This is a genomic window from Devosia sp., assembly GCF_036406155.1.
Taxonomy (GTDB): Bacteria; Pseudomonadota; Alphaproteobacteria; order Rhizobiales; family Devosiaceae; genus Devosia_A.
In genome coordinates, this window is sequence record NZ_DASWVV010000248.1 from 1 (window position 1) to 55,352 (window position 55,352).

The 55,352-nt window shown below is 68.8% G+C and carries 53 protein-coding genes (1 of these 53 running past the window's edge); 13 read left to right on the forward strand and 40 right to left on the reverse strand.

From position 1 onward, the window contains the following. Positions 1-163 precede the first annotated feature (163 nt). From yihA to VGD93_RS17135, 3 genes are all read left to right on the forward strand, one after another. Entirely contained in the window at positions 164-811 is a 648-nt protein-coding gene (yihA, locus tag VGD93_RS17125; protein ID WP_395013379.1) for a ribosome biogenesis GTP-binding protein YihA/YsxC, read from the forward strand. A 705-nt stretch (positions 812-1,516) separates the two neighbouring features. After that, entirely contained in the window at positions 1,517-3,364 is a 1,848-nt protein-coding gene (gene ftsH, locus VGD93_RS17130) for an ATP-dependent zinc metalloprotease FtsH (protein ID WP_395013380.1), read from the forward strand. A 2-nt stretch (positions 3,365-3,366) separates the two neighbouring features. Then, a complete protein-coding gene (locus VGD93_RS17135; RefSeq protein ID WP_395013381.1) occupies positions 3,367-3,810 on the forward strand; it encodes a DUF2267 domain-containing protein in 444 nt (147 codons plus the stop codon). Here the strand turns inward: VGD93_RS17135 and VGD93_RS17140 are convergent. From VGD93_RS17140 to VGD93_RS17220, 17 genes are all read right to left on the reverse strand, one after another. Further along, a complete protein-coding gene (locus tag VGD93_RS17140; protein WP_395013382.1) occupies positions 3,807-5,060 on the reverse strand; it encodes an MgtC/SapB family protein in 1,254 nt (417 codons plus the stop codon). The genes VGD93_RS17135 and VGD93_RS17140 overlap by 4 nt on opposite strands. 51 nt (positions 5,061-5,111) lie before the next feature. Continuing rightward, complete coding sequence (locus tag VGD93_RS17145; protein WP_395013383.1) at positions 5,112-6,410, reverse strand: NAD(P)/FAD-dependent oxidoreductase; 1,299 nt, start codon at positions 6,408-6,410, stop codon at positions 5,112-5,114. Positions 6,411-6,552: 142 nt separating this feature from the next. Beyond that, entirely contained in the window at positions 6,553-7,260 is a 708-nt protein-coding gene (locus VGD93_RS17150; RefSeq protein ID WP_395013384.1) for a Crp/Fnr family transcriptional regulator, read from the reverse strand. 99 nt (positions 7,261-7,359) lie between these two features. Then, on the reverse strand, positions 7,360-8,721 hold the full coding sequence (gene hemN / locus VGD93_RS17155) for an oxygen-independent coproporphyrinogen III oxidase (protein ID WP_395013385.1): 1,362 nt from the start codon (positions 8,719-8,721) through the stop codon (positions 7,360-7,362). A gap of 38 nt (positions 8,722-8,759) precedes the next feature. Beyond that, positions 8,760-8,918, reverse strand: a complete 159-nt coding sequence (gene ccoS, locus VGD93_RS17160; RefSeq protein WP_395013386.1) for a cbb3-type cytochrome oxidase assembly protein CcoS — start codon at positions 8,916-8,918, stop codon at positions 8,760-8,762. Beyond that, the gene (locus tag VGD93_RS17165) at positions 8,915-11,170 is read right to left on the reverse strand and encodes a heavy metal translocating P-type ATPase (RefSeq protein ID WP_395013387.1); all 2,256 of its coding nucleotides are present in this window, start codon (positions 11,168-11,170) and stop codon (positions 8,915-8,917) included. The genes ccoS and VGD93_RS17165 overlap by 4 nt, the downstream gene beginning before the upstream one ends. Further along, positions 11,167-11,670: a FixH family protein gene (locus VGD93_RS17170; RefSeq protein ID WP_395013388.1), complete on the reverse strand. Its 504-nt coding sequence runs from the start codon at positions 11,668-11,670 to the stop codon at positions 11,167-11,169. The genes VGD93_RS17165 and VGD93_RS17170 overlap by 4 nt, the downstream gene beginning before the upstream one ends. Continuing rightward, positions 11,667-13,253 (reverse strand): cytochrome c oxidase accessory protein CcoG, encoded by a 1,587-nt coding sequence (gene ccoG / locus VGD93_RS17175; protein WP_395013389.1) that lies wholly within the window; start codon positions 13,251-13,253, stop codon positions 11,667-11,669. Before ccoG ends, VGD93_RS17170 begins: the two co-directional genes overlap by 4 nt. Before the next feature lie 61 nt (positions 13,254-13,314). After that, complete coding sequence (ccoP, locus tag VGD93_RS17180; RefSeq protein ID WP_395013390.1) at positions 13,315-14,178, reverse strand: cytochrome-c oxidase, cbb3-type subunit III; 864 nt, start codon at positions 14,176-14,178, stop codon at positions 13,315-13,317. Then, the gene (locus tag VGD93_RS17185) at positions 14,175-14,360 is read right to left on the reverse strand and encodes a cbb3-type cytochrome oxidase subunit 3 (RefSeq protein ID WP_395013391.1); all 186 of its coding nucleotides are present in this window, start codon (positions 14,358-14,360) and stop codon (positions 14,175-14,177) included. The genes ccoP and VGD93_RS17185 overlap by 4 nt, the downstream gene beginning before the upstream one ends. Before the next feature lie 13 nt (positions 14,361-14,373). Next, positions 14,374-15,105, reverse strand: coding sequence for a cytochrome-c oxidase, cbb3-type subunit II (ccoO, locus tag VGD93_RS17190; protein WP_395013392.1), 732 nt, complete (start codon positions 15,103-15,105; stop codon positions 14,374-14,376). Positions 15,106-15,117: 12 nt separating this feature from the next. Further along, positions 15,118-16,722 carry a cytochrome-c oxidase, cbb3-type subunit I gene (gene ccoN, locus VGD93_RS17195; protein ID WP_395013393.1) on the reverse strand — a complete coding sequence of 535 codons (1,605 nt, stop codon included), beginning with the start codon at positions 16,720-16,722 and terminating at the stop codon, positions 15,118-15,120. A gap of 230 nt (positions 16,723-16,952) precedes the next feature. Continuing rightward, positions 16,953-17,603 (reverse strand): helix-turn-helix domain-containing protein, encoded by a 651-nt coding sequence (locus VGD93_RS17200; RefSeq protein WP_395013394.1) that lies wholly within the window; start codon positions 17,601-17,603, stop codon positions 16,953-16,955. Between the two features lie 77 nt (positions 17,604-17,680). Beyond that, on the reverse strand, positions 17,681-17,953 hold the full coding sequence (locus VGD93_RS17205; RefSeq protein ID WP_395013395.1) for a hypothetical protein: 273 nt from the start codon (positions 17,951-17,953) through the stop codon (positions 17,681-17,683). 189 nt (positions 17,954-18,142) lie between these two features. Further along, a complete protein-coding gene (gene fixJ, locus VGD93_RS17210) occupies positions 18,143-18,763 on the reverse strand; it encodes a response regulator FixJ (RefSeq protein WP_395013396.1) in 621 nt (206 codons plus the stop codon). Beyond that, entirely contained in the window at positions 18,750-20,210 is a 1,461-nt protein-coding gene (locus VGD93_RS17215; protein WP_395013397.1) for a PAS domain S-box protein, read from the reverse strand. Before VGD93_RS17215 ends, fixJ begins: the two co-directional genes overlap by 14 nt. Before the next feature lie 306 nt (positions 20,211-20,516). Continuing rightward, positions 20,517-21,344 (reverse strand): universal stress protein, encoded by an 828-nt coding sequence (locus tag VGD93_RS17220; protein ID WP_395013398.1) that lies wholly within the window; start codon positions 21,342-21,344, stop codon positions 20,517-20,519. 298 nt (positions 21,345-21,642) lie between these two features. On the opposite strand from VGD93_RS17220, the gene nirK reads away from it, so the two are divergent. Next, entirely contained in the window at positions 21,643-22,788 is a 1,146-nt protein-coding gene (nirK, locus tag VGD93_RS17225) for a copper-containing nitrite reductase (RefSeq protein WP_395013399.1), read from the forward strand. Between the two features lie 65 nt (positions 22,789-22,853). Next, complete coding sequence (locus VGD93_RS17230; protein ID WP_395013400.1) at positions 22,854-23,744, forward strand: SUMF1/EgtB/PvdO family nonheme iron enzyme; 891 nt, start codon at positions 22,854-22,856, stop codon at positions 23,742-23,744. Here the strand turns inward: VGD93_RS17230 and VGD93_RS17235 are convergent. Further along, positions 23,741-24,019, reverse strand: a complete 279-nt coding sequence (locus VGD93_RS17235) for a DUF2277 domain-containing protein (protein WP_395013401.1) — start codon at positions 24,017-24,019, stop codon at positions 23,741-23,743. The genes VGD93_RS17230 and VGD93_RS17235 overlap by 4 nt on opposite strands. A gap of 227 nt (positions 24,020-24,246) precedes the next feature. On the opposite strand from VGD93_RS17235, the gene VGD93_RS17240 reads away from it, so the two are divergent. After that, positions 24,247-24,471: a hypothetical protein gene (locus tag VGD93_RS17240; protein WP_395013402.1), complete on the forward strand. Its 225-nt coding sequence runs from the start codon at positions 24,247-24,249 to the stop codon at positions 24,469-24,471. A gap of 903 nt (positions 24,472-25,374) precedes the next feature. After that, positions 25,375-26,490 carry a tetratricopeptide repeat-containing glycosyltransferase gene (locus VGD93_RS17245; RefSeq protein WP_395013403.1) on the forward strand — a complete coding sequence of 372 codons (1,116 nt, stop codon included), beginning with the start codon at positions 25,375-25,377 and terminating at the stop codon, positions 26,488-26,490. Between the two features lie 3 nt (positions 26,491-26,493). Here VGD93_RS17245 and VGD93_RS17250 read toward each other — a convergent pair whose 3' ends face one another. The 6 genes from VGD93_RS17250 to VGD93_RS17275 all read right to left on the reverse strand — a co-directional run bounded on the left by VGD93_RS17250 (position 26,494) and on the right by VGD93_RS17275 (position 33,282). After that, positions 26,494-27,495, reverse strand: coding sequence for a sugar-binding transcriptional regulator (locus tag VGD93_RS17250; RefSeq protein WP_395013404.1), 1,002 nt, complete (start codon positions 27,493-27,495; stop codon positions 26,494-26,496). A gap of 98 nt (positions 27,496-27,593) precedes the next feature. Further along, positions 27,594-28,355 carry a 5'/3'-nucleotidase SurE gene (surE, locus tag VGD93_RS17255; protein ID WP_395013405.1) on the reverse strand — a complete coding sequence of 254 codons (762 nt, stop codon included), beginning with the start codon at positions 28,353-28,355 and terminating at the stop codon, positions 27,594-27,596. Further along, positions 28,343-29,512: an MBL fold metallo-hydrolase gene (locus VGD93_RS17260; protein WP_395013406.1), complete on the reverse strand. Its 1,170-nt coding sequence runs from the start codon at positions 29,510-29,512 to the stop codon at positions 28,343-28,345. Before VGD93_RS17260 ends, surE begins: the two co-directional genes overlap by 13 nt. Continuing rightward, entirely contained in the window at positions 29,509-30,594 is a 1,086-nt protein-coding gene (locus VGD93_RS17265; RefSeq protein WP_395013407.1) for an ABC transporter ATP-binding protein, read from the reverse strand. Before VGD93_RS17265 ends, VGD93_RS17260 begins: the two co-directional genes overlap by 4 nt. Beyond that, on the reverse strand, positions 30,582-32,285 hold the full coding sequence (locus VGD93_RS17270; protein ID WP_395013408.1) for an ABC transporter permease: 1,704 nt from the start codon (positions 32,283-32,285) through the stop codon (positions 30,582-30,584). The genes VGD93_RS17265 and VGD93_RS17270 overlap by 13 nt, the downstream gene beginning before the upstream one ends. 10 nt (positions 32,286-32,295) lie before the next feature. Continuing rightward, positions 32,296-33,282, reverse strand: coding sequence for an ABC transporter substrate-binding protein (locus VGD93_RS17275; protein ID WP_395013409.1), 987 nt, complete (start codon positions 33,280-33,282; stop codon positions 32,296-32,298). 176 nt (positions 33,283-33,458) lie between these two features. Here VGD93_RS17275 and VGD93_RS17280 point away from each other — a divergent pair, with 176 nt between their 5' ends. Further along, the gene (locus VGD93_RS17280) at positions 33,459-34,421 is read left to right on the forward strand and encodes a sugar-binding transcriptional regulator (RefSeq protein WP_395013410.1); all 963 of its coding nucleotides are present in this window, start codon (positions 33,459-33,461) and stop codon (positions 34,419-34,421) included. On the opposite strand, the gene edd is transcribed toward VGD93_RS17280, so the two are convergent. Genes edd through VGD93_RS17300 form a run of 4 tightly spaced genes read right to left on the reverse strand, consistent with a single transcriptional unit; the run spans position 34,418 to position 39,406 of the window. Further along, positions 34,418-36,232 (reverse strand): phosphogluconate dehydratase, encoded by a 1,815-nt coding sequence (gene edd / locus VGD93_RS17285; protein WP_395013411.1) that lies wholly within the window; start codon positions 36,230-36,232, stop codon positions 34,418-34,420. The two genes, VGD93_RS17280 and edd, sit on opposite strands and share 4 nt — an antisense overlap. 32 nt (positions 36,233-36,264) lie before the next feature. Continuing rightward, entirely contained in the window at positions 36,265-36,963 is a 699-nt protein-coding gene (pgl, locus tag VGD93_RS17290) for a 6-phosphogluconolactonase (protein WP_395013412.1), read from the reverse strand. Beyond that, positions 36,960-38,441 carry a glucose-6-phosphate dehydrogenase gene (gene zwf / locus VGD93_RS17295; RefSeq protein WP_395013413.1) on the reverse strand — a complete coding sequence of 494 codons (1,482 nt, stop codon included), beginning with the start codon at positions 38,439-38,441 and terminating at the stop codon, positions 36,960-36,962. The genes pgl and zwf overlap by 4 nt, the downstream gene beginning before the upstream one ends. A gap of 26 nt (positions 38,442-38,467) precedes the next feature. Continuing rightward, complete coding sequence (locus VGD93_RS17300) at positions 38,468-39,406, reverse strand: BadF/BadG/BcrA/BcrD ATPase family protein (RefSeq protein ID WP_395013414.1); 939 nt, start codon at positions 39,404-39,406, stop codon at positions 38,468-38,470. Positions 39,407-39,611: 205 nt separating this feature from the next. Between VGD93_RS17300 and cobU the strand changes: the two genes are divergently transcribed. Beyond that, entirely contained in the window at positions 39,612-40,175 is a 564-nt protein-coding gene (gene cobU, locus VGD93_RS17305) for a bifunctional adenosylcobinamide kinase/adenosylcobinamide-phosphate guanylyltransferase (RefSeq protein ID WP_395013415.1), read from the forward strand. A 53-nt stretch (positions 40,176-40,228) separates the two neighbouring features. Here the strand turns inward: cobU and cbiB are convergent, their stop codons facing one another. The 4 genes from cbiB to cobA are packed head-to-tail and all read right to left on the reverse strand — an operon-like array spanning position 40,229 to position 44,744. Beyond that, positions 40,229-41,176: an adenosylcobinamide-phosphate synthase CbiB gene (gene cbiB, locus VGD93_RS17310; protein ID WP_395013416.1), complete on the reverse strand. Its 948-nt coding sequence runs from the start codon at positions 41,174-41,176 to the stop codon at positions 40,229-40,231. Beyond that, the gene (locus VGD93_RS17315) at positions 41,176-42,633 is read right to left on the reverse strand and encodes a cobyric acid synthase (RefSeq protein WP_395013417.1); all 1,458 of its coding nucleotides are present in this window, start codon (positions 42,631-42,633) and stop codon (positions 41,176-41,178) included. The genes cbiB and VGD93_RS17315 overlap by 1 nt, the downstream gene beginning before the upstream one ends. 7 nt (positions 42,634-42,640) lie before the next feature. Beyond that, positions 42,641-43,939 carry a cobyrinate a,c-diamide synthase gene (locus VGD93_RS17320; protein ID WP_395013418.1) on the reverse strand — a complete coding sequence of 433 codons (1,299 nt, stop codon included), beginning with the start codon at positions 43,937-43,939 and terminating at the stop codon, positions 42,641-42,643. Beyond that, positions 43,932-44,744: a uroporphyrinogen-III C-methyltransferase gene (cobA, locus tag VGD93_RS17325; RefSeq protein ID WP_395013419.1), complete on the reverse strand. Its 813-nt coding sequence runs from the start codon at positions 44,742-44,744 to the stop codon at positions 43,932-43,934. Before cobA ends, VGD93_RS17320 begins: the two co-directional genes overlap by 8 nt. Positions 44,745-44,785: 41 nt before the next feature. Here cobA and VGD93_RS17330 point away from each other — a divergent pair, with 41 nt between their 5' ends. Then, entirely contained in the window at positions 44,786-45,898 is a 1,113-nt protein-coding gene (locus VGD93_RS17330) for a cobalt-precorrin-5B (C(1))-methyltransferase (RefSeq protein WP_395013420.1), read from the forward strand. Positions 45,899-45,901: 3 nt separating this feature from the next. Then, positions 45,902-46,633 carry a cobalt-precorrin-6A reductase gene (locus VGD93_RS17335; RefSeq protein WP_395013421.1) on the forward strand — a complete coding sequence of 244 codons (732 nt, stop codon included), beginning with the start codon at positions 45,902-45,904 and terminating at the stop codon, positions 46,631-46,633. Positions 46,634-46,638: 5 nt separating this feature from the next. Here VGD93_RS17335 and cobM read toward each other — a convergent pair whose 3' ends face one another. From cobM to VGD93_RS17365, 6 genes are all read right to left on the reverse strand, one after another. Continuing rightward, the gene (gene cobM, locus VGD93_RS17340; RefSeq protein WP_395013422.1) at positions 46,639-47,421 is read right to left on the reverse strand and encodes a precorrin-4 C(11)-methyltransferase; all 783 of its coding nucleotides are present in this window, start codon (positions 47,419-47,421) and stop codon (positions 46,639-46,641) included. A 141-nt stretch (positions 47,422-47,562) separates the two neighbouring features. Continuing rightward, entirely contained in the window at positions 47,563-49,338 is a 1,776-nt protein-coding gene (locus VGD93_RS17345) for a cobalamin biosynthesis protein (protein WP_395013423.1), read from the reverse strand. After that, on the reverse strand, positions 49,335-50,057 hold the full coding sequence (gene cobI / locus VGD93_RS17350) for a precorrin-2 C(20)-methyltransferase (protein WP_395013424.1): 723 nt from the start codon (positions 50,055-50,057) through the stop codon (positions 49,335-49,337). The genes VGD93_RS17345 and cobI overlap by 4 nt, the downstream gene beginning before the upstream one ends. Then, positions 50,054-51,415 carry a precorrin-6y C5,15-methyltransferase (decarboxylating) subunit CbiE gene (gene cbiE / locus VGD93_RS17355; protein WP_395013425.1) on the reverse strand — a complete coding sequence of 454 codons (1,362 nt, stop codon included), beginning with the start codon at positions 51,413-51,415 and terminating at the stop codon, positions 50,054-50,056. Before cbiE ends, cobI begins: the two co-directional genes overlap by 4 nt. Beyond that, a complete protein-coding gene (locus VGD93_RS17360) occupies positions 51,412-52,041 on the reverse strand; it encodes a precorrin-8X methylmutase (RefSeq protein ID WP_395013426.1) in 630 nt (209 codons plus the stop codon). The genes cbiE and VGD93_RS17360 overlap by 4 nt, the downstream gene beginning before the upstream one ends. 4 nt (positions 52,042-52,045) lie before the next feature. Beyond that, a complete protein-coding gene (locus VGD93_RS17365) occupies positions 52,046-53,281 on the reverse strand; it encodes a sirohydrochlorin chelatase (protein WP_395013427.1) in 1,236 nt (411 codons plus the stop codon). A 314-nt stretch (positions 53,282-53,595) separates the two neighbouring features. On the opposite strand from VGD93_RS17365, the gene VGD93_RS17370 reads away from it, so the two are divergent. Next, positions 53,596-54,498 carry a cation diffusion facilitator family transporter gene (locus VGD93_RS17370; protein ID WP_395013428.1) on the forward strand — a complete coding sequence of 301 codons (903 nt, stop codon included), beginning with the start codon at positions 53,596-53,598 and terminating at the stop codon, positions 54,496-54,498. Between the two features lie 13 nt (positions 54,499-54,511). Here the strand turns inward: VGD93_RS17370 and VGD93_RS17375 are convergent, their stop codons facing one another. Next, a complete protein-coding gene (locus tag VGD93_RS17375) occupies positions 54,512-54,775 on the reverse strand; it encodes a MerR family DNA-binding protein (RefSeq protein ID WP_395013438.1) in 264 nt (87 codons plus the stop codon). Beyond that, a complete protein-coding gene (locus VGD93_RS17380; RefSeq protein WP_395013429.1) occupies positions 54,715-54,930 on the reverse strand; it encodes a MerR family transcriptional regulator in 216 nt (71 codons plus the stop codon). The genes VGD93_RS17375 and VGD93_RS17380 overlap by 61 nt, the downstream gene beginning before the upstream one ends. A 71-nt stretch (positions 54,931-55,001) precedes the next feature. Between VGD93_RS17380 and VGD93_RS17385 the strand changes: the two genes are divergently transcribed. Then, positions 55,002-55,352 carry the 5' portion of a cation transporter gene (locus VGD93_RS17385; RefSeq protein ID WP_395013430.1) on the forward strand. 285 nt of this gene lie beyond the right edge of the window, so 351 of the gene's 636 nt are visible here — the first part of the coding sequence; the start codon lies at positions 55,002-55,004; its stop codon lies beyond the right edge, outside the window.

Below are 55,352 nucleotides of genomic sequence, written 5' to 3' on the forward strand. Positions count from 1 at the left end.
GTGCGCGTCGGCGCCCTGGCCGGGGACGTGCGCAACTGGACCGCATTTTCTGCCGAGATCTTCCGTCGGGGCCTGGAAAAGCGCGCCTTCGGCTATCCGCTGTGACGCCGGCAGCGGTGCGGCCGGGCTTTTCTTCGGCCACCGGGGCCTCTAAGGAGAGGCCATGACCGACACCGCTCCTGCCCCCGAACGCGACACCGAAGCCGGCCGGCTGCTGTTCGCGCGCCCCTTCATCTTCGTCAAGGGCTGCGTGACGATCGCCGACTTGCCGCCGGCCGACCGCACCGAGGTCGCCTTCGCCGGCCGCTCAAATGTCGGCAAGTCGTCGCTGATCAACGCGCTCGTCGGCATGACGGGGCTGGCCCGCACCTCCAACACGCCGGGGCGCACGCAGGAGCTCAACATCTTCGAGGCGGCCGATGCGCCGCTCAGGATCGTCGACATGCCCGGCTACGGCTTCGCCCAGGCGCCCAAGGACAAGGTGGCGCAGTGGACGAAGCTTATCCACGCCTACCTTACCGGGCGGCCGAACCTGAGGCGCGTCTATGTCCTCGTCGACGGGCGGCACGGGCCCAGGGCCAACGACCTCACGGTGATGAACGAGCTCGACGCGGCCGCGGTCAGCTACCAGGTGGTGCTGACCAAGGCCGACAAGCCGTCGAAGGCCGAGCTCGACAAGGTGATCGGCGCGACGCAGGCGGCCATCGCCAAACGGCCGGCCGCGCATCCCGAGCTGATCGTCACCTCGAGCCAGACCCGCGCCGGCATGGAACAGCTCCGGGCCGAGATCGCAGCGCTGCTGGCCAGCTGACCAACACCGCGGCCGCCGCCCCGGCCCACAGGATATCGGTCTGCGATGGATGCCCCTCCCCCAAGCTCCCGCACGGAGCGGGTAGCGCGGCGCGCACGTTGCCGCAGTCGGGACCATCCCTCCCCCTTGTGGGGAGGGTGGCCCGGCGCAGCCGGGACGGGTGGGGGTCCTTCCGTGGTCAACTGCGCGGCCCACCGTCGTCCCTGACGGGCCGGCACCCTCCCCGCAAAGGGGAGGGAGAGGTCCGGTGGATGAGGAACGATCCCGACACGTCCCAGCCCCTCCCCGCTATTTGCCGCGTTATCCCCGGTCTCTCCAGCCGCCTTATGCTCCCCCCATTCCGCATACACGGACGGGACCGCGCGACGAACGGAGGCATGCGGGACAGCCGGGGCGGGGGCGTCGTCTCCCGTAGGCCCGCGGGCGCGGGGCAGGACAAGGGCGGACCCCATGAACTCGGGGATGGCCGGAGCCAAGCCCCAGAACCTGCCCGCCATTAAATCTCGGCGTCCCGGGGCGCCTCATACTAAAACTCCAGAGACGCCAGGCGCCGCGGGACCCCGTCCACCTTGCGAAAGGTGGGAAGATTTGGAGGAGTAACCGATGGGCTCAGGCCGAGGCGGGGCCTCGGGCTGCGCTTGACCGGGATCAAGCCGCCTCCGGGGCGCCGGCCTAGGATCGATCGAGCATCCCGGGCGAGGCGCAATGGACAAGAAGCAGCAATACAACCTGTGGTACGTCGTCGGTGCGCTCGTCCTGTTCGGGGCCTTCCAGCTGTGGGTCGGCTACCGCTCGGTGGCCGCGATCAGCTACACCGAGCTGCTCGGTTACCTCGAGGCCGGCAAGATCGCCGAGGTGTCGATCACGGAAACGATGATCGAGGGCCGCTTCAAGGCGACCGAGAACGGCTACGACTATTTCGCCACGCACAAGGTGGACCCGGCCCTGGTGGAAACCTTCCGCAGCGCCGGCGTCGACATCAAGGGCGGCAGCGATGCCAACTGGCTGACCACGCTGCTGTCGTGGATCCTGCCGATGCTGATCCTCGTTGGCTTCTGGTTCTTCGTCTTCCGCGGCATCGCCGAACGCGGCGGCGGCATCGGCGGCCTCACCGCGATCGGCAAGTCCAAGGCGAGGATCTATGTCGAGGCGCAGACCGGCGTGAGCTTTGCCGATGTCGCCGGCATCGACGAGGCCAAGGCCGAGCTCATGGAGATCGTTTCCTTCCTCAAGGACAAGGACAAATACGGCCGGCTGGGCGCGCGCATCCCCAAGGGCGTGCTGCTGGTCGGCCCGCCGGGCACCGGCAAGACGCTGCTGGCGCGCGCCGTCGCCGGCGAGGCCGGCGTGCCGTTCTTCTCCATTTCCGGTTCCGAATTCGTCGAGATGTTCGTCGGCGTCGGCGCGGCCCGCGTGCGCGACCTGTTCGAGCAGGCACGCAAATCGGCCCCCTGCATCATCTTCATCGACGAACTCGACGCCCTCGGCCGCGCCCGCTCGGCCTTCGGCAATTTCGGCGGCAACGACGAGAAGGAGCAGACGCTGAACCAGCTGCTCGCCGAACTCGACGGCTTCGACCCGCGCGTCGGCATCGTGCTGCTCGGGGCCACCAACCGGCCCGAAGTGCTCGATCCGGCGCTGCTGCGCTCGGGCCGCTTCGACCGCCAGATCGCGCTCGACCGCCCCGACCGCAAGGGGCGGGCCGCGATCCTTGCCGTGCACATGCGCCGGATCCGGCCGGCCGCGGGGGTCGACATCGACCACATCGCCGCCATCACCCCCGGCTTCACCGGCGCCGACCTCGCCAATCTGGTCAACGAGGCGGCGATCTTCGCCACGCGGCGCAACGCCGACTCGGTGTCGATGGACGATTTCACCGCCGCGGTCGAGCGCATCGTCGCCGGCGCCGAGCGGCGCAGCCGCCTGCTCACCCCCAGGGAGCGCCGGCGTGTCGCCTATCACGAACTCGGCCACGCGCTGGTCGCCGCCTCGATCCCGGGGAGCGACCCGATCCACAAGGTGTCCATCATCCCGCGCTCGATCGGCGCGCTCGGCTACACCATGCAGCGGCCCACCGAGGACCGCTACGTCATCACCGCCGGCGAGCTCACCGACCGCATGACCGTGCTGATGGGCGGGCGCGCCGCCGAGTTCGTGGTGTTCGGCGATTTCTCGACCGGCGCCGCCGACGACCTCGCCAAGGCCACCGACATCGCCCGCCAGTACGTCACCCGCTTCGGCATGGGCGACAGCACCGGCCAGGCCGTGCTGGAGCAGGTGCTGCAGCCCTATCTCGATACCGCCATCACCCCGACGCGGCGCGACTACGCCGAGGACACCGCGCGCGAGGTCGACCTCGCCGTGCGCGACCTGATCGCGCAGACATTCGAGCGGGCCAAGGCAATCCTGGGCGAGCGGCGCCCCGATCTCGAGGCGGGCGCGCAGCTGCTGCTCGACAAGGAGACGATCACGCCCGCCGACTTCCCGGCGATCGGCGGCCATCCGCCGGCCGGCGAAACCGCCGGGGGCGGCTCGCAACCATTGGAGGTGTAAGCATGTCGGATACCGGTATCGCCACCCTCGACGGGGCCACCAGCCAGGTGAATGTCTGGCTCAACGAGCTCGCCCAGGCGGCCCATCTCGACGGCAGGAACGATTCCTACCGCCTGCTGCGGGCGACGCTGCACGCGCTGCGCGACTGGCTCGGCGTCGACGAGGCCGCCGACCTGGGGGCACAACTGCCGACGCTGCTGCGCGGCATCTACTACGAGGGCTGGAACCCGTCGGCGACGCCGGCGCATCCGCGCTCCAAGGAGGATTTCGTCGCCCGGGTGCAACGCGCCTTTCCCGCCGATCCGCTGAAGAACCCGGACCTCGCCATCCGTGCCGTCTTCACCGTGCTCGACCGGCACGTCACCGCGGGGCAGATCGCCCAGGTGCGGCACGCGCTGCAGAAGCCGCTGCGCGAGTTGTGGCCCGGGGCGGGCGGCGCGCTTTAGCTCAGCCAGGCGCCGAGCCATGCCGCGGCGATGACGAAGACCAGGCCGGGCACCACCCTGAGGGCGAAGGCGGCCCCGCCGCTGACGGCGGCGAGCACGATCTTGCTCAGCGTGTTGGTGGACAGGGCGATGAGGATGGGCAGCACGGTTTCGGCCGGGGCCAGCTTACCGGTGGCGGCCAGGGTAGCGACGGCGATGGCGGAGGAATGGGTGTCCACGAGGCCGCCCAGCGCCGCCGCCGCGACCACGCCCGCCGCCCCGAAGCCGTTGCGCAGCACCGCCGCGCCGACGAGGATCACCGCCAGGCTGGCGGCAAAGAACAGCGCCGTGCGCAGGCTGAAAGCGCGGCCGGGCTGCGCTTCTGCGTCGGCGTCGTGGCGCAGCCGGACCGAGAAGATGGCGGCATACAGCGCCGCGGCGACGCCCGAGGCGGCAAGGGCGGGCGCCATCTGCTGCAACACGGCGAGGCTGGTGGCGGCCAGCACTAGCGCCATCTGGACGACCGTGGCAACGGTCGACAGGATGGCGCCGGCGACGGCCGGGCCCATCCCGGAGGCGGCCTTGCGGGCGCGGCTGCCCATGGCGCCGATGGTCGCGGTCGAGGAGATGAAGCCTGAAGCGAAGCCGGCGATGGGCAGGCCGAAACGCGCGCCGAAGACGCGCACGGCGACGTACCCGACGGCGCTGATGCCCATTACCAGCACGAGCACGGTCCAGATGCGGCGCGGATTGAGGGCGTCCAACGGATCGATGGCGCGATCGGGCAGGAAGGGCAGGACGATGAAGGTGGCGGCGGCGAAGATCAGCCCGTCGCGCAGTTCGGACTCCGTGAGCACCGTGCTGACGAAGCGGTGCAGCCAGGAGCGCGCCGCCAGCAGCACCGTCACGGCGACGCCGCCGGCGATCGCCAGCGTCGGCTGGCTGCTCGCCAGGCCGCCCAGCAGCACCGCGCTCACCAGGGCGATCTCGGTCGTCAGGCCAGGGTCGGCTTCGTGCTCGCTCCAGTAGGAAACCGCCACCAGTGCGGTGATCGCGAGCGTCGCCGCGATGAGCAGGGCGACGCCGCCCGCGGCCATGGCGACAGCCCCGGTCAGGCTGGCGATGGCGAACGTCCTCAGCCCGGCGACGGAGGCGCGCTGCTGCTCGGCCTTGCGCCGCTCGCGCTCGGTGCCGATGAGCAGCCCGATGCCGAGGGCGACGACGAAACTGAGGAACAGCGGATCGAGCGTAACCGGCAGCGTTGCCTCCATCGGACAGCCGCGGACAGGGCCAGGCGCGGCCGTCGCGAGATTCGGGTCAGCTTACTCCAGCTCGGCGTCGGTGGTGACCACCGCCTTGAGCTTGCCGATGCCCAGGGCCTGCAGCGCGAGCTTTTCGTAATAGGGCTCCGAGGTCCCCGACTTCATCTTGTGCAGGAAATATTTCTCGAACGCCACCTTGGCGGTATGCACCCACTTGCCCGAGCTCGACCAGTTGACGTTGCGCGGCGGAATCTGCGGCTGGGCCACGAAGGCGACGCCGGAATCGCCGAAATCGGCGAGGCAGACGGCGTTCCAGGTGGGGATGGCGTTGGGCGCCTTGCCCTCGAGCAGGCGAGCGATGTTCTGCGCCGTGGCGGTGACCATGGATTCGATCATGAAGCCGGTCTTGGGCACGCCGACGGGCACCGGCGTCTTGCCGACCGGCGGGATGGCGACGCAGACGCCGACCGAGAAGATCTCGGGAAAGGCGGGGTTGCGCTGGTACTTGTCAGCGAGGATGAAGCCCCGCGGATTGGTCAGCCCCTCGATGCCGCGCACCGCCTCGACGCCGCGGAAGGCGGGGATCATCATGGTGTAGACGGAGGCGATCTCGTGCACCTGCCTGACCGCGCCGTCCTCGGCGATCTCGGAGACCACGACCTTGTCGGCCTCGACCTTGTCGACCCGGGCATTGCAGATCCACTTGATGTGGTGCTCGCGCATCTCGCTTTCGAGCAGGCCCTTGGTGTCGCCGACGCCGTCGAGGCCGAGATGGCCGATATACGGCTCCGAGGTGACGAAGGTCATCGGCACCCGGTCGCGGACCCTGGCATCGCGCAGCGCCTTTTCGAGGATGAAGGCGAATTCGTAGGCCGGGCCGAAGCAGGACGCGCCCTGCACGGCCCCGACCACGACCGGGCCGGGGTTGCGCACGAGCGCGTCGAAGGCCGGCTTGGCCGCCAGTGCATGGTCGATGAAGCACACCGACTGCGAGTTGCGTGCGGGCCCGAAGCCCTCGATCTCATCGAAGGCGAGTTCGGGGCCGGTAGCGATGACGAGATAGTCGTACGCCACCGACTGGCCGTCATTGAGCTCGATGCGACGTTCGGCCGGATGCACCCGCCTGGCGCCCTCGGGATGCAGCGTGATGTTGCGCTTGCGGAACACCGGCTCGAGGTCGACGGTCACCTCGCCGCGGTCGCGCCAGCCGACAGCGACCCAGGGGTTGGAGGGAACGAAGGAATACTCCTTGCCCCGGGAGACGACGGCGACCGAGTGGGCCTCGCCCAGGCGGTCCTTGAGTTCGTAGGCCATGATGGTGCCGCCGAGCCCGGCTCCCAAGACGACGATTTGTGCCATTGTGCGTCCTCCACGCCAGAGCGTGTGCGTCTGGGCGATGCCGCCTGGCCCGGCGCTTCCGCAGCTAGAGATAGCAGCCGCGCGGCGACGGGATTTGACCTGCCGCAAATGCCGCGGCGCCGGCGCAGTGACCGTCGCCGCCCTAGAGCAGGCCGGGAAGCTGGCCGTCGCCGATCAGGAGCAGCTTGTGCGGGTCGCGCAGCAGCAGCTTCTGGCGTCCGCCCTCGACGAGGCCGGCGGCCTCCCAGGCGCTGAGGATGCGCGACACGGTGTGCAGCGTCGTCCCGGTCATTTCGGCGATGTCCTGCTTGGACAGCGGGAAATCGATGCGGATCCCATTGGGTTCCTTCTTGCCGGACTGGCTGCCGAGGCGGAGCACGGCGTGGGCGACGCGGCGCTCGACCTCCTGCGTCGCCAGTTCGCGCAGCCGCGCCTGCGCCTCCTGCAGGCGCCCGCCCATGGTCTGCATGGCGTTGATGGCAAGGGAGGGGTGCTCGTCCATGAAGGTGTTCCAGGCGGACATCGGCCAGGCCAGCGCCACGCTTTCAACCACCGCCGTCGCCGTCCCCGGATAGTCGGTGCGCAGCAGCGCCTTGGCAATGCCGAACAGGTCGCCGGGGTTGACGATGCGGATGACCACCTGCTGGCCCTCGGGGGTGACCTGCGTCACCCGCAGGCGCCCGTGCAGCAGGACGAAGAACTGTTCGGCCGCCTGGCCCTGCTCGAAGACCGGCTGCCCGGCAGGGTAGCGCTTGCTTACCGACGCGGCCAGGATGTCATCGAGTTCCTCGTCGCTCAGCTTCTGGAACAACGGCAGCCCCCTGACCAGGGCTCGGTTCACGGTGGTCACTGCGGTATCCTCGGACTCTTCGCACGCTCGGCAGGCGGAACTTGCCGCAAGCCTTGTCGCGCAAAAACGCTCCGGGGTCAAAAATGGAGTTACGCGGGGCTACACGGCGAGCGAGTAGCGGGCCCCTCCGACGCGCAGATAGCTGTCGAAGCCGGCGGCGATGGTGCGCACGAAGGGGCGCCCGCGCGGGCGTACGCGGAAGCTGTTGCCGACGATCTCGGTGAAGCCGTCGCTGTCGTTCATCACGGTCAGCTGCATTTCCCCCAGTACCGGGTTGGCATTCGCGCCAAAAAGCTCGCGCAGGCGCAGCAGCGACACCGAGAAGTCGCACATCAGCCGCTCGATCACGTAGGCACGCACGCGGTCCTCGGCGGTGAAGGCGACGCCCTTGGCGATGGTCGCCCCATCGGCCAGGACCCGGCGCTGGTACTCGGCGGTCGGCACGGTGTTCTGCACGTAGCCTTGCGGCAGCTGGCCGATGGCCGAGGCACCGAAGCCGATGAGCGCGTCGGGTTCGTCCACGGTGTAGCCCTGGAAATTGCGGTGCAGCGCGCCGCTGCGGGTGACGATTGCCATCTTGTCGTCGGGCTTGGCGAAATGGTCGAAGCCGATGGCGTCGTAGCCGGCCGCGACGATCTGCGCCGAGGCCGCGCGCGCCTGCGCGAAGCGGGCGTGGATATCGGGCAGGGCGGCCTCGTCGATCATGCGCTGATGCGTCTTCATCCACGGCACGTGGGCATAGCCGAACAGCGCCATGCGGTCGGGGTCGAGCGACAGCGTCTGCTCGATGGTGGCGGCGACGGTATCGAGCGTCTGGTGCGGCAGGCCGTAGAGCACGTCGAGATTGACCGAGCGCACGCCGCGCTCACGCATGGCGTCGACGACCGCCTTGGTCTGCTCGTAGGTCTGCAGGCGGTTGATGGCGACCTGCACCTCGTGGTTGAAATCCTGCACCCCGAGGCTGGCGCGCGTCACCCCGATCTCGGCGAGCGCGTCGTAGCGCGCCGGCTCCATGTCGTTGGGGTCCATTTCGATGCTGAATTCGGCATCGTCGGCGAAGGGGAAGCTCTCCCGCAGCAGCGCGTTGAGACGCCGCCAGTCGTCGGGCACCAGCATCGAGGGCGAGCCGCCGCCGAAATGCAGCGCCACGACCTTGCCCCGCCCCTCGAGCCGGGCGGCGACGGCGCTGATCTCGGCATGCAGCGCGACCAGGTACTTGGCGATGGGCTCGTAGCGTAGCACCTGCTTGGTGTGGCAGCCGCAGAACCAGCACAGCCGGTCGCAATAGGGCACGTGGAAGTAGAGCGACAGCCTCGTGCCCGGCGCGAGTTCCTCGAGCCAGCGCCAGTAGGTGGCGTTGTCGACGCCGTCGTGGAAGTGCGGCGCCGTGGGGTAGCTGGTGTAGCGGGGCACCGGCTTGGAGTAGCGTTCGACGAGTTCGGGGCTGTAGTCGAGGTCCATCTTTTTCACTTCCGCTTGTGTGCCGTCCCGGCGGGCCGTCAGCTGGGTCGCGGCTTGTCCTTGTCGTCGTCGAGAATGCGGTGGCCGGCGCCCTCGAGGTCTTCGTACTGGCCCGAACGCAGGGCCCACATGAAGGCGACCAGGGCGAGGATGCCCAGGCACACCGCCACAGGGATGAGCAGCAACAGTCCGCTCATGGCGAGACTCCGCTCGGTTGCAGCCCCACGGGCTCGATGGCGGCCGTCGCCCGGGCGCCACGCAGGCGCAGGCGCAGGGCGTTGACGACGACGACGATGGAGGAGCCCGACATGGCGATGGCGGCGATCAGCGGAGTGACGTGGCCGGTCACGGCGAGCGGCACGGCGATGAAGTTGTAGCCGATGGCGATGGCGATGTTCTGCCTGACGATGGCGGCGGCGCGCCGGGCCGTTCCGAGGACGAACGGGACGGCCGCCAGCTTTTCGCCGGTGAAGACGAAATCGGCGGCGCTACGGCCGATATCGGCCGCCGTGGACGGCGCCATGGAGACATGGGCGGCGCGCAGCGCCGGGGCGTCGTTGATGCCGTCGCCCACCATCATGACCCTGCCCCGCCGGTGGATGGCGGCCACCTTGTCCTCGGGCAGCAACCCCGCCTCGAAATCGGCGACGCCGAGCCGCGCCGCCAGCGCGGCGACGGTTTCGCGCCGGTCTCCCGACAGGATGCTGACCGGCAGGCCGGCCGTCTCCAGCGCGGCGATGGCCGCAGCGGCATCGGCGCGCGGCTCGTCGGCGAATTCGAAATAGCCCATGGGCTGGCCGTCCCGACTGATCCACACCTGCGACCCCTCGCCCTCGGGTCCGCCGGCAATGCCGTCCCAGCGCGCGTTGCCGAGGCGCCACACGGTGGTGCCGATGCGGCCCTCGATGCCGAAACCGGCCACTTCGGTCGTCTCGCCGGCAAAGGGCGGCGTCGCCGGAAGCGTTGCCGCCAGCGCCCGCGACAGCGGATGCGTGCTGCGGGCGGCGAGCGCCGCCGCGACCCGCATGGCTTCGTCGGAGTCGGTGCGGGACCGCACCAGCCGCGGCGTGCCGTAGGTCAGCGTGCCAGTCTTGTCGAAGGCGACGCCGTCGACCTGGGCGGCACGCTCGAGCGCCACCCCGTCCTTCATCAGCACGCCGCCCTCGAACAGCCGGCCGGCGGCGACGACGTGCACGATGGGCACCGCCAGCGCCAGCGCGCAGGGACAGGTGATGATGAGCACGGCGACGGCATTGAGGATGGCGGCATGCCAGTCGCCGCTGAGGACGCCCCAGCCGAGGAAGGTGAGGATGGCGAGGGTGTGCACGGCCGGGGCGTAGATCGCCGCGGCGCGGTCGGCGATGCGCCGGTAGGACGACTTGGCGCCCTCGGCCGCTTCCATCATGGCCGCCATGCGGGCGAGGAAGGATTCCTCCGACGGCTTGTCGCAGCGGATGGTCAGCGTGCCCGAGAGATTGTTGGCGCCCGCCATCAGCGTGCTGCCGGGCCCCACCTGCAGGGGCCGGGTCTCGCCGGTGACGATGGCATAGTCGAGTTCGCTCGCACCGCTGAGGACGGTGGCGTCCACCGGGACGCGCTCCCCGGCCTTGAGCTCGAGCTCCATTCCGGGCGCAATGTCGTTGAGCGCCACGTATTCGCGGCGTCCGTCCGCCAGCACCTGGACGGCGCCGCGCGGGGCGAGCCGGGCGAGGTTGGTCACGGCGCTGCGGGCGCGTTCGCGCATCAGGTGGTCGAGGGTGCGCCCGATGAGCAGGAAGAACAGCAGCGTCGTCGAAGCGTCAAAATAGGCGTGCTCGCCCGAGCGCAGCGTCTCGAACAGGCTCAGCAGCGCGGCGAGGACGACGCCGATCGAGATCGGCACGTCCATGTTGGTCCGGCCAACGCGCAGGGCCCGCCACGCCGAGCGGAAGAAGGGCCGCCCGGCATAGGCGATGGCCGGCACGGCGATCAGTGCCGAGATCCAGTGGAACAGGTCGCGCGTCGCGCCCTCCGCCCCCGACCATACGGAGACGGAGAACAGCATGATGTTGCCGGCGGCGAAGCCGGCGACGGCGAGCGCCTTGACCAATTCGCGCAGTACCGGGTCGCCGTCGCTCTCCGCCTCGGGATCAACGACGTGGGTGTGATAGCCGCTCGCCACGATCGCCGGCGCGATCTCGGCCACGCTGCCACGCGCCGGGTCGAACACGACGCGGACGCGGCGCCGGGACAGGTTGACGCGGGCGCTCTGCACCTGCGGCATGGCGTCAAGCGCCGTCTCGATGCTGCGGATGCAGGACGCGCAGTGCGCATCGGGCACGGCGAACTCGAGCTGCCGCGTGCCGTCGCCGAGCTTGCGGCTCAGCGCCAGCAACGCCTCCTCGTCGGTCTCGATGCCGCTCAAGTCCTGGACCGCGAAACTTTCGGCCCCTGGGGCACAGCAGGTCATGGGTTGGCCGCCTCCACGGCGAAGCGATGCTGATAATGGAACGGCCCGGCCCCTGTCGTCTCCGCGCCGATTGTCGCGTCCCACACGCCCTCGCCCAGAACCAGCGCGGCCTCATAGGTGCCGCGGCGGACCGGTTGCAGGGTGAGGATGACCTCGTCTTTCGTACCGACCGGCCGGTTGACCTGCAGCGTCACGGGGCCGAGATCGACCGGCCGCCCGCCGGCATCTGCGATGACGAAGCGGACGGTACCGGGCACATAACTGAAATGCGGCATCCAGCCGAGGGCATGCTGCGCCGCCATGGCGTCATGGCGGGCCTGGAACTCCTGGCTCGCCACGTAGGAATTGGGCACCACGAGGCCGCTCCACGTGGTGGCGGCATAGACCGCCAGCAGCACGTTGACCGAGATGACGACGCCGAAGAAACCGATCATCACCAGCAGCATGTGCCGGCCGGTGAAGGGTCGCCCCGTGGCGGTGGGCTGGATTTGCGCGGTCATCTTCCGGGGGCCTCGAACTTGGCGTCTGCCTCGGCGCGGACGCTGCCGTCGCGGCTCGCCGCGACCATCTTGAAGGCGCTGTGCGGCGCGGCCAGGTCCGCGGGGTCGGCGCGCACGTAGAGGCGCAGCGGCAGCACCTTGTCGGGCTCGAGTTCGACAGCGAGAGACGCGGTGGGCGCGGCGTCGCTGCCGGCGAGCGTCATGGTGGCGCCAGGCAGGCCCTCGAGTGTCAACGTCACCGTGCGCGGCTCCGGCGTCATGTTGAGGATCTTGACGTCGTAGCCGTTGCGCACCGTGCCGTCCTGCAATTGCACGTAGAGCGGATTGCGGTCGTGCAGCACATTGAGCGCCAGCGGCGAGCGCAGCGCCAGAACCGTCAGCATGGCGAGGCCGATGCCGGCCCAGATGGCGAAATAGACGAGCGTGCGCGGCCGCACGATCGAGCGCCAGGTGGTATGCCGCAGGGCCCCGGAGAGCTTGGCGGTCGCCCGGTCACGCACACGGGCGGGATCGATGACGCCGGAGCCGCCGCTGGCGATAGCCATGTTGGCGTTGTAGTCGGCGAGGGTTGCGTACGAAATGAGCCCCTTGTCGCGTCCGAGCCGGGTCATCACGTCGTCGCAGGCGTCGATGCACAGGGCGCAGGTAATGCATTCCAGCTGCTGGCCGTCGCGGATGTCGATGCCCATGGGGCAGACGACGACGCAGGCGTTGCAGTCGACGCAGTCGCCCACCGCCTTGCCTTCGGCCATCGCCTTCTTGGTGTGGCGGGAACGCGGCTCGCCGCGCCAGTCGTTGTAGGTGACGGTGAGCGAGTTCTCGTCCAGCATCGCCGCCTGGATGCGCGGCCAGGGGCACATGTAGGTGCACACCTGCTCGCGCATCAGCCCACCGAATGTGTAGGTGGTGGCCGTGAGCAGCGCGATGGTGGCGTAGGCGACGACGGGGGCCTGCAGCGAGACGACATCGGCAAGCAGCGTCGGCGCATCGGCGAAATAGAAGATCCAGGCGCCGCCGGTGAGGACACCGATGACCAGCCAGATGGCGTGCTTGCTGACGCGCTTGACGAGCTTTTCGGCCGTCCACGGCCCGGCGTCGAGTTTCATGCGGGCGTTGCGGTCGCCCTCGATGGCGCGCTCCACCCACAGGAACAGGTCGACCCACACCGTCTGCGGGCAGGTATAGCCGCACCAGGCCCGGCCCACCGTCGAAGTGATGAGGAACAGGCCGATGCCGGCCATCACCAGCATGCCGGCGACGTAATAGAATTCCTGCGGCCAGATCTCGATGAAGAAGAAATAGAAGCGCCGGTTGGCGAGATCGACGAGCACCGCCTGGTCGGGCGCGAACGGGCCGCGATCCCAGCGCAGCCACGGGGTGACGTAATAGATGCCCAGGGTGAGCCACATCACCAGCCACTTGAACCGGCGGAAACTGCCGCTGGTGCGCCTGGGAAAGATCTTCTTTCGCGGCGCGTACAACGGCTGGCGCAGCCGGGGGGCGTTGACGGGCTCGACCTCGAAGCGGTCGGTCTCGGGTGCGTCGGCGCCAGGGGCCGGGCGAGCTGACTCCTCGATGCTCATCGGCACCCCCCGTTGCGTTTCCTGCGCTGCCCCCCTCCCGGCATGTTGGTGGTGGAAAGCATTACTGGCCGCCGCCGAGTCCGTGCACGTAGACGGCGAGCTGCTTGATGGCAGCGTCGCCCAGCTTGCCCGACCAGGCCGGCATCATGCCGTGACGAGGCGCATGAATCTGGGCGGTGATCGCCGCGAGGCTGTTGCCGTAGAGCCAGATGGGGTCCGCCAGCGACGGCCCGCCCAGTTCGGCCAGCCCCTGACCGGCCTCGCCGTGGCACGATGCGCAATTGTCGGCGTAAAGCTGCGCCCCCTCGGGCGTCGCCTCCCCGCCGGGGATGCCGGACAGCGAGGCCACTTGCCGTGCCACCACGTCGATCTCGTCCTTGGACAGCAGCGCGTCGGCACCGAAATTGGGCATGACGTTGTAGTGGGTCTCCGGATCCGTCGAGCGCGCCCCATGCGCGATGGTCGTGTAGATCTGCTCGACGCTGCCACCCCAGATCCACTCGTCGTCGTTGAGATTGGGATAGCCGGCCGCACCTTCGGCGCCGCTGCCGTGGCACTGCGAGCAGTAGACCTTGAAGGTCGATCTGCCGCCGGCACGGGCAAAGCGGGCAAGGGCATCATCGGCGATGATGTCGGCCAGCGGCCGCGTCTCGATCTGCGCCAGCAGATCACCCTGTGCGGCCCTGGCGGAAGCGAGGCTCTCGTCGAGATTGGCACGACTGGAATAGCCGAGCACACCCCCGGTCGCCGTGGAGATCAGCGGCCAGGCGGGGTAGGCGATGGTGTAGCCGAGCGCGAAGACGATGCTGCCGTAGAAGGTCCACAGCCACCAGCGCGGCAGCGGGTTGTTGAGCTCCTTGATGCCGTCCCATTCGTGGCCGGTGGTCTCGACGCCGCTGAGTTCGTCAATGGGCTTGTCGCTCATGGCCGGTCATCCTCCCGGGCGGGTTCGTTGTCACGCAGCGGGATCATCGCGGCGTGGGCAGCGTGTTCCCTTGCCCCGGGGCGCAGCAGGAAGATCGCCACGGCGAGGAAGATCGCAAACATGTAGATCAGCCCCCAGGTGTCGGCGAAGTGTCGAAGCGTGTCGTAGAGTGCCGTTTCCATCGGTCGAACCCATTCAGCGATAGTTGGCCTGCCCGTCGTAGGTCGAGAAATCGACCAGCGTCCCGAGCATCTGCAGATACGCGACCATGGCGTCCATCTCCGTCAGCCGCGCGGCGTTGCCGTCGAAATTGTCGACGCGCACGTTCTGGTAGCGCTCGATCAGCCCGGCGCTGTCGGCGTCCGGATTCGCCTGCGCGATCATGTCGAGCTGGGCGTTCTGGATCATCTCCTGCGTATAGGGCACGCCGACCGCCACGTTGGCCGACAGGTGCCCGGCGATCGTCGACGGATCGAGCTCCGTGGCGGCGAGGAAGCCGTAGCTGGGCATGATCGATTCCGGCACCAGCGCGCGCGGGTTGGTCAGGTGCTCGACGTGCCACTCGTTCGAGTAGCGGTCACCGACGCGGGCGAGGTCTGGTCCCGTCCGCTTGGAGCCCCACTGGAAGGGATGATCGTACATCGATTCCGCCGCCAGCGAGTAATGGCCGTAGCGTTCCACCTCGTCGCGGAACGGCCGGATCATCTGGCTGTGGCAGGTATAGCAGCCCTCGCGGATGTAGATGTTCCGGCCCGCCAGCTCGAGCGGCGTGTAGGGACGCACGCCGTCCACGTCCTCGATGGTGTTCTGCAGGTAGAACAGCGGTGCCACCTCGACGATGCCGCCGATGCTGACCACGATCAGGGTGAGGACGAGCAGCAGCGAGGCGTTGCGCTCGATGATGCCGTGTTTGTCGATAAGGGCCATGGGGCGCAACTCCTATTGGGCCGGCTGGAGCTGGACCGCCGCGACGAGCGGGCGTTCGTCGCGGACCTTGCCCGCGATCGTCATCCAGATGTTGTAGGCCATTACCAGGCCGCCAACGAGGTAAAGCGTGCCGCCGAAGACACGGGCGATGTAGTAGGGGTGCAGCGCAGCCACCGTCTCCGCGAAGGAGTAGACCAGGAAGCCCTGCTCGTCGTATTCGCGCCACATCAGGCCCTGGGTGATGCCGGAGACCCACATCACCGAGGCGTAGATGACGATACCGAGGGTCGCCAGCCAGAAGTGCCAGTTGACCATGCGCAGCGAGTAGAGCTGCGCGCGGTTCCACAGCCGCGGCACCATGAAATAGATCGCGCCGAAGGAAATCATGCCGACCCAGCCGAGCGCGCCCGAGTGCACGTGGCCGATGGTCCAGTCGGTATAGTGGCTGAGGCCGTTGACCGACTTGATCGACATGACCGGGCCCTCGAAGGTCGACATGCCGTAGAAGGCGACGGCCATGACCATCATGCGGATGATCGGATCGGTCCGCATCTTGTCCCAGGCGCCGCGCAGCGTCATCAGCCCGTTGATCATGCCGCCCCAGGAGGGCATCCACAGCATGATCGAGAACACCATGCCGAGCGTCTGCGCCCAGTCGGGCAGGGCGGTGTAGTGCAGGTGGTGCGGGCCGGCCCAGATGTAGAGGAAGATCAGCGCCCAGAAGTGGATGATCGACAGCCGGTAGGAGTAGACCGGGCGTTCGGCCTGCTTGGGCATGTAGTAGTACATCATGCCGAGGAACCCGGCGGTGAGGAAGAAACCGACGGCGTTGTGGCCGTACCACCACTGGGTCAATGCATCCTGCACGCCCGCGAACAGCGAGTAGCTCTTGGCGTCCAGCAGGGAGACCGGCATGCTGAGATTGTTGACGACGTGCAGCATGGCGATCGTCACGATGAAGGCCAGGTAGAACCAGTTGGCCACGTAGATGTGCGGTTCCTTGCGCTTGACGATGGTGCCCAGGAACAGCACGAGGTAGGCGACCCACACCACGGTCAGCCACAGGTCCACGTACCATTCGGGTTCGGCATATTCGCGTGCTTCGGTGATGCCGAGCAGGTAGCCCGTGGCCGCCATCACGATGAATAGCTGGTAGCCCCAGAAGACGAACCAGGCGAGGTTGTCATTGAGCAGGCGCGCCCGCGACGTCCGCTGCACCACGTAGAAGCTGGTGGTCAGCAGCGCCGTGCCGCCGAAGGCGAAGATCACCGCCGAAGTGTGCAATGGCCGCATGCGGCCAAAATTGAACCACGGAGCCCAGTTGAGATCGGGCCAGGCCAGTTGCGAGGCGACAATGACCCCGACGAGGAAACCGACGACGCCCCAGAAGACGGTGAGGATGGAGCCGATGCGGATCGGCGCGTCCATGTAGCCCGAACGGTCGTCCTCCGCACTTGCCGGCTGCGGCAGGCGCATGACGGCCAGCGTTGCAAGCGCCAGCACGACCGTCAGGATGCCCATGTGCGTCTGGAAGCTCGGATCGCGCGACAGCCCGGCCGCGACAAGCGCCAGGAATGCGCCTGCCCCAAGCGCAATTATCCAACCTGGATACCTCAAGTTTCTACCCCTTTGTGCATGCGGACCAAGCCCCGCGGCAAGCTAGAGAGAAGCCGCCCGACCACCTTTGACCCAGGTCAAGGCCAAGCCCGGCACGACCGGGCGCGGCATCCGCCCCGGCCGATTCGCTGGCGCGATCGCCCAGTTGACTGACGCTCAATCGGCGCCCCGGCGGCAATGCCACCATCCCGCGCCCGGCGCCGGTGCGGCCGGCTTCATGGTGCCACCCGTCACTCGCACAGATCCTCGAGTGCGGCGAAATCGAGCACCTCGATCTGCTTGGTGCTGGGCAGGCGAATGATCCGGGCGTCCTTCAGTTTGCGCAGGATGCGCGAGACCGTCTCGAAGGTCAGGCCGAGATAGTCGGCGATATCGCTGCGCTGCATCGGCAGGTCGATGATGCGTCCCGCTTCCTGCCGTTCGGCCAGGTCGATGAAGAAGGCGGCCATGCGCTCCTGCGCATTTTGCCGCCCGAGCACGAGCAAATGCTCCTGCGCCCGGATCAGGCTGCGCAGCGCGAGCGGCAGCAGGTTGTCGGCGAGGTGGTCGTCGCCGGCCGGCCTGAGGGCGCGGATGCCGGCGCGATCGATGCTTTCGGCATAGAAGTGGTGCTCGCTGCCAGCCTCGAACCCGAAGACTTCGCCGGCGAAATGGAAGGCGCTGATCTGGCGGCGTCCGTCCGCGGTCAACCGGTAGATGCGCACGGCGCCGAATTCGACGAGATAGAGGGGGCCGGCCGCGTCGCCCTGCGCATAGATGATGGCGTTGGGGTCATACAGGGTGACCGCGCTGGGGCGGGCGTGGGCGAGCAGGGCCGGCAGCTCCGGATGCAGCGGGTGCGGCTGGCTGGAGGCGTTGCGCAGATTGGTCTGGATGAGCATGGCGGATCCCTCTCTGATGGCTAGAGGATTGCCGCGCCCCCTGCGCATTTGAAATTCCGGTCGCCCTCTTAGGGGAATTACTTAGTACGCATACGCCCTTCCCCCGCCAGGATGCGCCGCACCGAATTGGCAATGGCGCCACCCATGACCGGCTTCTCCACCAGGTCGTGCACGATACCGGAAAGCCACTCGATCGGCGTGCTCGAGACAAGGATGATGGGGGCTGCGTGCGTGCAGAACTCTATGACCTGCTCGCGCGGCCCCGTCAGCGCCTGGTGGTCGAGCACGATGCAATCGTAGCGCGCGCCGGCGGCCGGGTTGGCGTAGTCGAGGCGTGATCGCGAACTCACTTCGAACCCTTCCGCATCCAGTACAAATTCCAGAGATCTGCGCATATCAAGCTGTGGTGCGACGACGAGGATACGACCCCGGGTCATGGAAGACTTCTCCGAACGAGCGGGCCCGAACCGGCGTCATCACAGACCACGGCCGCCAACACTGCCTTGTCCTAGATCAAGTCCGGCCGGGCACCCGCGCGGCTACGGGGCGCCGCCGTCCAGAGCCAGCACCATGCGCACCAGTTCCGGCAGGCTCCTGGCCTGCATCTTGCCCATCAGGCCGGCGCGATAGACCTCGACCGTGCGCGGACTGATGCCGAGCTCGAAGGCGATGGTCTTGTTGGGCAGCCCGGCAACGACCCCCTTCAGCACCTGTCGCTCGCGTTCGCTCAGCGAATCGAGGCGCTCACGCACGGCGTCCAGGGCCGCCTCGTTCCGGATCTGGGTCTTGGCCTGGTCGACGGCGCGGCGGATGGACGCGATCAGTACGTCCTCGGCGAAGGGCTTCTCGATGAAATCGAGCGCACCGTTCTTCATTGCCTCAACGGCCATCTGCACGTCGCCGTGACCGGTGATGACGATCGCCGGCAGCAGGGCATCGACGGCCCGCAGGCGGCGCAGCAGCTCCACGCCGTCGATGTCCGGCATCCGCAGGTCGGTAATCAGGCAGCCATTGCGCACTGTTGCAGCGACGTCGAGAAATGCCGTCGCCGACTCATGGGTGCGGACGGCAAAGCCGGAGCTGGCCAGCAGGAAGGCCAGCGAGTTGCGCACGGCCTCTTCGTCGTCGACGATATGCACGACAATATCAATGGTGCTCAATTGCAGCCTCGGTCAATATTGGCAACGTGAACCTGAAGGTTGCACCGCCATCGGCATTGCGCGAGACCCCGATCTCGCCGCCATGCGCCTCGATGATGCGCTTGGAGATCGCCAGCCCGATGCCCATGCCGTGCGATTTCGACGTGGTGAAGGGCTGGAACAGCCGGGCCGCGATTTCGTCGGATATGCCCGGTCCGGTGTCCGCGACCTCGACCACGACCTCGTCGCCGCCCGGAGCGATGCGGACGACGAGCTTGCGCTTGGCACTGTCATGCATGGCCTCGACCGCGTTGCGCATGAGGTTGATCAGCACCTGCTGGATCTGCACCCGGTCGGCGATGACCTTGCTGTTGCCGGCGCCGAACTCGAAGACCGGCCTGATGGCGCGCTCACGCGTCCCAACCAGCGCCAGCGCCGCGGCTTCTTCCACTAGCGCCCGCAGGTCCTCGGGGCGCCTCTCGGTTTCGCCGCGGGTGACGAACTCGCGCAGATGGCGGATGATGTCGCCGGCGCGCAGGGCCTGCTTGGCCGTCTCGTCGAGGGCGCCCCGGACGCGCTGGACGTTGTCGTCCTCGATGGGGCTGAGCAGGCGGCTGCAGCCCTGCACGTAGTTGGCGATGGCCGACAGCGGCTGGTTGAGTTCATGGGCCAGGGTGGAGGCCATTTCGCCCAGTTCGTTGAGGCGGGCGAGGCGCGCCAGTTCGGCCTGCACCTCCTCGAGCCGCTCCGCCGATTCCTGGCGTTCGGTAAGATCACGGATGAAGCCGGTGAAATACATGGTGCCCGTGGACTGCATTTCGGCCACGGCCAGCGTCATCGGGAACGTGGAGCCGTCCTTGCGCTCGCCGAGCACCACCCGGTCGGTGCCGATGATGCGCCGCTCGCCGGTGGTCATGTACCGCTCGAGATAGCCGTCATGCTGCTCGCGGTACGGCGACGGCATCAGCATCCTGACATTGTTGCCTACCGCTTCATGGGCGGCGTAGCCGAATTGCCGTTCCGCCGCCGCGTTGAAGGAAACGATGGTGCCGTCCGTCTCGATCACCACGGTCGCGTCGGGCACCGCGTTGAGGATGGATTGCAGGTGCGACTCGCGGCGCTGCAGGGCTTCGGCCGTGCGATGCGATTCGAGCCGGGCCTGCTGGAACGAGCCGCCCAGCCAGGAAATGGTCACGCCGGTGCCGATGAACATGCCCAGGTGCACGAGCAGCGGTAGCCCGCTTTCGGAGTTGATGAAGAAAAAGACGAGCGGGGACGAGATCAGCGTCATGACCAGCGCCGGGACCAGCCCCCCGAGCATGGCGGCAATCAGGATCGCGGGCGTGAAAATGAGGCCCACGACTGAATTGTAGAGGACGTCGTTCAGTCCCAGCCGCAACAGAAAGGCCGCCAGAATCGCCAGCCCGGCGACGCCGTAGGGAATCAGCCTCCGTTGAACTTCTGTCACGCTCTGTCCTTCTTGCGCCGCCGGAGGTGCCGCTACCTCGCAACAGGTGATCGCGCCGGCCATCGGGCGCACCCCGACACCGCTGTCCGATCAAGACGAAAAGGCGCCGGCCGCCCACCATCGGCCAAAATATTACTTAGCCCGGCGGGAATAGGCATTCAAGTAAGTCGCCGCCGGGCCCGCCACCCGCAAGTCGACAGGCAGTCTTGCAACCGCCGCCATGCGGGCGACGCCGGGCGGCAGGCCGGCATGCCCAGCAGGCCCGACAACCGCTCGGCGCGGCGACGGATCACCGGCCCACGCCCCTCAATGGGCGATCAGGACCGGGACGCCGGCATGGGTGAGCAGGTGCCGTGTCGCCCCGCCGAGCACCCATTCGCGGAAACGGGAATGGCCGTAGCCGCCCATCACGATCATCTGGGCGCCCGTGCGCTGCGCTTCGTTGAGCAACGCCTCGCCCGCATACACCCAGCCGGCAATCGGCCTGATCTCGACGGGGACGCCGTGGCGGCTGAGATAGCGGCCGATATCGGCGCCCGGATCGACTCCGTACTGCTCGCTGGCGCCCTCTTCCTCGACGATGGCAACCATGACCTGGGACGCCCGACGCAGGAACGGCATCGCCTCGGCCAGCGCCCGCGCCGCCTCGCGCGTGTTCTTCCAGGCAACCAGGATGGTGTCGTAGCTCGCCGGCGGCGTGCCGCCGGGCGGGACGAGGAGAGAACCGCGGCCGGAACGGAACAGCACGGCTTCCTCGACGCGCTCCTGCCCGGTCGGATCGCCATAGGGCCGCGTCCCCACGAACAGGTCGGAAGTGCGCGCCTCGGACGCGAGGGTATTGCCGACGCTGTTGGGATAAGCGTCGATCCGCCGCACCGCATGCGCCACGCCCAACTTGCCCAGTTCTTCGCTTGCCGTGGCCGCCACCTGCTGCGCCCGCGCGCTCGCTTCGGCGAGCAGCGTCTGCAAATAGGTGGACGCCGCGGGGTCGGTGACGGCGATCAGTTCCGGCAACAGGTTGACCTGCAGCCCGGTCAGGTGCGCATCGAAGGTCCGGGCGATCGCCCCGGCATAGGCAATGCGAAACCTGTCCTCCTCCGAGCCGGTGAGGTGGACGACGATGTCCTTGATCATTTCCTGCTCCGATCTGGCTATGCCGTTCTCGGCCCATGCCTATGCAGCTGCCGGCTCGCGGCCTTTGATCTGGCTCAAGCACCAACGCGCAAGGGCCAAGCTGCCATGCCCTCGCAGCGCGCACAACGCCCGCGCCCGGGCCGCGACGCCACAAGTTTGATGCGGCGCAAATACTGGAACGATCCTTGGCGCCATCGGGCCGTCTCCTTGCTCCCGCTCAAAGAGTACTTCTCCGGCCACGCCTATTCCGGCCCCGAACCGCGGGCACGACCGCCCAAGGGGAAGACTGGAGAAGAAAATGGACGGCCAGGAAGACTTCACTGTATCGCGCCGGGCTTTGCTTGCCGGTGCGGCGCTTGCCGGCGTATTCGGCACCGCATTCGCCACGGCGCCCGCCCGGGCGGAGGATGCCGGAGTCACCACTGGCCCCGTTCCCGACCTGTCGGCCCTGCCGCGCGAGAAGATCGATCTGGTGGCGCCGCCGTTCGTTCACGCCCACGACCAGGTGGCAAAGGGCGGACCCAAGGTGGTCGAGTTCACGCTCACCATCGAGGAGAAGCCGCTGGTCATCGACGAGTACGGCACCCAGGTGCAGGCAATGACCTTCAACGGATCGGTACCCGGCCCGATGATGGTGGTGCACCAGGACGACTATGTCGAACTGACGCTGGTCAATCCCGCCACCAACATGATGCCGCACAATATCGACCTGCATTCGGCGACCGGCGCCATGGGCGGCGGCGGCCTGACCCTCGTCAACCCCGGCGAGCAGGTGAAGCTGAGGTTCCGGGCGACCCGCGCCGGGGTGTTCGTCTACCACTGCTCGCCGGGCGGCCCGATGATTCCGTGGCACGTCGTGTGCGGCATGAACGGGGCCATGATGGTGCTGCCCCGCGACGGGCTCAGGGACGGTGACGGCAAGCCGCTCGTCTATGACCGGGTCTATTATGTCGGCGAGCAGGACTTCTACGTGCCGCGGGACAGCGACGGCAACTGCGTGGACTACGAGTCGGCCGGCGACGGCTATGCCGACATGCTGGCCGTGATGAAGACCCTGACGCCGACGCACAACGTCTTCAACGGCGCCGTCGGGGCGCTGACCGGCGACAACGCCCTCAGGGCCAAGGTCGGCGAAACCGTCCTGCTGCTGCATTCGGTGGCGACCCGCGACACGCGGCTGCACCTGACCGGCGGACACGGCGACCACGTGTGGGCCACGGGCAAGTTCCGCAACCGGCCGGAAGTCGACCTCGAGACCTGGCTCATTCCGGGCGGGGCGGCCGGTGCGGCTCTCTATACGTTCAGACAGCCGGGCGTTTACGGCTACCTGAACCACAACCTCATCGAGGCCGTCGAGCTGGGAGCGACCGCCCACATCCAGGTGGACGGCGAGTGGGACGACGACTTGATGACCCAGGTGCAGCCGCCGACTCCGATCAGCTGATGCACCTGCCGGGGCGGGTGGCGTTACCCCTTTTCGCCACCCGCCCCCTCCTTCCGGAGGTACCGATGACTTATGCCGTATCACTCCGGCCGGGCCGCTCGCTGTGGCTGCCCGCGGTCCTGCTCGCGGCGCTACTCGCTGCCATTGCCGGCCAGACGGGACTGCCCGACTTCGGTCCGGCGCCGACCCTGTCGAGCCTGCCCGAAACGGTCCTGGTCCCGGCCCGAGACTTCACATACAGCCCGGCCGGCACCTTCCAGCAGGAGGGGATCCCGGTCGACGCGCCGCCGGTGACCGTGAGAAACGCCGCGCCGCTAGAGATCATGACCTACCAGGTAAGTCTCGCCGACTACGGCCGCTGCGTCGCCGACGGCGCCTGCGTGGCGCCGCAACCGCGGCGCAGGCCCAGCGGCAACGTCCCGGTAACAGGGGTGAGCTTCGAGGACGCCAGCGCCTACGCGGCGTGGCTGAGCCGGGCGACGGGCCAAACCTGGCGCCTGCCCAGCGAGGCCGAATGGGTGCAGGCGGCGGGCAGCCGGTTCGTCGACGACAGGCTCGGCGTCGAAACCGACATTGCCAACCCCGCCGAGCGTTGGCTCGCACGCTACCGGCAGGAGGCCGCGCGTGCCGGGGAAGAGATCAGGGACGTATTGCCGCTTGGCGGTTTCGGCAGCAACGAATTCGGCGTCGCCGACATGGCCGGCAGCGTCTGGGAATGGACCTCGACCTGCGACGGGCGCACCACGCTGGATGCGTCCGGCGCCGTGGTCAGCAGGCTCGCATCGTGCGGCGTGCGCATTCTCGAGGGCCGCCATCGCACCGGGATGAGCATGTTCGTCCGCGACGCGCGGGGCGGCGCCTGCTCGTTCGGTGCACCACCCGACAATCTCGGTTTCCGGCTGGTCCGGGAGCGCAAGGACGCCTGGCCTTTCGGCCTCGACCGGCTGTTCGGCTAGCCGCGCTCGCCGGCGAAACGCAGTCGGCTCCGCTCACGGGCCTTTTCCGCCTCGATCGCACGATCGCGCGCCGGAGCGGCGGTTTCGAGGGCAGCAAGGAGCCGTCGGGTGGCGGCCGCGACCTCGTCGACGGCGTGTTCGAAGGCCGCCTGGTTCGCCTTCGAGGGATGCGTGAAGCCGCTCAGCTTGCGCACGTATTGCAGGGCCGAAGCGCGGATCTCGTCGCTGGTGGCGGGTGGCTCGAAATTGAACAGCGTTCGGATATTGCGGCACATGGGCGCCTCCTGACACGGGTGGCCTGTGGTCCCCGATGATGCGCGCCACGGCCCCCGCGCTCAAGGGGCGGGCGGCCGGCCTGCCTCTCGGCCCCCAGGCCCCCTGGCGCTCGCATCGCCGCAATGTGACGGAAAGGCCCTGCGATTGCTGGGGACAGATAGAATACAGCGCGTTGCCGAGCATACGTACACTTACGTAGTGTCGCCCTGTCGGGTGGGCGGATCGAATGCGCACGTGCTGGTTTGTCGTCATCGAGAGCGTTGGCCGCTGGTGGGTCGACTGCGAGGGCAAGACCTATGGCCCGTTCGACCGCGAGCAGGAGGCGCGGGCCGGCGCCGTACGCATCGCCCAGGCCTATGGCGACCCGGATCGGCAGTCGGTCGTCTATGCGCCCGAGGCGTCGCGCCACCACGCCCCCATCTGGACCGGCCCGGCACCGCAGCACCAGTAAGCGCTCCGCCAACAGGGCCTCGTGCGCGACGCCAGATCGCAAGGCTGGCGGCGCCGGTGTGAAGTAACTCGTTTTCCGCAAGCGTATTTCTGTCGATTTGATCAATATCAATCTGCTCGCATTTCTTGCGGACTAGTTTCCGCTTGTTTCAACTTACTCGCAGGTAGAAAATAACTTCGGTCTAGCGTGCTTCACCATTGCGGGGTGGCGGCGCAGGAATGGCTTCTGCTGCTTCCGTGACCGTGAAGAAACCAGCATGGGAGGTGAAGCGATGAAACTCAGATACATGACCCTGCTCGCCGCGACGACGACGCTGGTCGGACTGGATGCAGCGATCAGCCCCGCCGAGGCGGCGGGCAGCGGCAACAAGATTTCCATTCCCTAACGCCTGCGCCTTTCTGAAACACCCCGACCAGCCGATCCTCGATGAGGATTTGCGCAAGTGCCTGACGCACCAGTTCCTCATGGACGCGCAGAAGCCGCGCAAGTTCATCATCACGACGACGGGCGACGGTGGCGGTGGCGGCGGCGTCGGCCCGAAGGGCGCCACCGGAGCGACAGGTGCCACCGGAGCTACGGGCGCCACGGGCGGCAGCGGCGGCACAGGCGCCACCGGCGCAACCGGGGCAACCGGCGCTACTGGCCCGACTGGTCCTACGGGCCCGACTGGCCCGACTGGTCCTACCGGCCCCACCGGCCCCACCGGCGATTCCGGTGGCTACGGCTCGTGAGCACATGGCAGCCTGATGTCGGCCACCGACCGTCGGGTGCGACGGCCGGTGGCCATCCCAGGCAAGAGCCCCCTCGCCGCAGATGTTGAACTCTCAAACAGGGTTGCGGGACGGCGCACCGTCCGGATTGCCACCGGCCGCAGCCCGGCCGCGCACCAACATCTGCCTCAACATGATCGTAAAGAACGAAGTGGCCGTCCTGCCGCGGCTGTTTCGTTCCGTCAGCGCCTTCATCGACTATTACGTCATCGTCGACACCGGGTCGACGGACGGGACTATCGAGCTCATTCGTCGCGAGATGGCGACCCATGGCATTGCCGGCGAGGTACACGAGCGGCCGTGGATCAATTTCGGCGTCAACCGCCAGCAGGCGCTCGAACTGGCGGTCGAGGCGGGCCGTGCGGACTGGCTGCTGTTCATCGACGCCGACGAAGAACTGGGCGTTTCCGATCCCGCGTTCTTCGAAAAGCTCGAACCCGGTGTCACCTATGACCTCGAAAAGCACCATTCCGGCATGCGCTACGCCGTGCCGCACCTGGTCAACATTCGCGCCGCAAGCTGGCGCTGGGAGGGGCCGGTGCACAACTATCTCGTGCATGTCGGCGGCTCCAAGCGGCGGGTCGTGCGCAAGGATGTCTGGATCGTCTATCACAGCGGCGAGGGGGCGAAGTCGCACGGGCTGAGCCCGGAGCAGAAGTACCTGCGGGACGCCCGCCTCCTTGAAGCCGACCTCGAACTCCACCCTGACAGTGCGCGCAGCCAGTTCTACCTGGGCCAGTCCTACAAGCATGCCGGCCACCTCGCCAAGGCCTACGAGGCGTACAGGAAGCGGGTGGCGATGAACGGGTGGGCCGAAGAGGCCTTCATGGCGCAAATGGAAGTAGGCCGCGTCGCCATCGCCCTGGACGAACCCGAGGACGTGATCCTGCGCGAACTGCTCGCGGCGTATGCCATGCGACCGGTTCGCGCCGAGCCGCTGCATGAACTGGCCCGCTATTTTCGCCAGCGCAAGCTCTACGCGAAAGCCCATGTGTTCGGGGCCGCGGCGGCCGGGATGGCGCGGCCGGAGGACGTGCTGTTCGTGGCCCAGGACGTCTACGACTGGCGGGCGCTGGACGAACTGGGGGTCGCCGCCTACTGGATCGGCAATTTCGAGAGCAGCAAACAGGCCTGCGAGGAGATCCTGCGGCGCGTCACCGCAGGGCTGGTGCTCCCCGAGGCCGACCTGCACCGCATCGGCGAAAACCTGGCATATGCCGCGGCCAGGCTCCCGCCGGGGGCGGCGTAGACCTCAGGCGGCGAGCATGCGGCGCGCTGTTTCCTCGTCGGTGATGAACACGGTCGGTTCGACGAGGCGCATGGCCCCGAGCAGGGCCGCCACCTTGTCGGGGCCGCCCGAGGTCAGGATGCGCAAGGGCGCCCGCCGAAGGCTGTCGATGTCGACGGACATCACGCGCTGGTTGATCGGGTGGTCGAGCAGCCGTCCGTCGCGGTCGTAGAAATGGAACAGCAGGTCGCCCACGGCGCCGCGCCGTACGAGGTCTTCGCGCTCCTCCTCGCTGAGGAAACCGCCGCGGTAGATGGTGGTGGCCGAGGCGATGCCGCCCACGGAAACGAGCACAGCGTCGAGCCGGTCGGCCATGCCCAGGATCTCGTGCAGGCCGCAGCGCTCGATCAGTGCCGTCTTGGTGGCAACGCTGTCGACCAGCGCCGGCGCAGGGATCAGATATCCATCCCCCTGAAACACTTCGGCGAAACGCCAGGCGAATTCGGCAGGGTTGACGCGTCGGACCACGCCCACGCCGCCCAGCAGCGAGATCACCCGGAAATCGGCGAGCGCGCGGGGCGCGATATGGGCGAGCGTGGCAGAGAGCGTATGGCCCCAGCCGACCCCTGCCGACATGCCGGACTGCATGGCCTCGGACAGGAAACTGCCGGTGGCGGCTCCGATGGCCGGGACCGGGTCGGCATCCGGGCGCGACAACGGCGCGACGATGGCGCGCGCGATGCCGAACCTGTGCTCAAGTGCCCGCTCGAGGGCGATGATCCCGGCGAGGCTGCCTTCGATGGCCACCCGCACCTCGTGGCGGGCGCGGGCTTCGGCCAGCATGCGAACGACGCTGACGCGGCCGACCCCGAGCACGTCGGCGATTTCGTTCTGCGTCATCTGTTCGATGAAATACATCCACGCGGCGCGGACGCGAAGCCGGTCCGCCCGGCTGGCCCCGGCTTCCTCCGGTGCCGCCAGGTGTCCCCCCGCTTGGCCCGGGGACCCTTTGCCGCGTGCTGCCATGGCACTCCTTTCCGCCGACCGCGCAGCGCCCCTGCCAGAGGCAAGATGCGGCAAGATTGCTGACAAATCCAGCCTGCCACAGTTGTGGCCTGCCGGCCTTAGCCGATGGCGCGAGTCGCCGCCTCGAGGCCGGATAGCAGCCCGGTGTCCAGCGGCGTACCACCGAACCAGTTCAACCGGTTGACGCAAACGTAGCCGGCGTCGATCAGGCTGTTCTCGTCGCCCTCGGTGCTGGCATGCTGGCGGCCCCGCGGTACGACGATCGTCGTCGTGTCAGCTTCTTCCGACACCAGTTCGGCGGTGCGCGCGATCTTGTCGCGGCCAATTTTCGGCTGGCGGATGCCTGCCGGCAGGCGCGACGGCAGGTTGATGCTCAGCCAGTGCCCCTCGGCCGTCCATTCGGCACGGCGATCCCACAGGCCGGCCAGCAGGGCGGCAAGGAACGCCTCGTCCGCCTCGCTTTCGGCCGGGTGCTTGACGCGTGACAGGCCGATGGCCGGGACTCCCCAGAAGCTGGCCTCGCGGGCGATCCCGAGCGTGCCGGAATAGGCGAGGTCCTCGCCGACGTTGCGCCCGTCATTGATGCCGGAAAGCACGAGGTCGGGCCGCGGCCCGTCCCGGAACAGCCAGGTCATGGCCGCCACCACGCAGTCTGCGGGCGTGCCGGAGCAGGAATGGCGCCTGGCCCCGAGGCGACGCAGGACGAGCGGCCGGCCGATGGTCAGCGAGGCTCCGGCGGCGGTGCGCTTGCCGTCCGGCGCCACGACGTCGATCTCGGCCGAGAGCCGTGATGCGACGCGTTCGAGCAGGCCCAGGCCGGGCGCGTCGATGCCGTCGTCGTTGCAGATCAGGACGCGCATGCCGCCACCTCTCCCAGTTCGAAGCTGTCACCGGTCCGCCAATGCGCCATCAGGCGCGGAATGGCCCGCCCGAGCGCCGCAAGATCGTCTGGCGGACAGGAGTGGCCCAGCGCCGCAGGCCGGCCGGCACGCTCCCAGATGGCGGCGTTGCCGGACAGCGTGGGGTGGGTCGGCATGCGGATCCACGCCGCCGCCCCCTCGGCCAGTGCCTGCGCGCCAGGCGAGCCGGCAGGCAGGTGGCCGGTCAGCAGGATCGGGTGTCCGGCGGCGCGGGCGCGCGGAATGAGCGCTGCGGAGGGCCCGGCGGTGCCCATGCCGTCGTCGCACAGCAGCGGCAATGGCGGCAGGGCGTCGCCATCGTGCCAGTCCACGGCCCGGGCCAGGCGTTGCCCGACCAGTTCCGCCGCACCGGCGACCAGCATGTCGCCGGCGGCGACCTGGGCTTCAAGCGCCGGACGCATCGCGGCGTGCACCGCGACCGGCCCGGGGAGCGCGGCCAGCAGTTCAAGCGAGCGCCCCGACAGGGGGGTGGGCAGCAGCGATCCGCCCGGATGGGCCGCGACCCACGCCGCGATGGCGCGGGCGCGCTCGGCCGAAGAAACCGGATCGGCGCCGTAGGACGCGTCGAGGACGACGAGGTCGGCGGACGGCAGCGGGTCCATGCGGAAGACGGCGCTGTCCGGGACCACGTCGCCGGCATAGGTAACGCTGCGCGCCCCGTCGGAAACATGGAACCAGGCGCCGCCGGCGACGTGCCCGGAGCGCCCGGTGGTAACCCGCAACGCGCCGACCGTCACCGTCTCGCCGGGGCGGAACAGACTGATCCGGTCGACCGGGAGGGGAAAACGCGCCACCTCGTCCGCCCCGCCATAGGCACGCAGCGTCGCCGGCGCCTCCTCCAGGGTTTCGGCAGTCATGTGGATGGGGCCGCCATAACCGAGCGCCAGCAGGCGGCACAGCGCCCCGATGTGATCCTCATGGGCGTGCGAGATGAACACGGCATCGATCGTGCGCGCCTCGGGGAAGACGGGGTAGTACTCGGCCCCGGAGGCGCCGACTTTGATACCGACGTCGAAGACGACGCGCGTCGCGCCGGCTTCGACGGCGACGCTCGTGCGGCCCTTCTCGCCGAAGCCCCCGAGAAGCGTCACCTTCATCTTGCGGCGGCCCCTTCGGCGGGGATGACCCAGCCGGAGGCGATGCGGATGCTGACCTTGTCGCCGGCGGACACGGTGACGGGATCGCGCTGTTCGAAGTGGATGGCGAGGTCCGGGGCGGCCGTGGCCGAGAACTCGACGCGCGCCGAGCCGCCCTTGTAGACGGCCCGCCCGATAGTGCCCTCGATCCCGTCGCCGCCCGAGGCGACCAGTTCGATGTCGTCGCTACGGCAGCATAGCCGCGCGTTCCCCCGCGGCCGCTCGCCGGGGCGGCAGCGCGCCACCAGTTGCTGGCCGAGCACCTCAACGCGGGCGTGCCCGGCGTCCTCGGCGGTGAGTACCGCCGCCGGCAGCACGATCCCCTGCGAGATGAACGAGGCGACCATCTCGTTGGCCGGCTCGCGGTAGAGTTCGCGGGGAGGCGCGATCTGGGCCAGCCGCCCGTGGTCCATCACCGCGATGCGGTCGGCCAGCGCCATCGCCTCGGCCTGGTCGTGGGTGATGTAGACGATCGTGGTGCCGGTGCGCTCGTGGAAGCGGGCGAACTCGTCCTCCATGGCGGCGCGCAGATGCACGTCGAGATTGGCGAGCGGCTCGTCGAACAGCACCAGGGAAGGTGTCGAGACGAGGCAGCGCGCGAGGGCGACGCGCTGGCGCTGGCCGCCGGAGAGGTTGGCCGGGCGGCGGTCGCCAAAGCCCGTGAGGTCGACCAGCGCCAGGGCGTCGGCGATGCGCTTGTCGCGGGAGACCCGGTCGACCTTGGCCACCTTGAGCGCGTAGCCGACGTTCTCGGCAACGGTCATGTGCGGCCACAGCGCGTAGTTCTGGAACACGATGCCGACCCGGCGGCGCTCGGGCGGCACGTTAACGCCGCTGCCGAGCACGGTCTCGTTGCCGATGCGCACGCTGCCCGAGGTCACGTTCTCGAACCCGGCGACGATACGCAGCATCGTCGTCTTGCCGCAGCCGGAAGGCCCCAGCACGGCGAGGAACTCGCCGTCCTTGACCTCGAGGGACACGTCACTGACGGCCTGGAAATTGCCAAAGGCCTTGGTGACGTTCTGCATGGTCAGTCCCGCCATGGGAGAACTCCGTTCGGCAGAAGGTGCGCAAACAGGTTGGCACCGAGCATGAGGGTAAAGGTGATGGCGACGGTGATGGCGGACATGGCCGCCGCGTAGGCAGAGTCCCCGCCCTGCTCGAACGAGAACATCACGACGCCGATGGTCTCCGAGCCGCTCGACCACAGCAGCGCCGACACCGTCAGTTCGCTGAGCGCCGTCATGAAGATCAGCAAGCCGCCGGCCATTGCTGCCGGTGCGACCAGCGGAAAGATGACGGTCCGCAGGCGCCGGAACAGCCCGGCGCCGGCGATCTGGGCCGCCTCCTCGAGCGCCCTGTCCACCTGGTGGAAGCCGCTGACGGTGGGACGCAGCGCCAGGACGAGGAAGCGCGCCAGATAGGCATAGAGGATGATCCAGACCGTGTTGTAGATATGGATGCCGGTCAGCGGAATGGGGCGCAGGAACATCAGCAGGGCGGCGATCGCCAGCACCACGCCCGGCAGGGCGTAAGGCAGCTCGACTGCGAGGTTGAAGGCGCGCACCCACCACTGCTTGCCCCAAGCCACGATGTAGCCGAGGGGAACGGCGACGAAGACGGCGAAGACGGCGGCGGCGATCGACAGCGTGAAGCTGTTGAAGAAGGCCCGCCGTGCCCCGGAATGCTCGAACAGGACGAACTGGTAATTGGCCAGCGTCGCCGTGTCGGGGCCGAGCGGGATGCCGTAGCCGGGCACCAGCGAGGTGAGAATGAGCCCAGTCAGCGGCAATGCCAGCACGATGACGACGAACAACCACAGCAGGCCCTGCACCGGCACCCGCCAGCGGCCGAGCGGATAGGGCTCGGCAGGCAGCGACGTCGTGCTGATGCGGTAGTCGCGGCGACGGCTGATCAGGTCCTGGGCGACGATGCCGGCCATGGCGATGGCGCCGATGAGGACGGAGAGGAACGCAACGTCGGACAGTACGGCCGGGCCGCCGCCGGCGAGGCGCTGATAGATGAGCGTGGGCAGCACCAAATAGTTGGCCGGAATGCCGAGGAACGCCGGAATGCCGAAATTGCCGACGCAGGATACAAAGGCGAGGGCAGCGGCGGCGACGATCGACGGAGTCATCAGCGGCAACACGATGGTGCGCAGCACCGTGAACCATCCGGCGCCGCCGGCCCGCGCGGCCTCGACCAGTTCGCGCGGCAGCTTGCGCAGGCCGGCGCGCACCATGAGGAAAACCAGCGGGCCGTATTGCAGGCCGAGCAGCAGAATGATGCCCTCCGGCGAATAGAGCGGGTTGCGCGTGCCGATCGGCGGCGCCATGCCGAGCAGTTTGAGCAGCGGGCTTGCCGGCCCGAAGACCTGCAGCCACGCCAGCGCCGTCACCTGCGGCGCGATCATCAGCGGCATGACGTAAAGCAGAACGAAGGCCCCGCGTCCGCGGATGTCGGTCAGCGTCACGACCAGTGCCACAATGGTGCCGATGGCGACCGCGAGGGCGGCGCCCCCGAGGCCGACCACGAGCGAATGCCACGTCGCGGTCCAGGTTGCCGGGCTGGCGAGCCCGGCCGTGATCGCCGCCGTGGAGAACTGCCCGCCGGGGGCGACGATCTCCTGGGCGAGGCGCAGCATGGGCAGCACCGACAGCAGCACGATCAGGGCAACGCCCGCCGTGGTCAGGGCCATGAGATGGCCCTGACGATCCTTGGGTACGACTGACATGAGGGAGAACCTAGCCGCCGAACAGTTCGGAGAACTTGGCCTTGTCCGCTTCGATCCGCTCGACGACGGCGGCGGTATCGATCGGCATCAGCGTCACGGAGACGCCTTCGGGCAACCAGTCGGGACGGCCGACCGAGGCTTTGGCCGGCAGGTAGCCCTGCGACAGCGCCAGCTGCTGGCCGGCATCCGACAGGATGAAGTCGACGAAGGCCTTGGCGCTGTCGACGTTCTTGGCGGTGGACAGGATCGCCACCGGCTCCGTCACCGCCGGCACGCCTTCCGGGGGGAACACGAACTCGACCGGCGAACCCTTGGCCTTGGCATTCATGGCCATGAAGTCGACCAGGATGCCGTAGGGCTTCTCGCCGCTGGCCACCGACTTCAGCACCGCGCCGTTGCCACGCACGCTGATGGTGTTGTTCTCCTTCAGCTTCTCGAAATAGCCCCAGCCCAGGTCATCCCTGGCCGAGAAACCGGAGAGCAGGAACGCCGCCGCGCCGGAATAAAGCGGGCTGGGCATCACCAGGCCGTCCTTGTATTCGGGCTTGGCGAGGTCGGCCCAGTGCTCGGGCTTCTGAGTCGCCTGGGTGTTGTACGCGATGCCGGTGGTGATCAGCTTCGAGCCGAAATAGGTCCTGTCCGCGTCATAGACATCCGCTTCGAAACCATCGACATTGGCATCGGTGTAGGCCATCAGGTGGCCGTCCTTCTTGAGCAGTTCCATGCTCACGGCGTCGGCGATCAGCAGCACGTCGGGCTGCGGCGCGCCGGCGGCGAACTCGGCGGCCAGCTTGCTCATGATGTCGCTGGTGCCGGAACGGTAGATGTCGACCTTGATCTCCGGATGCACCTTGTTGAATTCCTCGACGGTCTTGGCCGCGTCGGCCTCCGGCTGCGAGGTGTACAGCAGGAGCGATTGCGCCCCCGCCGCGCTGGCGAGCAGCGAGGCGGCAAGCGCGAGCCCGCCAAGCCTCAGTCCGGCCAACAGTCTGTTCATCATTCCCTCCTCAACTGTGTTGCGGGGCCACCCGACTGAATCGTGGCCCACCCCTATGGGGCCGCGCATGGCGATATTGACATGGCGTACGGCTATCTGATCTGTGCATTTGTATTTAGTCAAGAACAAATGATCGCCGACGCCGCGCCCTGCGGGTCTACGAAAAGGAACGCCGAATGGTTGAAAAGCGCACGCGCGACCTCGGCCGGACGCCCCTGGTGTCGTCCGATCTCGCGGTCAAGACCGCCTGGCTCTATTATGTCGAAGGGTTCACCCAGGAGCAGATCGCCGAGCGGCTGAAGGTCAGCCGGATCAAGGTGATGCGGACGCTTGCGGCCTCCGTGGCCGAGGGCGTGGCGGTGACCCTGATCAACGCCTCGACCGCCGAGCAGGTAGCGCTGGAGCGCGCCCTCGAGAAGCGCTGGGGGCTCGACGCGGCGGTCGTGGTGCCCGCGCCGGCCGCGGGGGAACACCTCGAAAAGGCCATCGGCCACGCCGTCGCCCGCTACCTCGGCGAGCAGATGCGCGACGGAATGACGCTGGCGATCGGCGGCGGCGCAACCCTGCATGCCAGCCTGCAGTTCCTCGAGCGTCGCCTGCTCAAGGAGGCGACGGTGGTGGCCCTGGTCGGCAGCCTGCCGCATTCGCGCTGGATCAACCCGTCCGCAGTCGCCCTGCGCGTGGCCGAGGTGTTCGGGGTTGACAGCTACCAGATTACCGCGCCGGTCGTCGTCGACGACCCCGGCCTGCGCGACCGGCTCTGGGAGCAGCCGACGCTGCGCGCCGTCCGCGACCGGGCCGCGGCGGCCGACATCGCTTTGCTGACCGTGGGAGGGATGTCCCCGGACGCGACGATCTTCCGCCACGCCATCGTGCCACCCGAATTGATCGAGCCGCTGGCGGCGCGTGGCGCAACTGCCAATATGCTGTGCTATTTCGTCGATGCCGAAGGGCGGCTGGTGGATCACGAGATCAACAACCGCGTCATGGCCATCGACCTCGACGTCGTGGCCGGGGTTCCCAACGTGGTGCTGGCGGCGGGCGGCAAGCGCAAGGTCAAGCCGATCAAGGCGGCCCTGCGCGCCGTGGACGCCAACGTACTGATCACCGACAGCGATACGGCCAGGGCGCTGCTCTAACCGAACACGCTGGCCCCGCGGTCCGCCGCACCCACCAGGGCGCGGAAGCCGGCAAACAGTTCGCGGCCCATGCCGCGGTGCTGCTCGCGCAGGTCTTCGCTGGCCGGAGTGCGCGAGAGGAACTCACGCTCGTCGCCGACATAGGCCAGCGTGCCGGCTTCGGCGTCGAGGCGGACGATGTCGCCGTCCCGCAGCTTGGCGATGGCGCCGCCGTCCATGGCCTCGGGTGTCACGTGGATGGCGGCGGGTACCTTGCCCGAGGCGCCGGACATGCGCCCGTCGGTGACCAGCGCGACCTTGAGGCCGCGATCCTGCAGGATTCCCAGCGTCGGGGTCAACTTGTGCAGCTCCGGCATGCCGACCGCCCGGGGTCCCTGGAAGCGGATCACCGCGACCATGTCACCTGTCAGTTCGCCGGCCTTGAAGGCATCCTGCAGCCCCTGCTGCGAATGGAACACCCGCGCTGGCGCCTCAACCAAGCGGTTCTGCGGCTTGACCGCGGAGACCTTGATCACCGCCTTGCCGAGATTGCCGTCGAGCAGCTTCAGCCCGCCGGTCGGCGAGAAGGGCGCCGAGACCGGCGCGAGGACCTTGGGATCGCCGGATTCGACGGCGGCGGGCGCGAAGCTCAGCTTCTCCTCGATCAACTTCGCCTCGACGGTGTAGCCGGAAAGCCCTGTGCCCCAGACTGTCTTGACGTCCTCGTGCAGATAGCCGCCGGCAAGCAGCTCGCGGATCAGAAAGCCCATGCCGCCCGCGGCATGGAAGTGGTTCACGTCGGCGAGGCCGTTGGGGTAGACGCGGGCGAGCAGCGGCACGGCGTCGGACAGGTCGGACATGTCCTGCCACGTGACCTTCAGCCCCGCGGCCGCGGCGATGGCGAGCAGATGCATGGTGTGGTTGGTCGAGCCGCCGGTCGCGTGCAGCCCCACCATGCCGTTGACGATGGCCTTCTCGTCGATGATGCGGCCGACAGGGGTGTAGTCGTTGCCCGTGGCGGTGAGTGCCAACGCCCGCCTGGCCGCCTCGCGGGTCAGCGCGTCGCGCAGCGCCGTGCCGGGATTGACGAAGCTGGCACCGGGCAGGTGCAGGCCCATGATCTCCATCAGCATCTGGTTCGAGTTGGCGGTGCCGTAGAAGGTGCAGGTACCGGGCGAGTGGTACGACCTCGACTCGGCCTCGAGCAGTTCGGCGCGCCCGACCTTGCCCTCCATGTAGAGCTGGCGCACCCGCGCCTTTTCGTCGTTGGGCAGGCCCGACGGCATCGGCCCGGCCGGGACGAAGACCACCGGCAGGTGGCCGAAGGCCAGCGCCCCGATAAGCAGGCCCGGCACGATCTTGTCGCAGATGCCGAGGCAAACCGCAGCGTCGAACATGTTGTGGCTGAGCGCGATGGCCGTAGCCATGGCGATGACGTCGCGGCTGAACAGGGAAAGGTCCATGCCGGGCTGTCCCTGGGTGATGCCGTCACACATGGCCGGCACGCCGCCGGCCACCTGCGCCGTGGCGCCGATCGACCGCGCCGCGTCCTTTATGATGTCGGGATAGGTGCCGTAGGGCTGGTGCGCGCTCAGCATGTCGTTGTACGAGGTGACGATGCCCAAATTGAGCGCCGTGTCGCCGGCCAGCTTCGCCTTGTCGCCGGGCGCGCAGGCTGCGAAGCCGTGGGCGAGGTTGCCGCAACTCAGCACGCCGCGGCGGACGCCCTGCTGGCGCGCCGCCTCGATTTGCGCGAGGTAGTCGCGGCGCGTCTCGGCGCTCCGCGCCGCAATACGGTCGGTGACGTCCTGGATGGACTGACGTACAGACATCTAAAATGCTCCTAACGAGGCGGCCCTTGCTGTCAAGGGCTCCAGAAAACCGTGACCGGTGTTTGGATCTGGCGCAGCACGGCGCGCACCGGCATGTCCCTGACCGGGCCCTCGCCGAGCGCCGCTGCCAGCACCTTTTCCTTTTCTTCCCCCTCGATGTGCAGATAGAGCGCCCCCGTCGCGAGCAGGCGAGCAAGGGTCAGCGTCACGCGCGGCTCACCCGCCCCCGGTGCCCGCAGGGCAAGAACCGGCCCCGCCTCGCTCAGAGCCCCCTCCAGCGTGTCTCCCCCCGGAAAGAACGAAGCCGTATGCCCGTCATTGCCCATGCCCAGGACCACCGCGTCGAACGGGCTGGGCACGCGCGCCTGCAACTCGTTGGCGCGCGCGACGGCAGCGGCGTCCGGGGCCGTCCCGCCGGTGTACAGGGGGATGAAGCGGGCGCTCGCCGCCGGCCCCTGCAGCAGTTTCTCGTTGACCAGGCCGGCGTTCGAGCGCTCGTGCGTCTCGGGCACCCAGCGCTCGTCGACCAGGGTCACGGTCACCTTCTCCCAGTCGACGTCGCGGCGTCGGCCGAGCACCGCGAAAAACCGTTTGGGCGTGGTGCCGCCGGATACGGCGAGCGAAGCGACGCCGCGGCTCTCGATGCCCGCCTTGAGGTGTTCGGCCACCGCCTCGGCGAGGGCAAGCGCCAGGTCCTCCCTGGAGCCGAAGCTGCGGCGAGCCGGGTTCAACCCCGGTCCTCGTGCCAGGTGCGGCCGTCGCGCTCGATGAGCGCTATGGCCCCGGTCGGGCCCCAGGTGCCGGCCGAATAGGGCTGCGGCGCCTCGCGGTCGGCGTCCCAGGCTTCCCGAATCGGGTCGACCCAGGCCCAGGCCGCCTCGAGCTCGTCGCGGCGCATGAACAGCGTCTGGTTGCCGCGGATGACATCCAGCAGCAGCCGCTCGTAGGCTTCCGGCGTACGCTCGGAAAAGGCCTCGGCGAAGCTCAGGTTGAGCGGCACCTCGCGCAGGCGCATGCCGCCCGGCCCCGGATCCTTGATCATCATCAGCAGCTTGACGCCCTCGTCCGGCTGCAACCGGATGACCAGCCGGTTCGGCCGCGGCGCCCCCTGGGCATGGTCGAAGATCGAGTGCGGAATATTGCGGAACTGGATGACGATCTCGGAGACGCGCGTGGCCATGCGCTTGCCGGTCCTGAGGTAGAAGGGCACGCCGCTCCAGCGCCAGTTCTCGATTTCGGCCTTGAGGGCGACGAAGGTTTCTGTGTGCGAACCCTTCTTGTCGTCGGGCAATTCCTCCTGGTAGCCCTTGACCGAGGTGGCGTCGGCCGTGACGCCGCGATACTGGCCGCGCACGGTGGCGCGGCCGACCTCGGGGCCCGTGATCGGTTTCAGCGAGCGCAGCACCTTGAGCTTCTCATCGCGCAGCGCATTGGCGTCGTCGGAGGCCGGCGGCTCCATGGCGACAAGGCAGAGCAGCTGCAGCATGTGGTTCTGGATCATGTCACGCAGCGCGCCAGATTCGTCGTAGTAGCCGCGGGTGCCCGCTCCCACCGACTCCGCCACGGTGATCTGCACGTGGTCGATATGGGCCGAATTCCAGATCGGCTCGAACATGATGTTGGCAAAGCGCAGCGCCAGCAGGTTCTGGACCGTCTCCTTGCCCAGATAATGGTCGATCCGGTAGACCTGATCTTCCTTGAAGATGTGCGCCACCGCGTCGTTGATCTCGATCGACGAATCGAGATCGTGCCCAAGCGGCTTTTCGATCACCACGCGGGCATCGCGCCGGTAGTAGCCCTTGCGGTTGAGGTACTGGCAGATCGGCCCGAACAGGTCGGGCGCCACGGCAAGATAAAAGGCACGGATGATCCTGGGGTCGGCGCGCAGCGCCGTGTCGAGATCGGCCCAGTGCTGCTCGTCCGTGACGTCGTTGGCCACGTAGGAAAATGTCGACACGAAGCGGTCGATGACGGCGGCGTCCTGGTCTTCAGGCGCCACGAACTCGGCAATCGAGGCGCGCGCCGCCTCCTGCAACTGGGCATCTGTCCATTTGCTGCGCGACACCCCGATGATGCGCGATTGCTCGTCGAACTGGCCATCCTTGAAGCGGTGGTAGAGCGCCGGGATGAGCTTGCGTCTGGTCAGGTCGCCCGTTGCGCCGAACACCACGTAGTCAAACGGCGGGACCGGGATGATGCGGCTGGACACGCTGTGTTGTCTCCTGTCGAAATAGTTCATGGCGCTCCAAACTTCTGCCTGGCAATGATCAGGGCGCCGTGCAGCGGCTCCTGTCGGGGACGGACGATGAAGTCGCCATAGCGGGCGGCCATCAGCGGATAGAGCCGCGTCCCCAAGCCGCCGACGGCTGCCATCCTGGTGACGCCGCGCCGCTTGAACCAGCTCACGTAGGCGTCGATATAACGCAACTCGAGTTCCATGAGTTCGAGCGCTACCGTGTCGCCTCGTTCGTAGTACTCGAAGAACAGTGGCATCAGCGCGCCGTATTCAGCGGGGGCGCGGCCCAGCAGCGTGTGCGGATTGTCCACCTTGCCGTCGGCGATTCCGGCGGCTCCCGCCGCCTTGGGAAACGACCATTCCATCACCGCGTCGAGGCTACCCCCGAGATGCTCGATCACCGCGGAGGTGAGCGGCGAGCCCGGCGCCAGGCCATCGGCCGCCTCGACGGCGCGACGCACCAGTTCGCGTCCGAGAATGGCGCCCGACATCTGGTCGCCGATATGGAAGCCCCAGCCGCCGCATTGGTGGCGCACGCCGTCGACCACCGCCAGCCCCGCCGACCCGGTGCCGACGATGATCACGGCGCCGTCCTCGCCGCCATGCGCACCGGCGCGGGCGATGTCGATGTCGTCGTAGACCTCGACGCCGGCAAACGGCCAGTCACGGGCGGCAAAGGCGGCGCGGGCCGAGGGCAAACGCCCGCCGGCCATGCCGAAGCAGGCATAGGTGTTGGCGGCCTCGGCAAAGTCGAGCCCCGCCTTGCCAAACACCTCGCGGGTGCCCGCGGTGATGGACTGCCAGGCCGGATCGCCATTGTCGATCTGCAGGTTGGAGCGCCCGCCCGCCGCGTCGGCGAGCGTCACCAGGTTCTCGTCGGCGAGCCTGATTCGGCAGTTCGTTCCGCCTCCGTCCACGCCAAGGAAATACTTTGGCACGTGCGTCGAGCCTCCAGCCTTGGGGAAATCGCGCCCCGTTCGTCGGCGCGGACCATAATGCCAATGAGGCTTAGACGAAAGTACAATGCGCAATCGATTTCAACGGAGCCGCGGGCGCGGACGCTGACCGGTTCAAGCCCAGCAAGAAACCGTCTATCGTGCGCCCGCGCCGCCTAATGCGGCAGGCCGACGGGGAGGCGATCGAATGGCGGAACGACACGTGCTCATCCTGGGCGGTGCCCGGTCCGGCAAGACCGCATATGGCGAGCGGCTGGCCATGCGGGCGGGAGTCAGGCCTGCCTATCTCGCCACCGCCGAGGCGCTCGACGCGGAGATGGCCGAGCGCGTCGCGCTGCACCAGCGCCAACGTCACGGTCGATTCGCGACCATCGAGGAGCCGGTCGAGCTGGCGGCGGCGATCCGGCGCACGGCGAGGGATCACGACGCGATCCTTGTCGATTGCCTGACGCTGTGGATCTCCAATCTGCTCGGCGCCGGCGTGGACGTCGCCTCTGCCGTGGAGGATCTCGCCGCGACCCTGGTGCAGGTCAAGACGGCGCGCGTGATTCTCGTCTCCAACGAAGTCGGGCTGGGAATCGTGCCCGACAACGCTTTGGCGCGCAGCTTCCGCGACCTGGCCGGGGCAATGCACCAGCGGCTCGCCCAGATCTGCAGCGACGTCTATTTCGTCGTGGCCGGTCTGCCGTTGACGTTGAAGGGCGCCGCCCCCGATACGGGCCACGAGGGCAGCGGGTTCCACGAGGCATGACCTCGCTTGCACTGTTCGGCGCCGGGCGTGGCCGCCGTTCCGAGGGTCGTTGCTCAGCGGAACAGCAGCACCGCGATCGCGAGCGTCAGGCCCAGCGCCAGATTGAGCATCATCCGATAGAGTTCCAGGGATTTCCTGATGTCCGCCGGCCCCAGGTCGCGACGCCCACTGCCGAACTCGGGGAGATCGTGCACCTCGCCGGCGTAGGCGCGCGGGCCGCCGAGGGAGAAGCCGAGCGCGCCGGCCAGCGCCGCCTCCGGCCAGCCGGCGTTCGGGGAGGCGTGCTTGCTGCCGTCACGCAGCGCCGTCGACCACGCCTGCTCGGCGTCGGCGCCCTTGACCCAGAAGCTGGCACCGGCAAGCAGCAGTGCGGTGAGCCGCGCCGGAATCCAGTTCACGATATCGTCCGCCCGGGCGCTGGCCCAGCCGAATTCGGCATAGCGGGCGTCGCGGTGCCCGACCATGGAATCGGCGGTGTTGATTGCCTTGTAGAGCGCGATCCCCGGCAGCCCGCCCAGCACCAGCCAGAACAGCGGCGCGATGACCCCGTCGGAGGCGCTCTCGGCGAGGCTCTCGATGGCGGCCCGGGCGACCCCGGCTTCATCCAGTTGCTCGGGGTCGCGGCCGACGATCTGGCTGACCTGCCGGCGCCCCGCCGCCAGCGACTGCGATAGGGCGTCGGCGACAGCCCCGACGGCGCGACCCAGTTCCTTCTGCGCCAGCAGCGTCGTCGCCAGGATCGCCTCCAGTACCCAGCCGAAAGGGGCAAGCCTGAGGGCCGCGGCGATGGCAACAGTCACGGCGGCGGTCAGCGCCAGCAGTAGGGCCAGCATCAGCAGGCCCTTGGCGCGCCGGTTGTCGCCTCGATTGAGCCGCGCCTCGAGCAGCGAAATCAGGGTCCCCATCCAGATCACCGGATGACGCACCGCCCCCAGCAGCGCCGGTGGATAGCCGAACAGCCGCTCAAGGAGCAGCGCCAGCGGCGGGAGGAATGCCTGCATCAGCGGGTCTCCGGTGGGCGCGCCAGCGCCAGCAGCGCGTCGAGGTCGAGCGCCGCCTCCAGATGCGCGGCAAGCGCCTCGAGCGCCGAATCGACGCCGGCTTCGTAGGCAACGTCGCTGTGCAAGGCGAGGAAATTGCGGCGGAAGCCGTCGGCGGCAAAGAGGCCGTGCAGATAGGTGCCGGCAACGCGACCGTCGGCGCTTTCGGCCCCCTCGGGCGCCCCGCCGATGCGAGCGAAGGGCCGCACCCGGCCGGGGCCTTCGGTCACCCCCATGTGCATGTGGTAGCCGTGCAGTGCCTCCCCGCTTGCCGCATGCGTGGCGCGCTCGACGCGCAACTGCTTCACCGGCGCCAGCACCGTGTCGACGTCGAGCAGGCCGAGGCCGGCGCTCGTTCCGGGAGCGCCCTCGATGCCGTGCGGATCGGCAATGGTCCGGCCCAGCATCTGGTAGCCGCCGCACAGCCCCAGTACGCGGCCGCCAGCGCGATGGTGGGCGAGGATGTCGATGTCCCAGCCGTTGGCGCGCAGTGCCGCGAGGTCGGCGCGCGTCGACTTGGTGCCGGGCAGGATGACGAGATCGGCGTCGCGCGGCAGCGGCCGGCCGGGCTCGACGATGACGAGCCTGACGTCGGGCTCGGCCTTGAGCGGGTCGAGATCGTCGAAATTGGCGATGCGGGGCAGAAGCGGCACGGCGATGACGCATGGCCCCTGCCCGGCGTCCGCTTGGCCCTCGAGGGCCAGCACGTCCTCGGCCGGGAGCCGGCGCGCGCCGGAAAACCACGGCACCGGCCCGAGGCAGGGGACGCCGGTGCGCCCGGCGATGAACGCGCGGCCCCCCTCGAACAGCGCCGGGTCGCCCTGGAACTTGTTGACGAGCGTGGCGGCGATCAGAAGCGCATCCTGCGGGTCGATGACCGCCAGAGTCCCCACCAGCGCCGCAATGACCCCGCCGCGCTGGATGTCGCCGATCAGCACCACGGGCAGAGCAAGGGCGCGGGCGAAGCCGAAATTGGCGATATCGTTGTGGCGCAGATTGACTTCCGAGGCGCTGCCGGCCCCTTCGACGAGGACGAGGTCGGCGTCCGCCGCCAGTTCATCGAACGCCGCCAGCACGACCGGCAACAGTTCGCCGCGCTTTGCCCAGTATTCCTGCGCCGCAAACGAACCGACGCGCCGGCCGCGCAGCACCAACTGTGCCCCGCTCTCGTGCTCGGGCTTGAGCAGTACCGGATTCATGGCGGTGAGCGGGCCGCGCCGGGCCGCCCGCGCCTGCAACGCCTGCGCCCGGCCGATCTCGCCGCCATCCACCGTCACCGCCGCGTTGTTCGACATGTTCTGCGGCTTGAACGGGGCGACGTTGAGGCCGCGATTGGCATAGGCGCGGCACAGCCCCGCCACCAGCAGCGACTTGCCGACGTCGGAACCGGTGCCCATGAACATCAGGGATCTGGCCATGGCCGGCTTATGCCACGTCGATCACATGCGCATAAGAGCCCATGACCCGGCCGACGATTGCGCCCATCGGCCGCTGCGGCTCGCCCAGCGCGTCGGTGGCCGCGAACAGGGGCGTGCCGCGCGTCTGCTTCACCGAGGAATAGTGGAACTCGTGACCGAGCAGTTGTGGCGGCCACGGCAGCGGCGAAGCATGGGCGAGCCGCCGGTAGCCCAGAAGCCGCTTGGGCCGGTCGATGCGGGTCGCGACCGGCAGCAGGCCTGCCATGGGGTGCGTGGCACCCTGCGCGTCGGTGAGCGTGTCGCCGAGGACCATGAAGCCGCCGCACTCGCCATAGACGAGCGCGTCGCGATCACGGGCGGCGCGGAGCCCGGCGCGGAAGCGGGTGGCCGCGGCGAGACGGGCGGCGTGCAGTTCGGGATAGCCGCCGGGCAGGAAGACGGCGTCGGCGTCTGCCGCCGGCCCCTCGTCGGCGAGGGGTGAGAAGAAGCTCAGTTCCGCGCCCCTCGCCCGCCAGTCTGCGAGCCAGTGGGCGTAGAGGAACGCAAAGGCATCGTCGCGGGCGATGGCGATGCGCTGACCGAGGGGGGCGAGCCCGGGTGCGGCATCTTCTCCCGCCGGGTGGCCGCCGACGGGGGCGGACAGCGCCAGCAGCAGGTTGAGGTCCACGAAGTCGGAGACAACCTCCGCCACGGCGGCGACGACGGCCTCGAACTGCGCCACCTCGTCCGGCAGCACCAGCCCGAGATGGCGATCGGGCAATGCCAGCGCCGCGCGCCGCGGGACGACGCCGAGGACGGGAATGTCGATAGGCGCCAGCGCCCGGCGCAGCATGGCCTCGTGCCGCGTCGTGGCGGCGCGGTTGACGATCAGCCCTGCAACCCGCACGTCCGGCCGCCAGGTGGCGAAACCGTGCACCAACGCCGCAATCGACTGGCTTTGCCGGTCGGCATCGACGACGAGGATGATCGGCAGGCCGAGCCCGGCGGCGAGGTCGGCGGTCGAGCCGGTGCCGTCGGCAGCGCCGTCGAACAAGCCCATGACGCCTTCGACCAGCAGCAGGTCGGCCGCCGCTGCCTGGGCGGCGGCCAGGGCCGCGAGCCGTGCCGGCTGCATGGCCCAGGGATCGAGATTGACCGCCGCGCGTCCCGCCACCCGGCTCATGATCGCGGTGTCGATATAGTCGGGCCCGACCTTGGCGGGCGCGACGGCGATCGAACGCGCGCTGAGCGCCGCCAGCAGCCCCAGCGTCAGCGTGGTCTTGCCCGAGCCCGAGCGTGGGGCGGCGATGACGATGCCGTTAGCCAAGCGCGGCCCCCCGGTGCGGGCCGACGTACCAGTCGAGGGCGCCGCGATACTGGCTCACCGGGCCGAGGACGACGATGGCCGGGGTGGGGATGTCGGCGGGCAGGGTGTCCAGCGTCGCCAGCGTCGCCTCCAGAACCTGCTGGTGGCCGAGCGCCGCGTTGGAGACGATGGCGACGCGGTCGGCGGGGTCGCGTCCGGCCGCGAGCAGCCTGGCGGCGATCGAAGCGAGGTGCTTGACCGCCATGAACATGACGATCACCGGCGCCGCGGTGGCGATGGCGGCCCAGTCGACCGAGGCGGGGACCGCGCCGGTCTCGTCGTGCCCGGTCAGGAAGATCACCGCGTGGTTGGTGTCGCGGTGGGTGACCGGGATGCCCGCATAGGCGAGGCCTCCCAACCCCGCGGAGATACCGGGGACGATGCGGAAGGGGATGCCGCGGGCGGCGAGCGCCATCGCTTCCTCGGCGCCGCGCCCGAACATGAACGGATCGCCCCCCTTGAGGCGGCAGACGCGCTTGCCCTGTCCGGCCAGTTCGATCAGCCGCAGCGTGATGTCGGCCTGCTTCTCCGAGGGCTTGCCGCCGCGCTTTCCGGCATAGAGCCGCTCGGCCCGCGGGTTGGCGAGAGCGAGCAGTCTTTCGCTCACCAGCGCGTCATAGACGATGGCGTCGGCCTGCCCCAGCGCATGATAGCCCAGGAGCGAGATCAGTCCCGGCGCGCCCGGCCCGGCGCCGACCAGCCACACCGTGCCCGGCTCGAAGGCCGGAAAGTCGGCGGCGTCGAGGGCCGCGAAATGCCCACTCATGCTGTTCCCCCTGTGGCGCTGCGCAGATATAGATCGGCGCCATGGACCCAGAGAATGGCGAAAACCCGCCCCGGCTGCGACCGGACGGCACGCCGCTGCGGCGCGGCTGGACCACCGGTGCCTGCGCCACGGCGGCAACGAAATCGGCCCTGGCGGCGCTGCTGGGCGGCGATTTCCTCGACCCGGTGAGCATCACCCTCCCCGGTGGGCAGACGCCGAGCTTCGCCTTGGCGTACGAAGCGCGCGGCGCCGGCTATGCCGAGGCCGGCATCGTCAAGGACGCCGGCGACGACCCTGACGTGACCCATGGCGCGCTGGTCCTGGCGCGAGTCGGCGCCGGCGCCCCCGGCGCGGGTGTGACGTTCCGCGCCGGCAAGGGCGTGGGAACAGTGACCAAGCCGGGCCTGCCGCTGGGTGTCGGCGAACCGGCGATCAACCCGGTGCCGCGTCGGCTGATGACCGGCGTGGTCGCGGAACTGGCGGCGGCGCACGGCATTGCGCCGGACTTTGCCGTAACCGTCTCGGTGCGCGACGGCGAGACATTGGCGGAAAAGACCTGGAACCCGCGGCTTGGCATCCTCGGCGGACTGTCGATCCTGGGCACCACCGGCATCGTCGTCCCCTATTCCTGCGCCGCCTGGATCCACTCCATCCACCGCGGCATCGACGTGGCGCGGGCCCTGGGGCTCACCCATGTCGTCGGCTCGACCGGCGATGCCTCGGAACGGGCGGCGATGGCCCGCCTCAAGCTCCCCGTAGAGGCCTATCTCGACATGGGCGATTTTGCCGGTGGCCTGCTCAAATACCTCAAGGCCCACCCGGTCGCGCGGCTGACTATTGCCGGGGGTTTCGCCAAGATCACCAAGCTCGCGCAGGGCGAAATGGACCTGCACTCGGGAAGATCGACAGTTGATCTTTCCTTTCTTGCCGAAATGCTGCAAGAACGCGGCCTCGGACGCCAAGACGTCGAACGCGTCACGGCGGCGAATACCGCAAACGAAGTGCTGACCATCGCCGCGGCGGCTGGAATTGCCCTCGCCGAAGCGGTGGCGGAGCGAGCGCGGCAACAGGCACAGCAGCGCGTCGGGCCGGCGAGCCGCGTGGACGTGATGGTGGTGGACCGGTCGGGCGCGATAGTGGGGGAAAGCGGCTAGGGAATGAAGATCCTCATCCTGGGGGGCACGGAAGAGGCGCGGACGCTGGCGGATGCCCTTGTCGCAATGGGCCATGACGTCACCACCTCCTATGCCGGCAGGACGACCGACCCCTTGCGGCCCGGTGGCGAAATCCGCGCCGGCGGTTTCGGCGGCGGCCGAGGCCTCGCCGACTATCTGCTCGCCAACAGCTTCCGGCGGCTGGTCGACGCCACCCACCCCTATTCGGTCCGCATGGCCACCAATGCGGTCGAGGCATCGCGCTTGACCGGGGTGAGGCTGGTGCGGCTGACCCGCCCGGTCTGGATCGAGCCGCAATACGCCTTCTGGCACCACATGCCCAACGCCGAGGCGACCGCCGACGCCCTGCCGGCCGGCGCCCGGGTCCTGCTCACCGTCGGCCACCGCAACCTCGACGTTTTCCTCAGGCGCACCGACTGCAGCTTCGTCGTCCGTTCGATCGAGCCGCCGGAAAAGCCGCTGCCGGTCACCGCCCGCTCGCTCCTCGCCCGGCCGCCCTTTTTCGTCGGGGCGGAGACCGAACTGATGCGCCAGGAGGGCATCAGCCACCTCGTCACCAAGAATTCGGGCGGCGTGCAGACCGAGGCCAAACTCAAGGCGGCGCAACAGCTGCGCGTCGCGGTGCTGATGATCGCCCGCCCGCAGCTGCCGCCGGCGCACGAGGTCCCCACCGTCGGGCGCGCCATAGCGGCACTGCATCTCGAGCGGGAGTGACGGGCTCATTCTGCCGCCCTCTGCTTCTTCTTGCCGGCATTGCGCAGCACGTGGGCGAAATGCTGATCGTAGAGCCGGCTGTCGCGGAACTGCTCCGCTCCGAACACTCTGCCGACGAAGATCAGCGCCGTGCGGGTGAATTTCTCCTCGCGCACGCGACCGCGCATTTCGCCCAGGGTGGTGACGATGATCTCCTCGTCGGGCCAGGTGGCGCGGTAGACGACCACCACCGGGCAGTCGGCGCCGTAATGCGGGATGAGCGCCTCCTCGACATATCTGAGGTTGCGGATGGACAGGTGGATGGCCAGCGTCGCTTGGCTTGCCCCCAGTACCTCGAGCCGCTCGCTCTCGGGCACCGCCGAGGCCTTGCCGGAGGTGCGGGTCAGGATGATGGTCTGGGAAATCTCGGGCAATGTCAGTTCGGTCATCAGCCGTGCCGCCGCCCCGGCAAAGGCGGGAACGCCGGGCACCACCTCATAGGGGATCGCGAGCGCGTCGAGCCGGCGCATCTGCTCGGCGATGGCGCCGTAGATCGAGGGATCGCCCGAATGCACCCGCGCCACGTCCTTGCCTCGGGCATGGGCCGCCTCGATCTCGGCGATGATGGCGTCGAGATGCATGGGCGCGGTGTCGAGCACGCGGGCATCGGCGGGGGCTGCGGCGACGATCTCGGCAGGAACCAGCGAGCCGGCATAGAGGCAGACTTCGCAGCGCTCGATCAGGCGCTGGCCGCGAACGGTGATGAGGTCGGCCGCGCCCGGCCCGGCGCCGATGAAATAGACGGTCATTCGGCGCTCCGGGCACTGTCAGTCAGCGCTTCCCTCCCCCTTGAGGGGAGGGATCGAGGGAGGGGGTGGGGCAATGGTTCGCCGATGGACCCCCACCCCCATCCCCTCCCCTCAAGGGGGAGGGGAGCCAGAGATCGAGCACTATCCCGCATCCCTGGGCCCCTTCCTCTCGTAGCCCCTGGGCGTGAATGCCACGGTCCGGCCATCGCCGCGGGCGAAGGCCCTCGACGTCGAGGCGCCGATGAGCACGATGCTCAGCATGTCGATGGTCTGGGGATCGAATTCGGCCAGCGTCGTCACCGTCACCCGCTGTTCGGGCCGGCCCAGATTCCGGCCCACGATGACCGGCGTGCTGCCCGGCCGTTCGGCCAGGAACAGTTCCTTGGCCACCTCGATGAGATCGGTGCGGCGTTGCGAGCGCGGGTTATAGAGGGCGGTCACGAAATCGGCCCTGGCGGCCCCCTCCAGCCGCCGGACAATGTCGGTGCGGGGAGTCAGCAGGTCGGAGAGCGAAATGCAGCAAAAATCGTGCCCGATCAGCGCCCCGGCCGCGGCGGAGGCGGCCTGGAACGCCGAGATGCCGGGATGCGTCTCGACCGCCACCCGCCGCGCCGCCTCGCTCAACGCCCGCGTACCCACCGCATCGAGCAGTTCATAGGCCAGCGCCGCCATGGCGTAGATCTGGGCGTCGCCCGAGCAGACGAGAGCCACGGTCCTGCCGGTGGCGGCGAGTTCGAGCGCAAGGCGGACCCGTGGCTCTTCGTCGCCCAGCCCGAAGCGATGCTCCTGCTGGCCGACGCGCAGATCGGCGATCAGGTCGAGGTAGAGCCCGTAGCCGACCCAGTCGCTGCTGGCATCGAGGGCGCGCACCGCCGCAGCCGTGCGAAAGGCGCTGTCCCCCGGCCCGATGCCGACCAGGTGCAACTGTCCCGGCCCGCGGCCCAGCGCGGCAGGATCGAGCGGGCGCGGCGCGCGCCCGATGGCACAGGTCACGCGCTCGGACTTGAGCTTGCGCACCGCCAGCGTGCCCGCCTTGAGCGCGGCGGCCTCGGCGACGCTGGGGGTGCCGACCTCGTCTTCGACCACGGCCGAGGGATCGAGCAGGCGGTAGCGCTCCTGGTTGAGTTCGTCGACGCTGAACAGCCTGAGCGGCACGCCATAATGCGCCGCGGCCGCATGCAGGGCCGCCTCGTCGGCCTTGATCTCGAGGGTTGCGATGGCCGCAAGCGCCTGTGGCGACAGGTTCTCCTGGCGCAGCGCCGCGTCGATCAGCGTGATCACCTCCTGGGCGGCGGCGCCGCGCGCGCAGCCGACGCCGGCGACCAGCGTCCTCGGATGATAGACCAGGCCATGATCGACCTTCAGCACCTGCTCGGTCACCAGCACCCTGACGGCTCCGGCGGAGGAAACAGGATAGCCCGCTTCCGCGAGCCACGGAGCGTGGCCCTCGAGCGCGATCTTGGCGCCGATGAGCAAGGCCATCATGGCCGGCTTGGCGTCCGCCGGATCGGCGAGCACCCAGCCGGGCGGCGGCTCGTCGAGGCCGCGGGCGAACCTGGCGTCCGAGGCGGTGGTGAGCGCGGCATGGCCGCCGAGCGCTTCGGCCAGCTCGCGGGCCAGCCGGTTGGCCCCGCGGTGACCGCCGAGCAGCGGCACCACGGCGCTGCCATCCTGGCTCACCGCCAGCACCGGCGGCTCCTCTGTCTTGTCGCCCAGGGCCGGGGCGAGCAATCGAATGAGGATGCCGGCGGCGCAGATGCCGATGATCGGCGTTCCCTCGGCGAACAGCCGGGGCAGCAGCGCCCTGGCGTCGTCGCCATGGATGCCGCAACGATGCACGACACCGCCGGTGTGGGCGGCAAGCCGCTGCGCCAGATCGGCGCCCGCGGCGACGAAGGTGATGATCGCCGGCTTCATGCGATGCCCTCCTGCTGCCCCCAGTCCTCGGCCCCCGCGTAGCACAGGATGGTCGAGAAGTAGGGCCGCCTTCCAGCAGCCACCGCACGCAGCGGAGTGACCCGCTGCCTCGGCGTGGTCGCGTGTTCGACGACCACGGCGGCGGATGCGTGCCCGCTCTCCTCGAGCAGCGCTCGGACACGGTCGAAATGGCGACCGACCTTGATGATGGCAACCGCCGGAGCGGCGTCGAGTTCGGCCCTGAGCACCGCGTCGGGGAGCGGCGCCGGCAGGACCTTCAGCGTTTCATTGCGGGCGGCCAGCGGCCGGGCTATGGCCGCGGCGGCGGCGGTCAGCGAGGTGACGCCGGGAACGACGACGACCGGCGCGCGCGGCGCGAGTCGGGTCAGCAGATACATGGCCGAGCCATAGAACAGCGGGTCCCCTTCGCACAGGAAGGCAACGTCCCGCCCCGCCTGCAAATGGGCGAGGATTGCCGCCGCCGCGGCGTCGTAGGCGGATTGCGCGGGGCCACGTTCGATGGCCATGGGCAAGGGCACGGGGATCAGCGTCGCCGCGGCGTTGAGGTGGCCGCGCGCGATTTCGAGCGCCAGCGGCGCCCCGGCGTCCGTCTGCGGGAAGGCGACGACGCCTGCTTCCGCGAGGATACGGGCCGCCTTGAGCGTCAACAGTTCCGGGTCGCCCGGCCCGACGCCGACAAGGGCAAGCGTCCCGCTCATGGCTGGGCCGCCAGCCACTGCTCGGGCTTGACGACGGCCCATTGCGTGACCGGCAGGCGGGGCCGCAGCACGTGCTGGGTGCCGATGGCGTCGAGCGTCGCGACGTCAATGCGGACGAGATCCCCGCCCAGCCATGCCTGGCGGCGGTAGAGCGCCGCCTCGGCGTCCAGCGTCACGGCGTTGGCCACCAGCCGGCCGCCCGGCTTGAGTGCGTTCCAGCAGGCCTGGAACAGCGCGTCGTCGGCGACGTTGCCGCCCAGGAAGATGGCATCGGGCGCCGGCATGCCGGCGAGGCTCCCCGGCGCTTCACCGTTCTCGATCCTGAGCGTCGGAACGCCGAGCGCGGCGGCATTGACCGCGATCATCTGCAACCGCTCGCCCTCGCGCTCGAAGGCGATCGCCTCGGCGTCGCGCGCGGCCCGCATCCATTCGATGGCGATCGAACCGCAGCCGGCCCCCACATCCCACAACAGGGCCCCCGGATATGGCGCGAGCCGGGCAATGGTTGCCGCCCGCACCTCGCGCTTGGTGAGCTGGCCGTCGGTGACGAAGGCCTCGTCCGGCAACCCCGGCACCGGCGGCAGCAGGGGTGCCGAAACGTCGGCGACGCAGTCGATCCCCAGCACGTAGAAATCGCCGATGCTGTCGGCTTCGAAGAGTTCGGCCGCCGTCTCGGTGATGCGTTCGTCCTGGCCGCCGAGATTTTCCAGCACGGTCATGCGCGACTGCCCGTAGCCGCGGGCGACGAGCGCATCGGCGACGTGCCGCGCCGTCCCGGCGTCCGACGTGAGCGCGAGCACGCGGTGCCCGGGCAGGATGAAGGGGTGGATGCCCTCAGGGGGCCGGCCGTGCAGCGAAATCGTGGCGACGTGCTGCAGCGGCCAGTGCAGCCGCGCCGCCGCGAACTGGAACGAGGAAGCGAGCGGGTGGATGACGAATTCCTCGGCGTCGAGATGGCGCGCCAGCGACGCGCCGATGCCGAACCACATCGGGTCGCCGCTGGCCAGAACCACCGTCGGCTTGCCGCGCTGGCGCAGGACCTGCTCGACCATGTTCGCCAGCGGCGGCTGCCACTCGATCAGCACCCGATGGTCGCCGATGTCGGTGGCGACGGGCTCCTCGGGACCGTCACCGTCGTCGAGCAGGGCCCGGGCCACCGCCTCGAGGCTGCGCTGCCTGACTTCGTCGGGGCTCGACAGTTCGGGGTGGGAATGGCTGGCGATGATGGGCTCGAGGTCGGCGAGGAAGCGCGGCGGGCCGATCACCACTTCGGCAAAGCTGACGAGCAGGCGCGTCGCGGCCGGCAGCTCGCCCACGCCTCCCTCGCCGACACCCACGATGTGCAGCCAGGCCGTCATGATGCGGCCGCCCCCATGGCAATGGCGTTGAGCGCAGCGGCGGCAATGGCCGAGCCGCCGCGCCGCCCCCTGACGGTGATATAGGGCACGCCGCGGGGATCCCGCACCAGCCCCGCCTTGCTTTCGGCGGCGCCGACGAAGCCGACGGGGGTGGCGATGATGGCGGCGGGAAGCGGTGCGCCGTCGTCCAGCAGTTCGAGCAGATGAAACAGCGCCGTGGGCGCGTTGCCGATCAGCACGACGGCGCCGGCGAGCCGCGGGCGCCACAGCTCGACTGCGGCGGCCGAGCGCGTCGTTCCCAGGCGCCCGGCAAGCGCCGGCACCTCCGGCTCATTGAGACTGAGCACCAGGTCGTTGTCGGCCGGCAGCAGCCGGCGGATCACGCCCGCGCGCACCATCTCGCAGTCGCACAGCACCGGCGCGCCGGCGGCGAGCGCCTCCGCAGTTGCGCCCGGGGCGAGCGGGTCCGCGACGATATCGTCCACGAGGTCGGTCATGCCGCAGGCGTGGATCATCCGCGTCGCGACACTTCGAAGCGTTTCCGGCAGGCGTCCGAGGTCGGCTTCCGCCGCGATGGCGGCAAAGCTCTGCCGGTAGATCGTGGCCGGATCGCGTTCGTACAGCATGGCATCACCCCTGCCGTTCCTTGCGCGCCAGCCGGCCCGGCACCTTGGGCAGGGTCAGCGGCCCGAGCGGATGGTCCGCATGCGGATAGGGATGATGGTGGTGGCCGGCATGGTCGTGCTCATGGTCGTGCGGCGCGGCGAAACCGGCGAGCGGCGCCGGCTGTGCCGCCAGCAGCGCGTGGCCGTGATGATGATGGTGATGGCCGTGTCCGTGCCCGTGCCCATGTCCGTGCCCGTGGTCGTGGCCATGAAGCGGCGTCCACTCGAGACCGTGCGCCTTGCAGAATTCCTCGTCGCGACAGGATGAATCGCAGTCGCCGCCACAGGGGCAATTCTCGAGCCCGCCGCCGATGCCTTCCACGTGGTGATGGTGGCTCTGCTGGGCGAGGCCGACCTCTGCCTCGAAGCCGAGCACCTGCTCGCGGTACTTGCACAGCGAGCAGTTCATGAGGTTCTGCCCGACCAGCATCTCCTCGATGCGCGCCATGAACGTGTCGATGACCAGCGGATGGTCGCCGAGGTAGGGGGCGTTCAGCATCTCGACCTGCGGATGCCTGGCCTGCGCGTCCTCGGTGGCAGCATAGATGCGCTTGACCAAGACGCCGGTGAACAGGAAGTAAGGGAAGACGACGATACGCCGGTAGCCCAGCCTGACGGCATGCTCGAGCGCGGGGGCGACCAGCGGAAAGGTGACGCCGGAATAGGCGACCTCGCCCCATCCGAAGCCCATGCCCTCCCAGAGCAGCCGCATGATCTTGGCGACATTGGAGTTGGCGTCGGGATCCGAGGCGCCGCGGCCTACGACCAGCAGCAGCGTTTCATGGCGCGTCACCTGCGGGCGGGGCGAGGCGGCGAGCGCCGCCTCGATGCGGTCGCCGGCAGCGCGCAGCATCCTGGGGTCGACACCAAGCTCGCGGCCGTAGGTGATCTCGAAGCCGGGATGGGCGGCGGCATAGGTGTTGAGCACCGAGGGGATGTCGTTCTTGGCGTGGCCGGCCGCAAACAGCATGCCGGGCACGGCGAGCACGCGCCGTACCCCCTTGGCGCGCAGCCGATCGAGCCCCTGGTGCAGCACCGGATTGGCGAACTCGAGATAGCCATGCTCCACCGGCACGCCAGGGAGCCGCGCCCGCAGCCGTTCGGCCAGCACGGCGAACTCGTCGACCGCCAGCCGGTTGCGACTGCCATGGCCGCACAGCATGACGCCGGTTCCGTCCGGCAAGGGGAGGGGCAAAGTCATTCTCGCCTCGTGTCTGGGCTGGCTTCGCCCGAAGACCGCCGCCGGTCCCGGGAGCCTGCTTCGCTTGGAGGCAGAGTTCACAAAGATTCTTCTGCAGCTCCGGATCTGGTCCCCGGTTTGGGTCGACCGCACCGGACTCTGTTTCAGTCCTCGAGGAACGCTGCGCCGGGAACGGTTCTAGGGGGTCGGGCGCGGCAAAGCAACGATTCGAAGGCCGCAGCCCTGGCGGGTACGGCAATGTTGAAAACGCTTCTCAAAATCACTCGCAGATTCACTGCCTTGCCAGCGTCGGCGTGCAAGCGTATTGCCGCCCCATGCGCAAGTCGGCCGCTCCGCTCGTCACCCGCGTCGCCTATGGCAGCCTTGCCGTCGGGCTGCTGGTGCTCGCACTCAAGGGCTACGCGGCGTGGGCGACCGGGTCGCTGGCGCTCTTCTCGGACGCACTCGAGAGCGTGGTCAACGTGGTGACGGCAATCGTCGCCCTGGTGGCCGTCAAGCTCGCCGCGAGGCCGGCCGATGCCAGCCTGCCTTACGGTTACCACAAGGCCGAGTATTTCTCCGCGGTGGTCATCGGCATCTTCATCGCGGTGGCGGCGCTGGTGATCTTTTCGGAGGCGTGGCGAGGGCTGGTCACGCCGCATCCCTTCGACCCCGACCCGCTCGGGCTCGGCGTCAGCATCGCCGCCTCCGCCGTCAATGCCGCATGGGCCTACGTGCTGGTGCGGCTGGGGCGGCGGGAGCGCTCGCCGGCGCTCAGCGCCGACGGACGGCACCTGGCCACGGACGTCATCTCCACCGTCGGCGTCTTGGTCGGCGTCCTGGTGGCGGCGGCAACGGGCTGGGTCCAGCTCGACGCCATCCTCGCCGTGCTGGTCGGGCTCACCATCCTGTGGTCGGGATGGCAATTGATCCGGCAGAGCGTCATCGGATTGATGGACGTGGCAGTGGATCCCGCCCGCCTCGCGCAAATCCGCGAACTCATCTCCTCGAACGCCGACGGTGCCATCGAGGCACACGACATCCGTACCCGCCAGGCCGGGCGCATGACCTTCATCGAGTTCCACCTGGTGGTCCCGGGCGCCATGAGCGTCGCCGACGCCCATGCCATCTGCGATCGCATCGAAGGCAAGCTGCGCGAGCAGGAGGCCGATGCGCTGATCACCATCCATGTCGAGCCCGAGCACAAGGCCAAGCATTCGGGGATCGTGGTGGTGTGAAGCCGTCGCGGGCTCAGTGCTCGGTGGCGCACTCGTCATGGTCGGACAGCACCTCGATGATGCGGCACTCGCCGACGGTACCGTGGCGGTGGCTCTCCAGCATAGCGGCGCGTCCGCCGCGCAACCGCCTCAGCCACTCGATCCGCTCGCCGACCTCGGCCAGCCGCCCCTGGGCCAACCCGTCGAGATCGGCGCAGACAGACCCGGCGTGCCGGCTCAGCCGCAACATGACCTTGACCGACTCCATGAGGGAACCCATGGCCCGGGCATGGGCGATGAAGCGCGGCCCCTCGAGCGCGGCCTTGTCGTAGCAGCGCTGGTTGCCCGGGGTACGGGCCCGCGGCCAACGAGGCCGATCTGTTCATGGTAGCGGATGGTCGGCACCTTGACGCCCGCTTGCCGGGCCAGGTCGCCGATCGAATAGCCCCCCATTTCCACCCTTGAACCTCTAGTGACCAGAGGGATTACATGAATCTCGGGATAGGGATTGCAGGGGCAGGCCGATGGGCGCCGACCACGATCACGCCGTCACCTTCGACGGGCTCAACGAGGACTACAAGCGGCGGCTGCTGCTGGTCACCGCCATCAATATCGCCATGTTCGTGGTCGAACTCCTGGGCGGGCAACTCGCCGGCTCGCAGGCGCTGAAGGCCGACGCCCTCGATTTCCTCGCCGACGGCCTCACCTATGCCCTGAGCTTCTGGGCCATCGGCAAGCCGGGTCGGGTGCGCGCCGGCGCCGCCTTCCTCAAGGGATTGAGCCTGTTCGCGATGGGGCTGTGGGTAGCTGTCACGACGCTCTACCAGTTCTTCGTGCTGGGCGTGCCGGAGGCCGAACTGATGAGCCTTGTCGGA

Bases quoted from the DNA above. Each gene is read 5' to 3' on its own strand.
- VGD93_RS17365 (WP_395013427.1), bottom strand. From the start codon at position 53,281: ATGACTTTGCCCCTCCCCTTGCCGGACGGAACCGGCGTCATGCTGTGC.
- yihA (WP_395013379.1), top strand. From the start codon at position 164: ATGACCGACACCGCTCCTGCCCCCGAACGCGACACCGAAGCCGGCCGG.
- VGD93_RS17245 (WP_395013403.1), top strand. From the start codon at position 25,375: ATGATCGTAAAGAACGAAGTGGCCGTCCTGCCGCGGCTGTTTCGTTCC.
- VGD93_RS17250 (WP_395013404.1), bottom strand. From the start codon at position 27,495: ATGGCAGCACGCGGCAAAGGGTCCCCGGGCCAAGCGGGGGGACACCTG.
- VGD93_RS17280 (WP_395013410.1), top strand. From the start codon at position 33,459: ATGGTTGAAAAGCGCACGCGCGACCTCGGCCGGACGCCCCTGGTGTCG.
- ftsH (WP_395013380.1), top strand. From the start codon at position 1,517: ATGGACAAGAAGCAGCAATACAACCTGTGGTACGTCGTCGGTGCGCTC.
- VGD93_RS17200 (WP_395013394.1), bottom strand. From the start codon at position 17,603: ATGCTCATCCAGACCAATCTGCGCAACGCCTCCAGCCAGCCGCACCCG.
- ccoP (WP_395013390.1), bottom strand. From the start codon at position 14,178: ATGAGCGACAAGCCCATTGACGAACTCAGCGGCGTCGAGACCACCGGC.
- VGD93_RS17330 (WP_395013420.1), top strand. From the start codon at position 44,786: ATGGACCCAGAGAATGGCGAAAACCCGCCCCGGCTGCGACCGGACGGC.
- VGD93_RS17170 (WP_395013388.1), bottom strand. From the start codon at position 11,670: ATGACCGCGCAAATCCAGCCCACCGCCACGGGGCGACCCTTCACCGGC.
- nirK (WP_395013399.1), top strand. From the start codon at position 21,643: ATGGACGGCCAGGAAGACTTCACTGTATCGCGCCGGGCTTTGCTTGCC.
- VGD93_RS17240 (WP_395013402.1), top strand. From the start codon at position 24,247: ATGCGCACGTGCTGGTTTGTCGTCATCGAGAGCGTTGGCCGCTGGTGG.
- surE (WP_395013405.1), bottom strand. From the start codon at position 28,355: ATGCGCGTCCTGATCTGCAACGACGACGGCATCGACGCGCCCGGCCTG.
- ccoG (WP_395013389.1), bottom strand. From the start codon at position 13,253: ATGAGCATCGAGGAGTCAGCTCGCCCGGCCCCTGGCGCCGACGCACCC.
- cbiB (WP_395013416.1), bottom strand. From the start codon at position 41,176: ATGCAGGCATTCCTCCCGCCGCTGGCGCTGCTCCTTGAGCGGCTGTTC.
- VGD93_RS17230 (WP_395013400.1), top strand. From the start codon at position 22,854: ATGACTTATGCCGTATCACTCCGGCCGGGCCGCTCGCTGTGGCTGCCC.
- VGD93_RS17185 (WP_395013391.1), bottom strand. From the start codon at position 14,360: ATGGAAACGGCACTCTACGACACGCTTCGACACTTCGCCGACACCTGG.
- VGD93_RS17235 (WP_395013401.1), bottom strand. From the start codon at position 24,019: ATGTGCCGCAATATCCGAACGCTGTTCAATTTCGAGCCACCCGCCACC.
- VGD93_RS17145 (WP_395013383.1), bottom strand. From the start codon at position 6,410: ATGGCACAAATCGTCGTCTTGGGAGCCGGGCTCGGCGGCACCATCATG.
- cobM (WP_395013422.1), bottom strand. From the start codon at position 47,421: ATGACCGTCTATTTCATCGGCGCCGGGCCGGGCGCGGCCGACCTCATC.
- cobU (WP_395013415.1), top strand. From the start codon at position 39,612: ATGGCGGAACGACACGTGCTCATCCTGGGCGGTGCCCGGTCCGGCAAG.
- VGD93_RS17220 (WP_395013398.1), bottom strand. From the start codon at position 21,344: ATGATCAAGGACATCGTCGTCCACCTCACCGGCTCGGAGGAGGACAGG.
- VGD93_RS17335 (WP_395013421.1), top strand. From the start codon at position 45,902: ATGAAGATCCTCATCCTGGGGGGCACGGAAGAGGCGCGGACGCTGGCG.
- cbiE (WP_395013425.1), bottom strand. From the start codon at position 51,415: ATGACGGCCTGGCTGCACATCGTGGGTGTCGGCGAGGGAGGCGTGGGC.
- VGD93_RS17360 (WP_395013426.1), bottom strand. From the start codon at position 52,041: ATGCTGTACGAACGCGATCCGGCCACGATCTACCGGCAGAGCTTTGCC.
- VGD93_RS17370 (WP_395013428.1), top strand. From the start codon at position 53,596: ATGCGCAAGTCGGCCGCTCCGCTCGTCACCCGCGTCGCCTATGGCAGC.
- ccoS (WP_395013386.1), bottom strand. From the start codon at position 8,918: ATGAGCGGACTGTTGCTGCTCATCCCTGTGGCGGTGTGCCTGGGCATC.
- VGD93_RS17345 (WP_395013423.1), bottom strand. From the start codon at position 49,338: ATGAAGCCGGCGATCATCACCTTCGTCGCCGCGGGCGCCGATCTGGCG.
- VGD93_RS17260 (WP_395013406.1), bottom strand. From the start codon at position 29,512: ATGAAGGTGACGCTTCTCGGGGGCTTCGGCGAGAAGGGCCGCACGAGC.
- cobA (WP_395013419.1), bottom strand. From the start codon at position 44,744: ATGAGTGGGCATTTCGCGGCCCTCGACGCCGCCGACTTTCCGGCCTTC.
- edd (WP_395013411.1), bottom strand. From the start codon at position 36,232: ATGTCTGTACGTCAGTCCATCCAGGACGTCACCGACCGTATTGCGGCG.
- VGD93_RS17270 (WP_395013408.1), bottom strand. From the start codon at position 32,285: ATGTCAGTCGTACCCAAGGATCGTCAGGGCCATCTCATGGCCCTGACC.
- VGD93_RS17380 (WP_395013429.1), bottom strand. From the start codon at position 54,930: ATGGGGGGCTATTCGATCGGCGACCTGGCCCGGCAAGCGGGCGTCAAG.
- ccoO (WP_395013392.1), bottom strand. From the start codon at position 15,105: ATGGCCCTTATCGACAAACACGGCATCATCGAGCGCAACGCCTCGCTG.
- VGD93_RS17140 (WP_395013382.1), bottom strand. From the start codon at position 5,060: ATGGAGGCAACGCTGCCGGTTACGCTCGATCCGCTGTTCCTCAGTTTC.
- hemN (WP_395013385.1), bottom strand. From the start codon at position 8,721: ATGGACCTCGACTACAGCCCCGAACTCGTCGAACGCTACTCCAAGCCG.
- VGD93_RS17165 (WP_395013387.1), bottom strand. From the start codon at position 11,170: ATGACCTGCTGTGCCCCAGGGGCCGAAAGTTTCGCGGTCCAGGACTTG.
- cobI (WP_395013424.1), bottom strand. From the start codon at position 50,057: ATGAGCGGGACGCTTGCCCTTGTCGGCGTCGGGCCGGGCGACCCGGAA.
- VGD93_RS17265 (WP_395013407.1), bottom strand. From the start codon at position 30,594: ATGGCGGGACTGACCATGCAGAACGTCACCAAGGCCTTTGGCAATTTC.
- VGD93_RS17315 (WP_395013417.1), bottom strand. From the start codon at position 42,633: ATGGCCAGATCCCTGATGTTCATGGGCACCGGTTCCGACGTCGGCAAG.
- VGD93_RS17135 (WP_395013381.1), top strand. From the start codon at position 3,367: ATGTCGGATACCGGTATCGCCACCCTCGACGGGGCCACCAGCCAGGTG.
- VGD93_RS17275 (WP_395013409.1), bottom strand. From the start codon at position 33,282: ATGAACAGACTGTTGGCCGGACTGAGGCTTGGCGGGCTCGCGCTTGCC.